This is a genomic window from Snuella lapsa (assembly GCF_039539345.1).
Taxonomy (GTDB): domain Bacteria; phylum Bacteroidota; class Bacteroidia; order Flavobacteriales; family Flavobacteriaceae; genus Snuella; species Snuella lapsa.
The window spans coordinates 1-57,671 of the sequence record NZ_BAABCY010000032.1 but is presented as its reverse complement, the minus strand read 5'-3'; the positions used below and the strand labels follow the sequence as shown (position 1 = coordinate 57,671).

Sequence of the window (57,671 nt, the reverse complement as noted above, 5' to 3'; positions counted from 1 at the left end):
TTCTCATACGTTCAAGTATCTTTTTTTTCGTACTTTTAATGGGCTCATGTATTAAGTATGACCAAAGCAGAAAAAGAAATATTTGATGTGCTTTTAGAAGCGGTTTATGAGGGGGTTATTATAGTGAATAACCATCAGGAGATCGTGCGGGTTAATGCATCTGCCAATCGTTTTTTTGGGTATTCTGATGGGGAACTAGAAGGAAAGTCTCTTAATATTCTTATTCCGGAAACCTATCATGCTTCTCATCATGTTTATTTCAATGCATTTATTGAAAAACAGGTGTCTCGTAAAATGGGAGAAGCAATGGTTGATGTTTATGGAATGCATAAAACAGGTGATATATTCCCTATTGAAGTGGAGTTGCATCCCATTAATATGGACGGGGCTAGGCTTATAATGGCTTTGGTTAAAGATATTTCCTCAAAAAAAGAGATAGAGAGGAGTTTGATGCTAAGGAATATGGCATTGCAATCTGCAAGTAATGGGATCCTTATAACAGATGCCTTAAAACCCGATAATCCGATAATATATTGCAATACTGCTTTCCAGGAACTTACTGGTTATTCTCAAGAAGAGGTGTTAAATAAAAATTGTCGGTTTTTACAAGGGACCGATACCAAGCAAGATGTTCTAGGAACGTTGAGAGAAGCCATTAAAAATGGCGAAAGCTGTCAGGTTACATTGCGCAATTATAAAAAGGACGGGACTATGTTCTGGAACCGCTTATTTATTACTCCAATAACGAATAATAATGGTGAAGTAACGAATTTTATAGGTATTCAAAACGATGTAACGCTTCAGAGAAAAACCGAAGACGAACGGCTTCATTTAGCGACTATTTTAAATGAATCCTTAAACGAAATATACGTTTTTGATGCCAGGACATTACACTTTTTAAATGTGAATTATGGTGCGCAAAGGAATATCGGTTTTACGATGGAAGCTTTAAAAGATATGACTCCTATAGATTTAAAACCGGAGTATACCGAAGAGGCATTTAGAAAGACTATAGCGCCACTGCTTAGTAAGGAAGAAGATAAGTTAGAGTTTGAGACAATTCATAAACGTAAGGATGGATCAACCTATCCCGTAGAAGTGCATTTACAAGTATCCTATTTAGGTGATAGAGCTGTTTTTGTTGCCATTATTTTGGATATCACCGAACGAAAAAGTTACTTGATGAAATTGGAGAATACTGTACATAAAAGAACAAAGCAGTTACAGGAAGCACTTAGTAAAGAAAAAGAAATAAACGAGCTTAAAACCAAATTTTTGTCGTTGGTTTCGCATGAGTTTAAAACACCTTTAAGTGGTATTTTAACTTCAGCTACTTTGTTAGGCAAGTACAAATTGGAGGAAGAACAAGAAAGGCGAGACAGGCATATTGGTATTATAACGGACAAAGTACATTATTTAAATAGTATTTTAAATGACTTTTTATCTATTGAAAAACTGGAAACAGGTAAGGTAAATTATAAATTCAGTGATTTTAAATTGAGTAAAGTGGTTAATGAAGTTGTTTATAGTTGTAACATGCTACTCAAAGAAGGACAGAAAATAAATTATCCCCAAAACATCGATGAGTTTTCTTTATACCAAGACGAAAAGATTATAGAACTTATATTATTTAACCTGGTGTATAATGCTTTGAAGTATTCGCCTGAGCATTCGGTTATAGATATCGAAATAAAACAGGATAAAAGTCAAACAACATTTAAGGTAGAAGACCAAGGTGTAGGTATTCCAGTAGCTGAGCAAAAGAATATTTTTCAGCGCTATTTTAGGGCAGAAAATGTGCTTAATATTCAAGGTACGGGTATCGGACTTAGTATAGTGAAAGATCATCTGGAAAACTTGAAAGGAACAATCTCCTTTAAAAGTATAGAGCATAAAGGGACAACATTTATTGTGACCATTCCTAACAAAGCAATATTATGAAAAGCATATTATTGATAGAAGACGATGTGGTTTTAAGAGAAAACACCGTTGAATTATTTGAGCTCAACAATTATAAGGTTATAGCAGTTGCTAATGGAAAAATAGGGGTATCGGCAGCATTGAAATACTTCCCAGATCTTATAATTTGTGATATTATGATGCCAGAGTTGGACGGCTATGGTGTATTACAGACCCTTTCTAAAAACAAGAAAACCCAACACATTCCTTTTATTTTTCTTTCGGCCAAAACAGAACACGCTGATGTAAGAAGAGGTATGGATATGGGAGCCGATGATTATATAACCAAACCTTTTAGTGAAGAAGAACTTATTAGTGCTATTAAAAGCAGGTTAGCAAAGGCGGCTATTTTAAAAGATTTGAGAAGCAAAACCCCAGAGCCAATACAGGAGGAAAGTACCGAAATAAAGGTGTTTGACGATTTAATAAAAGTATTTGAGGATAATGGACAACACTTCGACGTTCGAAAGGATGAGGTCATTTATAGAGAAGGGAATAATTCTAATTATATCTATTTAGTTAAAAAGGGGCTTGTAAAATCTTATAAATTGGATGAGCAGGGTAAAGAATTGATTACTGCTCTATACAAAGAAAATGATATATTTGGGTTTACTTCGCTTACAGAAAGTGTGCCCTATAAGGAAACAGCAGAGACTTTAAAAGTAACAGAACTCACGGGGATTTCTAAAACCGATCTTATGTCACTTTTGAGTGACAATTACAAGGTAACTTTAGAATTTATACAGCTGCTCACAGAAAACCTTTCCGGGCTAAAAGAACAACTGTTGCATATGGCTTATGGTTCGGTAAATAAGAAAACAGCAGCCACTATTTTACAATTTGCAAAGAAAATGAATCCAAGCTCAGAAGATCCAATAAAGATATCCCGTAGTGATTTAGCAAGTGTGGCAGGTATCGCTACCGAAACCTTGATACGTACCATGACCCATTTTAAAAAGCAGGGGATTATTGAAATAGAAGGGCGTAATATCAAGATTTTGGACATCAAAAAGCTTCAAAGTATTTGCTGGCAAGTTTAAGAACCAAATCTGATGAATATCATTTTGTTTCAATAGATGTAGCACTACTTTTAATGAATAAAAGTGCTATTAGGTGAAAAATATTTTATTGCCAACAGATTTTTCGGATAATTCGTGGAATGCCATAAAATATGCTCTGAATTTTTTTGAAAATAATGAGTGTAACTTTTATTTACTCCATGTTAACCGTTTAAACAATATTATAACGGAAGAAGATGACTATATCCAAACGCCAGAGGTTATAGAGGCAATATATACCAAGCCAGCTAAGAACAAGTTACGAAACATTTTAAAACGTATCTCATTAGAATGCTCTTCTAACAAATCATATAAATTTTATGCACAAACCGATCATGATTTTTTTATAGATTCGATTCGTAAGCATGTCGATGAAAATCGCATAGACTTGATTGTTATGGGGACAAAAGGCGCTTCCGGTTTACCAAAAATAATTGCAGGGAGCAACACAGGTGATGTAATAACAAAAGTGCGGTGTACAACATTGGTTGTACCAGAGAATGCCACTTTTACGAGGCCTAAAGAGGTAGCTTTTCCGACCGATTTTCATTTGTTTTACCATATTGATACCTTACAACCCGTTCTCGATATTTTAGAACGTTATAAGGCAACCTTGCGGATAGTTCACGTTAGTAAAAGACATTCGGAGTTAAATAGCGATCAGGAAAACACTAAAGAATTATTGAAAGATTACTTTAGTTATTATGACTTTAGCTTTCATTTTTTAACCAATAAAAAAATAGAGGATGCCATTCAGTGTTTTGTAGAAAGTAGAGGTGTTAATATGGTGGTTATGGTGGCAAAAAACCTAAACTATTTTCAACAGATCCTATTCCATTCAAATGTAGAAAACATCAGTTACCACACAGATATTCCTTTTTTGGTACTGCATGAAAGGCATTGAAAGAACAAACAATTCGATTTTGAATGGCTGATGCCTATCTGACAAATATCATTGTTTTTAGAATATAGCTTATTTAATTTTAAAAGAATAATAGTATAGTCATGAGAAAAGTATTGATCCCTACCGATTTTTCAGATAATGCGATGAACGCATTGGTCTATGCTATGCAATTGTTCAAGTACCAAATCAGTGAGTTTTATATAGTGCATGCCTATCAAGATGAAATTTATGAAGACGAATCACTACTAACCCGGGATAATTTACCAGTAGTAACAAAAAAAGTATCCAATAAATCTAAAGAGCGACTCCAAGAATTAATAGCGAACATGAGTGCCCACGCTACGAACCCTAAACATACGTTTCATGGTGTTTCGTCAAATGACCTACTAGTTGATCTCATTGATGGTATAGTGGAAGCACAAAATATTGATATCATTGTGATGGCAACCAGAGGTAAAACAAATAATAAAAAAATAACCTTTGGTAGTTATACACTACAAATTTTAAGATATGTACAATGCCCAGTTTTGGTTATTCCCCAACATTATAAGTATCAACAACCAGAGCATATCCTTTTTCCGACCAATTACATGATTCCGTACAAAAGAAGAGAATTAAAGTTGCTGTGTGAAATGGCTTCTCCGTTTAGGGCAGCCATTGATGTACTCTATATTTCCAAAAGCAGTAAGCTTTCTTTACGACAAGAAGATAATAAGAGATTTATAAAGGAAGAACTTTATAAAAATGAAGTACATTTTAAGGTTGTAAAAAGTAGAAATATAAAACATGCTATTTATGAGTATATTAAGGGAAATAATATAGATATGTTGGTTATGGTTAATACCAGACATTCTTTCTTAGAAAATATACTTAATGAATCCATTATAGATACATTGAGCTTGAATTTAAACATGCCGTTTTTGGCATTACAAAACACAAAAAGAGATTAAAACACTAACTTAAAGAATAATGTCATGAAAAAGATATTGCTTCCCACCGATTTTTCTGAAAATTCCTGGAATGCCATAGCTTATGCGTTACAGTTTTTTAAACATGATATTTGTCGATTTTATTTGTTAAATACCTATACGCCTGTAGTATACCATGTTGAATATGTGCTGGCTAATCCAGCTCAATATGGTTTGGGGGATGCTGTAAGAGAAGCCTCCTTAGAAGCGTTAAGTGCGTTGGAAAATAAAATTAATGAAACATTTCGCAACGCCAATCACAGTTTTGAGAGCATTTCAGCATTTAACACCTTAATACCAGAAATTAAGGATATTGTTAGCGAAAAGAATATTAATTATATAGTAATGGGAACTACAGGGGCAACTGGGGCTAAAGAAGTATTGTTTGGCTCCAATACTGTACATGTTTTTAAGAATATGACCTGTCCTGTATTAGCAATACCTAAGGATTTTACTTTTGAACATCCGCAGGATATCTTATTCCCAACAGACTATGAAATAGATTATGATGAACGTCAACTACAGCCCATAATTGAGACTGCGAGTTTGTATGGCTCTAAAGTTCATGTTTTAAACGTGTCGTATGGTTATGACCTGTCCGACAATCAAAAAAGCAATAAACAAAAGCTGGAAAGTTTAATAAAAAAAGTGCCTCATGTGTTTCATAGTGTAAGTAACCAAACGGTACAAGAGGCCATTGCTAATTTTCAATTAAGTACAAGGGTTAATTTATTAACCATGATTAATAATAAGCATTCTTTTTTTGAGAATATATTCTTTAAATCAAAAATAAATCAAATAGGATTTCATCTAAAAGTCCCGTTTTTAGTAATCCCTTCAAAAAACAAATAAATTTAAGTTATGGAACGACACATTTTATTACCAACCGATTTCTCAGATAATTCCTGGAGCGCTGCTGTTTATGTTATGAAACTTTATGCAGATGAAGTCTGTACCTTCTATTTTTTAAATTCAACAGCCATTAAGATGCCTACCATGTACGATCTGTCTAACAAGCTAGCAAAAACAGTTAACGATGCTGCTTTGAAGGAGTTAGAAGATTTAAAGGATCTGGCAGAAAAGACCAATACCAATGCAAACCATGACTTTAAGATTATTTTAAGCACTAAAACGCTAAAGGATGCTATAGATATGGCTGTTGCAAAATACCATATCGATTTGATTGTTATGGGAACTAAAGGATCATCTGGGGTAAAGGAGATTTTCTTTGGGAGCAATACGGTAAATATTATTAAGGCTATGCGGATTTGCCCTGTTTTAATTGTGCCCGAAGCTTACGAATTTTTAATACCTAAGCAAATAGCATTCCCTACAGACTTTACTCGGTTTTATAGTGACAAAGAGATAGATCCACTAAAACAATTGGCCGATTTGTACAATTCTAAGATTAGGATAGTACATATTAATGTTGAAGAGAAGCTAAGTGAGGTACAAACCTATAACCTGAGTAAACTAAAAGGTTATTTAGAGGATTGCGACCATAGTTTTCACTGGATGCCCAAATATGCAAAGAAAGCCGAAGAAATTAATGACTTTATAGAGGAATTGGACATAGAAATTCTAGTCATGCTTAATTACAAGCACGGTTTTATTGAAAATATTGTAAAAGAAGCTGTTATTGAAAAAATTGGCTTTCATCTAAAAATACCTTTCTTGGTGATTCCAGAATAGGGTGTAGCGCCATAGTTTCGTAACTTTTTAAGGTACGTGTTAAGTTTGTAAAAAGGATTGAATGTCCTATGAAAGCAAAAACTATAGATATCATAAAATCTTCTGGGGAGAAAGTAAAGTTTTCATTGGAAAAGTTACGGCGGTCCTTAAGGTATTCTGGAGCCGATAACGAAACAGTATCAAAGATTATAGACGTGGTTCGCGATGAATTGTATCATGGCATTTCAACAAAAGAAATTTATAATAGAGCCTATGCTTTGCTTAAGAGTAAAAAAAGTTATCTGGCTTCTAAGTATAAACTAAAAAGGGCAATTTACGAATTGGGGCCAACAGGATTTCCCTTTGAACGGTTTATAGGAGCTATTTTAAAATACTCAGGATACGAAGTTGAGATAGGAAGCATTTTAAAGGGAGTATGTGTTTCTCATGAAATAGATGTTATAGCCCAAAAAAACAACGAGTCTATTTTAGTGGAGTGTAAATTTCATGGCGAACAAGGGCTTAATTGTAATGTTAAGATACCATTGTACATTCATAGCAGGTATAACGATGTGAAAGCCAATTGGGAAGTTATAACAAACAAAGGCAAATTAACCCAGGGATGGGTTGTAACGAACACCCGATTTACCAAAGATGCGATAGCCTATGGCACATGCGCAAATTTGTATTTACTAAGTTGGGATTATCCCAAAGATAATGGTTTAAAAGATAGAATAGATAGGTTGGGACTCTATCCTATTACAGTTTCAACCTTGTTAACCAATAATGAGAAGCAGTTTTTGTTAAGTAGGGGTGTTGTGTTGTTTAGAGAATTGGTAGACAATGCTTTTTATTTAGATCATTTAGGTCTGTCTGATGTAAGAAAGGATAAAGTGCTGGGTGAAATAAAAATGCTGTGCCACAAATGATAGGATATGGATGCGCATGTGAAAGTTCATTTTTTAGGAGCGTCGGGGACAGTTACTGGATCAAAATTTCTTATAGAAACTTCTGAAAAGAACATCCTGATCGATTGCGGGATGTTTCAGGGGCTTAAGGAGCTAAGACAGTTAAACTGGGAGCGTCTTCCAATTGATGTTCCAGCTGTTGATGTGGTGTTGTTAACTCATGGACACCTGGATCATGTAGGCTATTTACCTCGATTAATCCAACAAGGCTTTGAGGGAGCAATTATTGGAACAGCTCCTACTTTGTCTATTGCAGAAATTATTTTAAGGGACAGTGCTAAGATATATGCCGAGGAAGCCAAAAAGGCTAATCAGGAAGGATATACAAAACATGATCCAGCATTGCCTTTGTTTACTGCATATGATGTTGAAAAAACACTAAGCCTTTTTCAGGAGGGGGTTGTAGATAAATGGATGGTCTTGTCTGAAAATATTTCGTGCCGTTTTAAGCTTAATGGGCATATTATCGGGGCTACTTTTATAGAATTGGATATTAAGGGCAAGCGTTTTGTCTTTTCAGGAGATATTGGAAGAAATAATGACTATTTACTTGATGCCCCTAAAAGACCAGAATGGGCAGATTATATATTTATTGAAAGTACCTACGGTAATAAACTGCACCCCAAAGAAAATGTCGAAGCGGTACTGGCTCATATAATTAATGAAACGTTTCATAAACATGGTAATTTGGTAATCCCAAGTTTTGCGGTAGAGCGTTTACAGACCTTAATGTATATCCTTTGGAAACTGTATAAAAAGAATAAAATACCTAATGTGCCTGTCTTTGTTGACAGCCCGATGGGGAATAACGTACTGGAAGTATTTAATAGGTTTACAAAGTGGCATAAACTTTCTGATGCCGATTATAGAAGCATGTACAGCCATGTTAATATTATTGAATCGTATAAAGAAACCTGGGAAACGGTTGACGACAAGCGTTCTAAAATAGTTATAGCAGGCAGCGGTATGGTTACGGGCGGACGGGTGTTAACCTATTTACAGCAACTTATAGACGATCCCTTAACAACAGTTTTGTTGGTGGGTTATCAGGCCGAAGGAACACGAGGACATCAATTGTTGTCTGGAGTACACGAAATTAAGTTTTATGGGAAATATTATCCTGTGAAAGCAAGTGTTAAAAGTATTGAGAGTTTATCTGCTCATGCCGATCAACAAGAACTTATAAATTGGCTTGCCCTTATTAAAAACATTCCGGAGAAAGTTTTTTTGGTTCACGGTGAGCCTGAAGCACTCAATGCTTTTAGGGTAAAAATTAGGGACACATTCCATTGGCAGGTGTTAATTCCTAAATTGTATGAAGTGGTAACACTGACAGTTTAGTTGGGAAAAAGAACCGATTCCATAAATTTTAAAAATTACAGAAGCCATTATTTTTAATTAAAATGCAAGTGTCTGATATATATCATTGTACAAACCAATTTCAATAGATACATTAGGTGCAGGAAATCAAGTTTAACTTAAAATATATGACCAATGACACTTATTAAATTTAACAATCGAAACAGATTATTCCCTTGGAGTAATAGTGGCTTGAAGAGCTTTTTGAGTTCTGATGATTTTTTTAACGACGATTTCTTCGTAGAAGACAGTTTAATGCCCGAAATGAATATAAAAGAGCACGAAAATGATTTCGAGGTTGAATTCGCCGCTCCTGGTTTTTCTAAAAAAGATTTTGAAATAACCATTAACGATAGCATGCTAAGCGTTAGTGCAGAAAAGCAACATGAAACTGAAGAAAAAGAAGAAGACTATATCCGTAAGGAGTTTAGTTACGATGCTTTTAAAAGATCATTAAGGTTGCCAGATAATGTTGATCCCGAAAACAAAGTTAATGCGACTTACAAGAATGGTATTTTAAGATTAAATCTTTTAAAGAAAAAAGAAAGACAGGCACCTCCAAAAAAGGTGATCGAAGTAATTTGATCTTAACGGTATTCAAATTATTTAAAAACTAAATGGATGAAGCAGAAAGTAATGTCGGCTCCGATAAAGACATTGTTTTCTGCTTCTTTGGTTAGTTAAGAAAGTTAGAACAAATATTATAAATACTAATTAAGGACTATAAAATTTAAAACCAATGAAAACAATAAACGATAATGCCAAGTACGAAGTATGGTTAAATGCAGAGGTTATGCATAATGCTTCACGAGAATGGCTATCCGAACTTAATTTCGTGAACGACGAACAGTTGTTCTTTGATGATTTGGTGGTTTCCTATACCTTACAACTTATAGATTCCAAACATTATAAGGATAGCAAAGAGCTAATAGATAGGTTAAGCGCTTTACAGCTTGAAACCAAAACATTAATAGGGGCTGTTAAAAAGCATGAAAAGGAACTGGAAGTAATGGTAGATGGTATTGATCAACCAGAGGAAGAAGTACGGTATAAAGAAGCACACAGGGCTCTTATTTTGGAGATGGGTGATTTTATGAAACGTTACAAAACGTTGAAAAAAAGTTTATTTGCCCTTATTAAGAATATTATAAAAGAGGGTAAGCAAAAGCGCTTACTTCAATAGCATGTTTAAAAATCTTAATGATGAAATTTCTAGTGGGGCTTATGGTTTGTTCGTTGGGGTTGTCGTGTTCATCAGCAAAGCTGACCGATCATTGGCGAAACTTGGAGTACAAAACAATTAGCCCCAAAAGAGTTTTGGTTATAGGTGTAACACCTAATTTAGAGGCGCGAAAGGCGTTTGAATTTCAATTGGCAAATGCTCTTAATGCATACAAAATTAATACAATGCAAAGTGTTGTTGCATTTGAAAGTGTATTTCATGATGCAAAGCGAACAGAAGCGGAAATTAAAGCTCAGGTTGACACCTTACTCTCGGTTGGGTACGATACAGTATTGATGTCGGCAGTTAAGGGGGTTAATGAAAAAGCATCGTATAGTAGTAAGTCGGCAAAAACAGACTATCGCTTAAGAAAATTTATAGGGTATTATTTACTATACCAAGAAGCCCTTTTTAATCAGGATTACTATACGCGATATAAGGTGTATACTATCGAAACCTCACTTTATCATTTAGAGAAAGTAGGAAGATCTAATTTGGTATGGACGGGATTTTATGATCTTGTTGATCCAACAGATATGAAAGAAACCATAGATTTATATGTTAAGGCCGTAATTAAGGCCTTAGAAAAGGAACATATTATTGAAAAATGAATCGCTATAAAAACAACCCCTCTAACTGGTATTCCATATGCTCTTAAAATATCTTCCGGTTTTTGTTATACTGTCGCTATTAGCAGAGGTGTTAGGAACTGTTGGAGGCTTTGGTTCTTCAGTTTTTTTTGTGCCTATTGCTAACTTTTTTTTCGATTTTCAATCTGTTTTAGGAATTACGGCATTATACCATTTATCGAGTAATATGTCTAAAATTGTTTTGTTTAGAAAAGGTTTTGACAAGAAAATTGTGTTGACTTTAGGTATTCCTGCTGTTGTGTTTGTTTCTGTTGGAGCTTACTTTAGTAAGTTTTTAGACCCTAAAATATTAACCTATATATTGGGAGGTTTTTTGATAGGGTTGAGTTTATTGTTTCTAATGTTTAGGGAGTTAGCTGTTAAGCCAAAAGCGAAAAATGCTATGATTGGAGGAGCCTTGTCCGGATTAAGTGCAGGTTTGCTAGGGACTGGTGGTGCTATTAGAGGAATTACTTTAGCGGCCTTTAAGATTGAGAAAGATAAATTTATAGCAACATCGGCCATTATAGATTTTGGCGTAGATTTTAGCCGTTCTATTATTTATTATTTTAATGGGTATATGCATAAACGCGATTTGTATCTCATTCCTATTTTAATTGTAGTAAGTATTTTGGGTACTTGGATTGGTAAAAGAATATTAAATAATATTTCTCAAGAACAATTTAGGAGTTTTGTATTGGTTCTTATTTTAATAGTTGGTTTTATAAGTGTCGTTTCCAATGTTTAGGCGAACTACCTAACAGCCTTTAAGGGATAACAATGTGTTTATGATAGCTTTACTGAGGTCATAGACAAAGACCCACCTACGGGTTGGTCATTAAAGAGGGTGATTTCATCTTGATTTTCTTTTAGTGCTAAGGTATATAATAAAGGCAAATAATGTTCTGGTGTAGGAATGGCAAGCTCAAAGGCTTTGCCCTGTGCTTTATAGTCGATGAGGCTGTTGAAGTCTTCTTTTAGTATAAAATCTTTCATCTTTTCGTTTGCCTCTATAGCCCAGTCGAAAGCAAAAGGTGTTCCCGATAATTTATGCCAGGCTACGAGCCCTAAGTTGTGAACAGTGTTGCCGCTACCCACTATCAGAAGACCTTTTTTTCGGAGTATTGATAGTTCTTTGGCGAGTTCAAAATGGTATTGCGCGGGTTTGGTGCGATCCAAGCTCAACTGAATAACAGGTACATCTGCTTCAGGATACAGGTGTTTTATTACGCTCCATGCACCGTGATCTAATCCCCAGTGCGTATCGAGTCCAACCGTTGTTTTTTTGATAAGCTGCTTGGTCTGCTTTGCTAGTTCTGGACTCCCGGGAGCAGGGTATTGTACCTCAAAAAGTGCTCTGGGAAAACCGCCAAAGTCATGAATAGTTCTAGGGTTTTCCATAGCCGTTACATGGGTGCCTTTGGTCTCCCAATGGGCAGAAATACATACAATGGCTTTGGGTTTGGGTATGGATTTGCTTACATTTCTAAAACCTTCTACAAATTCGTTTTCTTCGATAGCATTCATAGGGCTACCATGTCCCAAGAATAAAGCGGGCATTTTGGAGGTATGTTCCAGAAAATCAGATAGCTTATGTAATACGTTTAAGGACATAACTTGTGGTTAAAGATGCCTTAATGTAATTTACTATAAGAGGACTGGACCTGAACCCCTTTTGTTAAGGTTTGATAGACTACACAGTAGCGTTCTGTTAATTTGGCCAGACTTTGCATTTGCTCTTCGGTAGCGTCACAATCCAAAACAAAGGAAAGGCGAATGCTTTCAAAACCAACAGAAGCCTCTTTGGAAACTCCCAGAGTACCGCGAAAATCCAGATCGCCTTCAGCCTTAACCTGTCCGTTACGAATGGAAATGCCAATGGCCGTTGCAACTGCTTGCAGTGTAACACCGGCGCAAGCAACTAGGGCTTCAAGAAGCAGATCGCCAGAACAGGCTAACATGCCATTCCCTCCGGTAGCTGGGTGCAATCCAGCTTCTACCAAGGCACGTCCAGTATCAACTTTACAAGAAATGCCAGTACCTATATTGCCCTCTGCTTTTAAGGTTATTTTAGCCGTTTGTGGCTGTTCCCGGTATTTTTCTTTTAACGGGGCTTGTAGTTTTCTTAGAGCTTCTGAATTCATATCTAGTAAGCAAAGTTAGATTTAATCAATAATGTTAACTTGTAATAAAGATAAAGAAATAGTCTGTGATGTACTAGGGAAAGACAGAGAAGATGTGGGTTAAAAAAAGGGAAGTATTACATACTTAGTGTATCTATGGAAACCTTCAGGTGAGTTTGTCTGATATTTCATATAATTTTATTAGATTAGTAAAGTTGAAAATTCCATATACTAATGACAACAATTACAATAAAAGATCAAACTGCTTCAGGAAACATTCTCAATGAAATTAGAATTAAAGTTGAAAATGAACGAACTACCTTAAAGGACATCATTACTGCCCGTGTTCTATCTGAAGTTAACTCCTATAACGAGAATAAACCAGATATCTTTAAAGGATTAATCCAACCAAGTGATACTGAGAGAACATTAAATGGGTTCAGGGTAAAGAAAAATAAGAACATTGATGCAGAACAGCAAGTTTATGTGGCGTTAGATGCTTTTCTTAAGAATGGGTATTTTGTAATTGTTGATGATGAACAAATAACGGATTATGACCAAGAAATACTTGTGAGTCCTGAGACTGAAATAAGTTTCTTGAAATTAACACCATTAGTAGGAGGTTAAGAGTATGAGTAATTTTTTTAAAAGGCTTTTTAGTTCTGATAACAAGGAATCTCAAAAGCCAGCTATCATTAACAATGAAGCTAATTCATTTTTGAATACGCTTGTAAAAGAAGCTTTAGAAACTAAAGAGGGATATTCGGCAAAGCTTAGCAATCTTGAACACTATAAAACTCTCAAAAAAAGACCTGAGACCTTTAAAAAAGAATTAATTCATTTATTGGTTCATTACAAAAACATTAGCTATAGTGATAAATGGCACAGGGAATCTTATTATGTTAAGGATGTGTTTTCAAAGTTACTAAGTCTATTAGTCCGTTCAAAAGACATAGATTTTAACGAAGATGAATTATTACAATTAAGTATTGAACTTTCAGCTAGAAAGAAAAGCTATTTTTACACTTCGGATTGGCCAATAATTCCCTTTTTGAGTAGGATTGAAAAAAAGGTTCAAGCCATCACACTTACCCCAAAATTAAAACAAAGTCTTACCAATATTCAAAGACTGGTTACTCATCGACGAAATCTTTATGCTGATGAAATCAAAGTTTTAAACAAAATCAAGCTTATTAAAGAAGATCCAAAAGAGTTTACAGTTAGCGGAAGTGACGCATTAGGAAAAGTAATATTGGATACACTAAAATCTTTCAATGGGGAGACTAGAACAAATTTTGTTAATCTATTAAAGCATTTTTCAAAAGGAAAAGAAAAAAGTACACCAACAAATGTATGGTTAAAAGAAACTGAAACCCTAATTAAATCCATCAACAGAACTTCCTTTTTAACCGAAAATCTCATTTCATGGAATGAGGTTCTAATTCAACTTTTAAAAGTAATCCATAGGGATAAAGCATATGAATTTACCTTTGTAACTGATGAAAATTTACAATTACTCCGCTCCGCAATATGGACAAGCCCTCTTTTAAATGATGATAACTTAAATCAATCTATTGAGGAATTGGGCTTATGGAGTTTCAAAAAATTACCAGGTTATGGAGCTGTAAGTGTGAAATTAGGTAATGCCTGTATTTATGCCTTTTCTAAATTGCCGTATAGAGATGGTGTTTCTAGGCTAACTAAGTTTAGGATGAAGATTAAATACCCTTCAGTACAATCCCTTATAACGAAGGCTATTGTTAGAGTCGCCGAGGCTGAAGGTAAAACTATGGATGAAATAGAAGAGCTGGCGGTTCAAGATTTCGATTTAAATGATGATTTCGAAATAATCAAAGCATTTGGCCCATATAAAGGTATTATCAAAATAATAGATACCAATACGGTTTCTTTACTATGGGAAAACGATAAAGGAAAACAAATAAAAACTATTCCAAAACATGTAAAAGATAATTTCCCCGAAGATTTAAAAGATTTTAAAAAGCAAGCTAAGGATATTCAGTCCAATTTGAGCGCACAAAAAAATAGGATTGAAAAAATATTTTTGAGTAAACGAGAATGGGAATTCAACCAATGGAAAGAATTGTATTTAGATAATAAAGTTCTAGCTTTTTTCGGAACAAAACTCATTTGGAATTTTAAAACTGATACAAAAACTACAAGTGCAATATATTGTAATAATAAGTTTGTTAGTCCTCAAGGTGCAATAGATTTAAATTTCAATAAGTCTAAAGTAGAGTTATGGCATCCAGTAAAAGTCACCATTGGAGAAGTCCAACAATGGCGAGAGTGGTTAATTGAAAACCAAGTTAAGCAACCGTTTAAGCAAGCACATCGTGAAGTTTATATCGTTACCGATGCAGAAAGGGCAACAAACTCTTACTCTAATAGGTTTGCAGCGCATATTATTAGACAACATATTTTTAATGCTCTCTGTAGAGAAAGGGGATGGCGTTATCAACTTCAGGGGCAATGGGATTCTTTCAACACCCCTACCTTAACCATTCCTGCATGGAAGTATAAAGTAGAATTCTGGACAGAAACAGATGGGGTGCATGACTTAGCAAATGAAATAGGAGTGCTTAATTACCTACAAACCGACCAAGTTCGTTTTTATGATGAGTTTAATCAAGTTAATATGGTAGATGTCCCTGCGATAGTTTTTTCTGAAGCTATGCGAGATGTCGATTTGTTTGTTGGAGTTACTAGTATAGGTGCTGACCCAAATTGGCAAGATAGAGGTGAAGAAAGATTTCGTGGATACTGGAATAGTTTTTCTTTTGGCGAGCTTACTATAAGTGGAACACAACGAAAAGATTTGCTTGAAACTTTAATACCCAAACTACAAATAAAAGACCATTGCAGCTTTGAAGGCAATTTCCTTGTGGTTAAAGGTAAATTGAGAATTTATAAAATTCATATGGGAAGTGGTAATATTTTAATGAAACCCAATGACCAATATTTATGTATTGTGGCTGATAGAAAGAAAGAACAAAATGTGTTTTTACCATTTGAAGGGGATGCAACACTATCAATAATTCTCAGCAAAGCTTTTATGTTGGCAAGTGATGATAAAATCAAGGATAGAACAATAACGAATCAGATAGAAAGGCGGTAAATAGTGAAAAAGTAAGTGTTTTTGTTATGTCCGTTGGTGTTCGGTTCTGAAGAAGAAAAGAGTTGTTTTAAAGCAGGCTAATGAGATCTAAAAATAAACATAAATTATAGCATTTGGATAATATTGAGATATTCTTGTTTATAGGGCTTACGGTTGTGGTTATTGCTTTAATCTATTGGATGTTTAGTAGAACTCCAGAAGAAAGAGAGTATGACAGAAAACTTAAAGAGAGTTTAAAAGATGAGTTTATAATTGATCCAGAAACAGGAGCAAAATTAACTTTGGAACAAGCTGAGTCTGGTCATTGGATAGCTCATGATAATGAGTTTAAAACAGTATCAGAGACAGAGTTGGATAAATTGCCGTCTGAAGGAGAGAAACAGGTTCAGATAGCTTTAAATTATTTAAGAGAAAGTAAGAGTTGTAGGAGAGCCAAGTTTTCTGAAGAACAACTAGGTATTATAGAAGAAACAAAGACTTTAAATTACTACGATGATTGGTCATACTCAGATTTATACAAGTTTGAGAATGGCTTTGTTTTTCTTCCGTCTGTTGAGTTAAATTTGGCTGGACATTATAGGGAATCTCATTTAATGTTTTGGGTAAAAATAAGTTCAATTAATGGTCATTACTATTTTAGGGAGAAGTCATCATCCGAAAAAATCTTTGACCTCTTAAGGAATGATGATGAAATCAAGTCAGACCGATATGAATGCTTTACTTTAAAAAAGAGCCACGCAATTATTCATATAAAACGAATTCTAGAAATTTTTGAAGAGGAAAAAGGCTTGGAGGTTGAAATTATTAATGATAACCTATTCATAAAAACGCTTAAACTTGTTTCCTTAGAAGATATTATTAGAGTTGAAAAAGTAGTAAATAATATAGTTAAGGCCTAATGGAAATTTTTGAAGAATTTATTAATAAATACAATAGAAATGAAAGTTTGGTTAAAGCAACTGATTTAGAGCTTAATGATTTGGAAAGTGAATTTAATATTGTGCTTCCAAATGATTATAAACTATTTATTAAAAGCTATGGTGATGTTTGGACTCCAAGTATATTAGATATTATAGTTGATAATGACTTAGAGTTGAATGACATACAAGATTTTTGGAGCATTGAAAAGATTATATATGACAAGAAGAATGAATGGACATCCCAACTGTCAACAGATTTAATTCCTTTTGCTTCTGATTGTATGGGAAGCATTTTCGGGTTTTTAACGTCAAACTTAAAGCAAAAGAACGAGAACAGTTCTGTATATTTTTTTGACCATGATTTAAATACTGTTGAGAAAATATCTAATTCGTTTACGGATTGGATATATAGATTTAATAAATTATAAAATGAAGAAGATACCTAACCAAGCTAAAATAATTAGTGTAATTACCTCTATTTTAATATTTGCTTATATGAGTTTTAACCCTTTTATATTGCAAACATTTTTTAAAAGAAAAATTGGGGAGTTTGACTATTTCCTTGGGTTTAGGACTAACCACTTCGATTTTTTACTATTGTCTTTAATTCCAATAGCTGCTCTAGTTTTTAACTCCAAAAGAAAAGAGTTTACATTGAAAAAAATAATAATTGACAACATAATTATTATCGTTTCAGTACTAATAACATTAGAAATTGGTTATTATTTAATGAGTTTTATTGGCAAACCTGATAACCCTTTGATACCCGAATATTTGGTTTCAGAACCTTTTGATAGTTATTCTTTACTTGCAATAATGACGGGCATTTGTATTCCAATTTTATTTAGAGAATTAAAGTCATTAAATGATTCAAGAAATAAGATAACAGAGGAAATTAACCAAATCGGAAAAGAAAATTAAACATGACCAATGACGAATTCTTCAATTTCTTAGATTTAAAAAGGTTTTTAAACCATTCTTTTTTTCTAAATCCGCTTAAGGAAAATTATACGGATTATTTATTTCAGTTACTTGATAGAGCTGTTGATGAGTGGGAAAATGGAGAAACTGAGTTAGCGGTTCAATTATGTGATGAGTTTACTGGCCAAGTCAAAGATATTTATATTGGAGAGTTTCTTAAACTAGCTATTCAGCTAAAGGAAATTGATGTAGAAGAAAAGCTATCTGCTTTTGAAAATATTAACCCAGATATATTTAAAACTAAATTAGAGTTAGTTCTTTTCCATTTTTTTAAAGCATGCCTATACTTTGTAAACTATGATATTGATGAAGCTAGGAAAGAATGTGAAAAAGTGATAAGCCTAGAAAACTCACTATATTATGCTTACTACATTAAAGCTCAATGTTATGCTCTAAGAGAGTTACACCATCTTGCAATTCCAGCTTACATAACAAGTCTAAAAGGCAACTATAGAGTAGACGAAATTAAAGCAAATTTGGCTTATAGTTATTTAAGAAATAAGGATAACTGGAAAGCGTTGAGGTTACACAAAAAGATTGTCGATAAATTTCCTGAAAACTATAAAGTCCAATACAACACAGGGCTATGCTACAAAAGATTCAAGAAATATAGAAAAGCAATTAAATATTTCGATAGGGCTTTAAAAATACATCAATCGACTCCAAGCTTTTATTTAACAAGAGGGAGAATATTAATGAAAATTAAAGAGCATGAAAAGGCTCAAAACGATTTATTGATTGCAGCAAGCAACAATGTGCCACTAGCTGAAGATTTACTTAAGATAAATGAGTTAGTAATTTCTAGGAACATTAGTTCAAGAAAGGCAGAAAATAGAGTGAGGGATTTATTAAAAAGGGTAGTTAACAGAAGTTGAAAGATAAAATTTGAAGATTTAAGTAAAATAAAGATAACTAAAGTTTCAGGCGTTTAAATTATGAATGCAAAAAATTACAACTATGTCGTTCTTATAATTATAGGGTTAGTCATTGCTCTAATTAGTTTTTTAGTTTCAAAATTTAAGTACAGCCCTAATACTGAATTCTGGACAAATATTGGACTTGCAATAAGTGAATTTTCGGGTTTTATTATGCTAATCCGAAATGGGACATTCATTAGAACCAAATATTTTAGGGTTTTCAAAGGTGTATTTGCTATAATACTTATTGGGGCATTATTTAAAATATTGCATTATCCGTACGGAAATGAAATTATTGTTGTTGGTTTTGCATTTGCTGTGTTGATTTATTTCTTCAGTTTTCTAAATAAGCCCATAAGAAAAAGGCTTGATTATTTAAAACTATTCTGGGTTGTCGTTGCATATACTGGGGGCATACTTCGGTTTTTACATATAATCAATGATGACTACCAAATTTTATCAAGTGCAATAATGTGGTTAGCCATCATTGATTATATGAAAATGGAAAGGCAAAAACGAAGATTGTTTGATTAAAATTTATCCCGTCGCAAAAATTATTGCAAGTAGTTGGTTGGCAACTATGGCAAAATTATCCCACATTTTTAGATTTCACTAAAAATTAAAAAAGCCTAATCTTGTATTAAGATTAGGCTTTAAGTACTCAAGGTGGAACTAACCAAAATTTGAAGTTATTAGGCTTTAAAAGGGATTGTCAAGGGGTAAAAATGATACTGACACCGAATTAGCCTCTTTTTATGAAAAATTTAACATTTAAGTGTTGTTTTGTCCCCAAATTAAGGCAAAAGTGGTTAAGTATAATTATTCATTTAGAATATGATCTTTAAACTTCTATTTTGCAATTGGCTTTCCTTTTAGGGCAGCATCAACCAAATAAGCAATAAATACTGCAAAGGGTTTGATATTTTTCCCAAAACTTGCGCTCTCTAAAGCATTCATGTATCTATCTCTTTCTTCAATAGGTATAACGGTCCAGGGGTATCCTCCAGACGCTAACATGGTATTCATTAGGAAGCGCCCCATTCTCCCATTGCCGTCAACATAAGGGTGCGTATATACAAAGAAGAAATGTCCCAAGACAGCCCTCACACTAGCTTCTTTTTCGTTTGACAATAATTCAAAAAGTAAAGGCATAACATCCCGTACACCATCCTTATTAATGGGCGTATGTTTTGATTGGCCTATATAAACCTGTATATTTCTATACCCTGCTAAATCAGAAGCCTTTAATAAACCAACCGCAACACTAGGAGCAAACAATTCCCGATACCAATCTCCGTGGTCTTTGTCAACTACTTTTCCTGGATTTTCACCATTTAAAATGTTTATAACACTTTCTTTTACGCTCTTAAAGGCTTGCCAATACCCTCTTGCCGCCATGGCATCCCTTTGTTTCCTGTCATTTTCATTTTCTTTGGCATCCCAAGCGCCACTTCTAACGCGTTCAATTAATTCTGGTGTTACTGCGTATCTTTCAATGGATAAGGAATGATAGGCATCCGTTGTATAAATATCTTCAATAGTTTTGATATAGGCATCTTTATCTCTTGGTAGTCCAGGTGATTGGGGAAAAACCTCTATAACCGCTTTTCTCATGTCATGCCACATCAATTTAATTCGATTTACATAGGGAGATCGCTCCCGCAAATCGAACACTATAGGTGTGGGCTCTTCAAATGGGTCGGATTCCCTAACATCATAATCTGCCGATTTCATGGTTTTGATAATATCATCAGCAATTTTATCCTGCCCTAAATTTCTGTATGCACCGGCCAATCGACCTGCAATAGTTGAATGCCCCCCCTCAAGTAAAATGCCTAATAATTCTGAGGCATCCTTAATCATTATAAGGGCTGTCCTGGCCTCTATGGGTTGTTTTGTGAATATTGAAGGGGTGGAGTGCACTATAGATGATGCTAAATTGACCATTCTAACACCATTCTTTAGTTCTATTTCTACCACATTGGGTAGGGGCGATTTCATAACAAATAAAGATGTGCCAAATAATAAAGTTGTTTGGGCATTGTTCCCTTTGGTAGAACGTATAATCAACTGCGTTGGAACAGAATCATTACCTGCATGAAGCATAAGGGATTGTTCAGCAGAAATACAATAGTCCTCACCATATCGATCTTCCAGATATCTTGCACAAAATTTCCAAAATGATGAAAACCAAGAGGTGCTATCCCCTTTTTGTTCATCATGGGGGGGCATTATATACCAACCTTTAATCACCTCACGTATAAATCCATTTTTGACCAAGCGTTCCCTATGAACCCTAGAGAGATCAGATGCTTTTATAGCCACTGTCCCTTGATCTTGAATGGTTTTTAATTGTTCTAATGATTCGGCTAATTTTTCTCTAGGTTTTGCCATTTACTTTTGATTAAACCACTATGATATTATTTATTGATGTTGTGCTTTGATTATTATTTAAAGACGTACAAATGTTATTATATGATGCTGTGTGATTATTATTAAATAATGCAAATGTAATGATTTTTACTGAGATATTTGATATGGATATTCATCCAATATTCCCGAAAGTTAAACGTCGCAAAATATTTGCGTTCAAATTTATCTGCCTAAAAAAATCGGTACCCCCAGAGGTTCCCCCAATTTTTCACTCGAAAATTTGAGACAAAATTTTGTCTTCCGTTTGTGTTGTGCTCAAATATTGTTTAACATAAAAATTTCATTATCATGGAAACAAAAGCAAAACAAAACGGAACAGCAAAAAGACAAAATGCAACCGTAAAAAAGGAAGTCCAAAAGAAACTGACCGAAGCGGTCATTGGAAAAACCGTTACGCTGGACAAGGGATCGGTTGTTGAAAAACCAGTGATCAACTTGGACGACCGCATCCAAAAGTTTGAAAAACTTAGAGGTTTAGCTACACAACGGGAACGCCTGACACAAACATTGAGCGAACTGACAAAATTTAATTATAATCAAAGTGGTTCAGCCTCATTCCATATCAGGGATTCCCATAATCTGGAATTCAAGACCACCAATACCAATCTGATCAAATTGGTCACGGAACACCTTCAGTCCACTTTGGAACAGCGCAAATCAGAGATAGAACAAGAGATCATACAATTTGAACTCTAAAGCACTTAAACGCTATAAATCTTAAGGCCTGCTCGCAAGAGTTGGCTTTCTTTTTTCAAATAACTAAAAAAATACCATCATGGAAAACCCTAAACTATTACAGCTCGATTTTGGTTTCGAGGTGAACTCCACTCCAAAACAACGTCAAAAACCCTTCAACATGAAAAAAGCAAAATCAGATTTTGTATTTGAATGCATGGATGCCCTAACAAGCCCTGTTATCATATACAGTACCACATGGCAAGATGCCATACCAAAAGATTTATTGGAAAAAATTACCATGAGCCGAATGCTGAGCCTTATGAAAGGCGAGAAAATGGCATCCATTACGGAAACAGTGGCCTATATGATGCCAAGAACCTTCGAAGCCCCCATGTCTTCAGAATGGTGCAATATCTATACCTGGTGTGGACTGCAATATGCCACGCAATTTAATATTGAAAGCAAAAGTATGGTAGAAGCTATGGAAGATATAGCCCCGAAAGAACTATCCAATTACGAACAGGCCCTTTTAAAACGACTGAGACTTTGGATCTATGAAAAACGGCGCAAAGCATTAAAAGCATCCATAAAAAACGATAAACCAAAGAAACTGGAAACTCCAGAGACAGAACAAAAATGCCTATTCCATTGATTGCAAGATTTAAAGGAAATCGGAAAGCCAAAACCCAAATCTCCTTAACCGCAGTATCGGCAAGCCATCTTGGGGTTTTGCTCGATACTGCTGGGACATCCGGATTTTGTCTAGGGACAATTTTAAGGGGTTTTATAATAAAAGAAGCCTTAGTTGTTTTTCGGGGCATCGAAAAACAGGCAGGGCATAAGTATTTCTATTCAAGCCCCGCCCACTGCGTTCGCTTAACTTCCCGTACGCTCCCTTGTGGACAGGCTTAAAAGAACCTACTAATGCCCTATGGAACTTGTCAAGACCATGACAGGTTTTAGGAAAAAATAAGGTATCTACCGCCTTGTTTTTAGCCCTTCGGTAAAAACGACGTCGCAGACACTCCTGATTTTTCCATAAAAGTCTTGACAAAACCCACTTCGTTTATTGTGCTGCGCACGGAAGAAATCATACAACGCCCCCCTTAAAATTTAGAGCAGTCTAAATCGAGAAAGGGAAATCATTAACCCGTCTGCCAAAAGTGGACATTTAAAAATCTTTTATCATGAGTACATTAAAAAACAAAGTACAGTTAATCGGAAACGTAGGTATAGAGCCTACCATTACAAACCTTGAAAACGGCAGAAAAGTCGCTCGACTGTCATTGGCAACCAATGAAAGCTACAAGAACAACAAAGGTGAAAGGCAGACAGATACCAATTGGCATACCATTATCGCCTGGGGCAAGACTGCCGACATCATTGAAAAGTATGTTGCCAAAGGCAAGGAAATTGCTGTAGAGGGCAAACTGACCTCCCGTTCCTATGAGGACAAAGAGGGCGTAAAACGTTACGTTACCGAGGTGGTAGTATCCGAAATCCTATTGTTGAACGGCAATTAAAAAGTATAAAGAGGGTGAATCTGTGGAAAGGTGACACCCTCTTTTCATTATTCACTTTAAAATCTAGAACAATGAGCAGTAAAGTTAACGAAATAAGCATAAGCTACAAAGAGAAAATACGAACCTTGGAATCGCAATCCGTTAAAAGTTCGGAAGAGGCAGCAAAACTGTTGTTTGACGGTTGGAACATTAATAACATAGGCTTTCAGGAAACCTTTAAGGTATTATTGCTGAACAACGCCAATAAGGTTAAGGGTGTGTACCAACTGTCCACGGGCAGCCTAACGGGAACGTTGGTTGATATGCGCATCCTGTTTGCGGTCATCATCAAGACCCTCAGTATAAATATAATTTTATGCCATAACCACCCTTCGGGAAAGTTGTTGCCAAGTGAAGCCGATAAGAAGCTGACGGAAAAAATACAGGGTGCAGCCAAATTTTTTGATGTTAATGTTTTGGACCATTTGATTATTGTACCCAATGGAGCGTACTACAGTTTTGCCGATAACGGATTGTTGTGACCTAAAATATGAAGCCATGATACATTTGAATTATAACAATCTCGACGACGAGACCCAACAACGGTTGCTGTCGATGTCCAAAAAAGATGTAGAAAAGCGGTTTGGGAAACAATTGAGAAACTATGCAAGGGAACACTATAAAAATTACCAAAGCCTTTTGGAAGAGGAAGCCATTCGAAACCTGTACAACTACGATTTCGTATTTAAAGTTTAATCAATAAAATTCAAAAATCAGACCCTTGCGTTACTCAGGGTCTTTTTTTGGCGGTTTGATTTTTAAGAGGATCGAACCCTTAAAAATCAATTCGGGACTTGACCATTTACCAAGAATGGGAGTGCCAGGGGTGGCATTACCATCATTTGACCGCAAGATAGTCCCTAAAAAATATTCCCTTCAAAAGACTACGGCATAAAGCCGTTCGCACGCTCACTTTTTATTCCGTTTCCTTTTGAGATGAAATTTTTTGGGGAACTGGTGCTCCGGTAAAATAATTGATAATTAAAAATTTTACATTATGGAAACTAGAGTTAAAAGAGTGCTGGAGATTCCGGCCAGAAAATCACAAAACCAAGAAAGTGCCCATCCAAGAGTTTCGGACAGATCCTTCCATTTGATAATTGATCTGTGGATTTTCAAGTTTGAATATTCTAAGGAACGGTTTCCATAAAATCGTTGAAATATTCTGTCGAAAGGCTCTTGAAAAAGGGTCTTTTTTATTGGTTGGTTCCATCAAATCTGACGTCTTGAATCTCAAATGTTGACATTTTAATTTCCATTGAGTTTAATTGTATTCATTTGATACCGAATTTCATTTTCATTTTTGTTAAAAGGATGGTATATTTAAACAAGCCCCTTGAATAGGATTAGTATGGTTGTTCCTCCCGATGGCTATCGGGATTGATTTGACTTCCCTTTGACCATACATATCAATTCTGGTTAAAATACAATGCCACTGATTGGTACAATCATGTGGTTCGGATTTTTGTTCGCTGGGGCGAACGAAAAGGAAAAGCAAGAGGGTAGCGCGCTGGTGCACCGCTACAAATCTCATTTACTGCGTAAAGCCCCTGTTTATAAGGGTTTGTATAATTTTTGCAAAAAGGACAAAAGTGGTTTTTTATGAAAAAATCCGCTCAGCCCAGTAAAACCGTTGATTTTTTATGAAAAAATGGATAAAGGATACGAAAAAGAACAGTTTGAAGGCTTGAAAATCAAATCTTCGGTGGCCAAAAAGTTTAGGGCCTATTGCAGGGATATTTCAAAATCCCAGTCCATGGGGTTATTGGCCATGTTGGATTTTTTTGAGATCCATGAACTGTCCCCAACGGATTCCATAGATGGCAATCTAAGATCTATAGAAATACGCATCAAAAAACGGATAAACAATGCTATAGCTATTATAAAGAGTATAGAACAAAATCAGACTCTGCCAACCGTTGCCATGTTACAATCCTTATTTGAGCAGCAGTTGGAGCATGAAGATGACGACGATTACCTGGGAGATCATTTGGAATACATAGAAAAGAAATTTGAGCACGTTGAAGCAGGAGAGAAGAAACTGATGGAAGAGACCACCGTACCTAAGATCAGATACGAACGTTTGGAAGAAAAAATGGCACAGCTTAAAGCAGAATTTAGCTATGTGCTAAGCAAAGTGAAAGAGATCAAGAGTCCATTTGGAAAGCCCTATTTAAAGCTGGAACTTACCGAGGAAGAAATGGAGAAGTATAAGCGTTCTATTAAAAATTCATAAGTATGTATATAACCAATTCCGAACCGCACAAAGAGGAAAACTATAAAACAGGTCTTCCTACCAGAGAAAAGGGTAACCTTTAGACTGTTGCACAAATCAAGAGTGCACATTTCCACCAATCAGGCACAGCTGGCGTTCAAGGCATTTATGAAGCTCAAAAGGGGTGTTGAAAAGAGTTTTGGTTTGGGTGGGATAGAGATGTGATTTAATTCAGTTTTTTCATGTTCAAACTATAATTGTTGTCAGGTTAAATAGTGATTTATGTAAATAAAGAGTTAAGAGTTAAAGATTAGGTAGCATAGAAACAAAAAATTAAATTTGTTGAGTAAAGTTCAAGTATGTTATTTCTTAATTTAAATTTAGAACTTAGGGAATATTTTAATCAACTCTTTAATATGTAATGAAGTACATTTTTGTAATAGTAATATTTTTATGCAATCTTATTCTTATACAGGCTCAGACGTTTACACCCGATATAAAAAATTACACCATAGAAAACTATGATGCAGATAACCAGAATTGGGATATAGATGTAGATGAAAACGGCGTTGTTTTTATAGCCAATAATAAAGGACTGTTAAGATATAATGGACAATCATGGCAGTTATATGAATTACCAAATAAAACCATAATAAGATCAGTTTTGTGTGTATCGGATAGAATTTACACAGGGTCTTATGAAGAGTTTGGATTTTGGAAAAAAGATGACTTTGGAGATTATTATTACACCTCATTAAATCAATATTTTACATCTGATCACAAAATAGATAATGAACAATTTTGGCAAATAGTTAGCTATAAAAATAAAATAATATTTAAATCCTTTGCTAGAGGTCTTTATGTGTACGATGGAGATCGTATTTCCTATATTGAAAATAGTTTTGGGACTTATGATGTTTCCGTTTTTCAGAATGATTTATTGGTAACAAACTCTTATAGAGGTTTAGAAAGGCTAAATAAGGACAAATTAGAACCCTATCAAATGCCTAACAGATTGTCTTATGATTCAAGTCTAGCTTATAATATATCAAGCTATCAAAGTTTATTATTTTTATACGATTCTAAGCAAGGAGGGTTCGTATATGATTCGGAAAAACTAATACCTCTCCCTCAAAAAGTAAACTTATATTTAGGTAAGAATGTTCTTAATAAGGTTGTTTTTGCTGATGAAAGTAATTTGGCATTTGGGTCCATTAAAGATGGTATTACAATTTATAATTTTAGAACTAATAATATTCGACATGTAAATAAAAATTATGGTTTAATAAATAATACTGTTTTGGGGTTGACTTTAAAAGAAGAAAACCTATGGGTGGCGCTAGATAACGGGTTGACTAAGATTGACCTGGAGTCACCCTTTACATTTTTTAAAGATTTTACGGGGACCTTGGGTACGGTATATGATGTTACCTTTTTTGAAAATTCCTATTATTTAGGAAGCAATACAGGAGTTTATAGGCTTTCTGAAACTGGAGAGTTAATTTTAATAAATGATTCTGAGGGACAGGTTTGGGATTTAAAGGTTTTAAATGATCAAATATTAGTTGGACATAACGAAGGAAGCTTTTTAGTTGAAGACGATATTTGGTCAAAAAGATTATCAGATAGAGGTGTTTACTGTAGTGTGGAAATCCCAGAAAAAGAAAATTGGTTTTTACAAGGAACTTATTATGGTATAAATCTTTTAAGAAAAGAGAAAGATAGATGGTATTCTCATGAAATAGAAGAAGTTCCTTTTTTAGTAAATAACATAGCATTTGAATCTGATGAAATTATATGGGTTACTCATCCCTACAAAGGTGTTTATAGAATTTTGTTAGATAACGATTATAAAAAGGTTTTAAAAATTACACCTTATGGAGACAATCAAAAATTTAAGCAATATCAAACCAATGTTTATAATATAGAAAATAACATTTTATTATATAATTCAGGGAATTGGTTTAAATATTTTAAAGAAAAAGATAGTATAGGGGTATTTGATAAGTTAGAGAAATATCAAAACAAAGTTATAGTTGGAAAAGAAGAGATGGGAGTTTGGGTTAATGATAGAAATAATAACACCTTAACATTCGTTAATAATAGTTTTGAAGAACAAACAAATATCAATACAACCAGTGTTAAAAAAAGACTTGTTTCCAAGTATGAAAAGGTTATATATAAAAATGATTCTTTAAGGATAATGAACCTCAACGATGGCTTTATGCTATTTGATATTAATAATCCTAAGAATAAGACTAGTAGGTTGAAATCTCCAGTAATTGATAAAATTTACACAAAAAATAAAAAGGTTCCATTAGAAAGCAGCTCTAATATAAAGATTCCATTTAATGAGGCAAGAACTTTAACTGTTGAATCGTATTTACCCAACAATTATGGTGTAGATTTAAACTACGCTCTATCAGGAAGGATAGATGAAACGGGTATAATTAAAGAAGGTAAGTTGATATTACAAAACCTACCTTATGGTGATTATACTTTGCATTTAAATAATCCCTATGCAAACAATTTAAAGGGTTTTAATAAAGAGCTGAAATTTAGTGTTTTGTCACCATGGTACCTATCAAATATTATGAAGCTAATATATTTCATTTTTATATTGGGTGTGCTTTATATAGGTCATAAAATCAATACAGTAAAAATAAGGAGAGAACAAATAAAAAAGGAAAGAGCATACATAAGAGAAAATCAAAAGAGAATTCAAGAAATAGAGAAACAAAATTTGGAAAAAGAAATATTTAATAAAAAGAATGAGCTCACCAATTCTACAAAAACCATTATTAAGAAAAATGAAACAATTACGCTATTAGGAAATGAGCTTGGTAGGCTTTTAGATATGTCTCCAAATAAATCACGAACAAAAAGACTAATCAACTTATCTAAAAATAAAGTTGATATAGAAAATGATTGGAAAACTTTTGAAGCTAATTTTAATGAGTTGCACCATGATTTTTTTACGAGGTTGGCTGCATCATTTCCTAGTTTAACCTCAAAAGATTTAAAGCTTTGTGCGTATATTAAAACGGGGTTGTCTTCTAAAGAAATTGCGCCATTAATGGGTATAACAACAAGAGGTATAGAGATTCATAGATACCGCTTGAGAAAAAAAATTAATTTAGATGCAGGTAACAGTCTTGCAAATTTTTTAATTACGTTTTAGTGTAAGACCATATAAGTGTATTTTGAAAAGTATATATGATAAAACACCGTTTAACAATTAAGTTAAACGGTGTTTTAAATATTTTAATAAATTATTCTTTATTACTTTTTTATGAACTTAGAGCTGGTTTCTTTGCCATCGCTGGTTTGTAATTTTAAAATATACATACCATTAGAAAGACTAGAAACATTAACCTTGCTTGATTTAGAAGTTAGAAGCACCCTTCCGTTCAGGTCATATACAGAAATATTAGAAATTGCATAATTACCTTTAACAGTTACCGATAAGTAATTGTCAACCGGGTTTGGCGATATAATAACATCTGGGTTGATAGTATCAACAGTATTAGTGGTTAAGGTTTTAGAAGCTGTTGCTTTTTGGGTTGCAGCCGTCGTGGTAGTCGTGGTAGTCGTGGTAAGTTTGCAATTTCCTAGAAAACGCCATGCATTTTGGGCATTTTTATTTGGAACATTGTAACTATCAGTTGCGCTTTTAGAAATAATCCATTTAGCTTGGTAAAGCTCCCAATCCCAAATACCAGATCCGGGAGAAGTTTCTTTTTTTACTTTTACTATATAATCTCTGGGGTAATCACCTGTGCTGCCTTCGGTACCATGCTCTTTATAATCTATGCAATTTAATTTAAGTTCTGACGAACAAGAACCAACAGATTTCCATAATGAAAGGTTGTTTTCAGGATCTTTATTGGTACTCTTGCCTAATGAAATGTAAACTTCTGAAGAACCATTGGCTTTAGTATAATTAACTAAGTTATTTTCCACATAAGTGTAATTTTTATCCCAAGGAAGGTACTTTTCACAAACTAAACTTGAAAAACTGTAACTCATATTGCTAAAGTTAGTATATTTTTTAAAGAATGTAAGGTCTTTTAAATGCTGTAGCCCGAATAACATAGTGGAAAAGTCTACTAATTGAATAACTTCAGGGCGCCAATTAATTTCTTCCTTACTGTAGCGCCATAGAACTTCGCTTTTTTTTGCGTTAGGTAATTTATATAATCCTCTTCCAGACTTATATAAATTTAGAAGATCGTTTTCAATCTCTTTATTTTCATCGGCAGGTAAAAAACCAGCTATGATATGTGGGGAAACAATTTTGGACCAATTTTGTTCCTCACCTTGGCTGTCAACCTTGTCGGCATGATATCCATATCCTGTATTAGACTCCCCAGCACCACAACCCCATTCGTAAAGTTGTCTTGGTATTGGGTTGCTATATCCACTTTCAGAAATAGATTTCCACCAATTTTTGTCTGCAATTTTAGCATTCTTTAAATACGGATTTAAGTCAGGGTTGTTATTAAAACCGTAAACCAGATAATTTGCAAATTGGGTTAAAAAACTGGAGTGGATATGTTTTAAATCAAAAGCAAGGGTCTGTGTTATTGTTGTTGTTCCGTTTGGTGCAATATAAGTAAACGGAGCTTTCCTTAAATTTGTCGAATTTTTATAATAAGTATTCCAAAATAAAGTTCCAGTTGAGTCACCAGTTCTATTGGCCATATCTGCAGCAATCATGTATTCACTAAAAGCTTGACTACCTCCTTTACCTTTACCTTCAGCATCAAACTCCAGGAATAATTCGCTTAAACTATGGTTTGAAATAACATCTTCCCATTTTGTAGTATTCCAAAGATCTAATATTAATTTAGCGATTTCATCTCTTTGTTCTGGTGTGGCTATAACGGGTGCACCGTGTTCGAGTTCTGAAAAATATTCTTTAGCAAACAAAGCCCCCGACATTAAAATGGCTGTGTCTATAACACTGTATTCTGATCCTCTCGCTTTTTCCCCAGTATGCATATCAAAAAAATGACTTGCAAACCCTGTTGTGTTTCTACTTAACTTAAAACCAGGCGTATAGCCAGCTACCGTTTGTAGTGTTTTAATTACCTTTGTAACGGCGTCCGGCTCCCAACCATTATCATGACCTATACATAAGGCTATTAAACCCATACCAACAGCAGCTGTAGAACCAGCATGAGCATCGTGATTGTTTAAAATATTTTTCTTATCAAGATACATGCCGTTTTCAGCACGAGATAATTTAAAAACCTCATAAGCAGCTTCCCGCAATTGGTTTAAAGTACGTGTATTATCTTCTTCATATGTTCTAGTGGGTGCAACCAAAACATCGTCAAAATAGTAAGAGCCTCCATAAGTGCCATCTCCAGCTCCAAAAAATATGTTTAAATGTGTAAAATCATTTAGGTTTACATTGCTAAAATCAAAAGCGTAGCTATGCCATTGATTATAGCCCCGAATTTCTGTTCTTCGCTCTATTTGTGTAATTCCAGAAGGTGCACCTTCAAGTTTTACTATTAATTTGGCATTGTGTTCTGACGGCGTATGCGGTCTGTCTTTTAAAAAGACCTTTAAGTTTAATTCATTATTTCCTTTAAAATCAATTGATGAAATATCATATGAAATCCAAGTATAAGGCTGTCCTTGTGTTTTTGAAAATTTACCACAGTTAGCACTGGTATTAGGTATTGTTATGTTGGGATTGGATACTTTTGTTAAAGTTCCTCCGTTGGCTGTCCATGGTTTAAACGATAACTCAAAGTTATCAATTAGCTCGCCTTGTCTATCATTAGGGTGGACTTCTTTAATCGTTCTTAATTCTTCACTAGTATAACTTATAATATCATCAAAATAATATTTTTCGCCTCTGTTTGATGATGGGTCAAAGAATAGCTCAATTGAATTTAATCCTTGTAAACTGGCCCATTGTGAAAAATCGATAGTATAAGTCTGCCACGTATTAATCTTTTCAATATGAACGGTTTTTTCAATAGCACCAGAAGGACCATTTAATTTTAAAATAAACGGGTGCTTATGTCCACTATATATTCTAATTCTAAATTGATTGGATTCACTAAGGTCAATTCCATTAGGAACATCAGCTTTAAATAAACTGTAAGGGTGATTGGTAGATTTTGTGTATGCACCAACCTTTTGGCTTCCATCTGTTGGGTTATTTTCTAAATTATAAGAACCATCCACGGCAGTCCAATTTAATTTAGCGTTGTTATTACCAAAATCTTCGTAGATAATTTGGGAGCTAATTAAGTCTGTGCTTAAAAGTACAAGTATTAGTACTAATAATTTTAATTGTTTTTTCATTGTAATGTAATTTGGGTTAAATGTTAAAAATTTTCAAGCTTGAACTTTGTAATTATTACGTGGTGTAAAATTCTTAAACAATAAGGAGTTATTAGCACTTTTTTGGCTCATCAAATTTTGATGAGTTTATAACTTTTTGGTTGTAAGTATTTTGTGTATAGTTTGATGAGTTTGTAATATAAAAGTTTAACATAAAGAGAAATTGTTGATGTAGAAAATAGATTACAAGTGTAAATTTTAGGTTATATTAACTTAAACACGGGTTTGAATCTCTTATGGATAGTATAGAATAATAAAAAGGCACCGTTTATAGAGAATAATTGCACATTTATTTAACTATTTTAACATAAAGATGTTCTATGTTAACATCAATCTACTACATCATTACTACATCAAAGTGATTTTTTTCATCTAAACACACGAATGTAAGTATCTTATAATCAATAGTTTGTGATAATTTGTGTTTTTAGTTGGAACTTCATCATAGATTTTAATTATTTCTTAACCTAATTTTAACCAAAGAAAAATGAGTTCTTGTTACGAAGAGCAATTAAACTAAAACTAAAATTAAACTTATGAAGATTAGATTTTTAACACTATGTTGTTACTTTTTAATGCAAAGCATATGGGCACAACAAATTATTAAAGGGACGGTTACAGATGTTAACAAGGTGCCTCTACCTGGAGCTTCGGTTTTAATAAAAGGCACAACAACTGGTTCGCAAACCGATTTTGATGGTGTTTTTTCTTTACAAGCTAGTACTAACGATGTGTTAGTTGTAAGTTATTTGGGGTATATAACTCAGGAAGTAACAGTAACTTCTTCTGTGAATTATACAGTTATATTACAAGAAGACCTAAATCAATTAGACGAAGTAGTAGTTGTGGGGTACGGAACCCAAAAGAAAGCAGTCTTAACCAGTTCGGTAAGCTCAGTAAAAGGAGCAGATTTGGCAAAGGAGCCTATATTAAATGCTACCCAAGCATTGCAAGGTAAAGCAGCTGGGGTACAGGTAATAGCATCAGATGCGCCTGGGCAGGCATCAACTATTATTATAAGGGGTTTAGGCACAGTGGGTGGTAGTAGTGACCCCTTATATGTGGTAGACGGTATTCTTACAGGAAACATCAATAATTTGAATACGTCCGATATTCAAACTATGAGCGTATTGAAAGATGCTGCTGCTAAAGCCATTTATGGTAATAGAGGAGCCAATGGGGTGATTATCATTACAACCAAAAGAGGAAAGGAGGGTAAAATGCAAATATCCTTTGATGCTTATACAGGAGTTAGGGATGTTTTAAGTAGGGTAAAAATGGCAAATGCCTCAGAGTATGTTATTTACAGTAATGAGGGTAGGTTAAGAGATTTAAGAAGGGATGATGACCCCAATAATGATAACGACACCGGTAGTTTTTTTCCAACAAACCAATTGTACGATACCAATTGGCTGGATGAAATTACCCGTTTAGGAAGAGTGTCTAACTACAACCTATCGCTTTCAGGCGGTTCTGAAAAAATAAAAGCCTTTTTTAGTGCTGGGTTAAATGATGAAGAAGGTATACTGAAGGGTAATGATTTTAGGCGTTTTACACTTCGTAGTAATATAGATTACGAAATTTCTGAAAAGTTAAGCCTTTCCCAAACTGCCAGCATCCAATTAGCAAACGTAACACCTAAAATCTATGGAGCTTTTACAACAGCTTATAAGCAGGCGCCTATTGTTCCTGTGTATGATGAGCAAGGGCGTTTTGGGTCGGCAGCAGCATTCAATAACGTAGGGAACCCAGTAAAAGACTTGTTTTTTCAAAATGAGAAACAACGCTTTTTTAAAGTACAAGGCTCTCTTAAGCTTGACTACAAGATTATTGAACCGTTAACTTTTACTTCTCAGTTTTCAATAGAGTCTGAGTATGGTAGATTCTATAGTTTTACGGATATACTAGGCTCGTTTTTAGCAGGTAACCCTGCAAATACTGAGGCAGATTATTTTAGAGAAAATCCGGATAGGGAAAGAACGGCGGCTTCGGTTACGCATACCAATCATTATAATTGGTTTATAGATAATTATGTAACCTTTAATAAAACATTTCAGGAAGCACATACTATAAAAGCAACTTTCGGTGCAAGTGCACAGGAAAGCAGAGGTGAATCTTTAACTGGTTACAGGGTTAATGTGCCATTAGATGCTAACCTTAATTATATATTAAATGCGGGTGATGTAGATGACAGGCAAGCAGCCAGTGGTTCGTTAGGCGTTAAAGATAGACTGTACTCTTACTTTGCTAGGGCTAGTTACGATTATAAAAACAAATACTTAGTAAGTGGTTCGTATAGGAGAGATGGCTCTAGTAAATTTCAAGAAGGGAACAGGATAGGCGATTTTTTTGCAGTAAGTGTAGGTTGGGTTGTTACCGAAGAGAACTTTATGAAAAATAGTGCGTTTGATATTTTAAAATTAAGAGCCAGTTATGGTGAAGTAGGAAACCAAAATGTACCATTACAACAAATTGTACAAACAACAGGTAGTGGTGGGTTTTATGCCTTCGGACCTAATCAAGCGTTACAACAAGGAACAACAATAGCATCAACAATATCACCAGATTTAACATGGGAAACTACAGAAGAGTATAATATTGGTGCAGAATTTACTTTGTTTGATTATAAGTTAAGCGGAGAAGTAGATTTTTATCGTAAAGAAACGCCAGATGCCATTGTACCTGTAGCGCTTCCTGATGTTTTTGGCTTAGGCGGTTTTGATGACCATATTGGAAGTGTTTTAAACAAGGGGGTAGAGGCATCATTAAATTGGAAAGATAAAATTGGTGAAAAATTCAATTATAGTTTTGGAGTAAACTTTGCTTATAACGAAAATGAATTAGCAGAAGTAAAGAGTATTTTTTTTAATGAATCAATAGGCGGAGGTATAAACAATGGTCAATATACAAAAAGGGTAAGAGAAGGATATCCGTTGGGAAGTTTCTATTTATATGATGTTATAGGTATAGATGATAAAGGCGAGTTTGTTTATGATGATGTAAATAATAATGGACTGATTGATGAAGATGATAGAAAATTTATGGGTTCGTTTTTACCAAAATATACCTTAGGGTTTAATTTTGGAATAGAATATAATAACTTCGATTTTACGGTAGATACTTACACCAGTTTGGGGGCGAAAGTATATAATGGTAAAAAAGCACAACGTTTTAGTAATGAAAACATTGAGCAATCGGTATTTAATAACCGTTGGACTTCTGGAAGACCAAGTAATACTACCCCTATAGCGTTTAATGAAGTGCCATTATCCTCAGACTATTATTTAGAGTCAGCAGACTTTTTTAGGATAAATAATATAACACTTGGTTATACTTTACCAGATAGCATATCCTCGTTCTTTTCTAGTGTAAGGATATATGCTACGGCTAAAAATCCAATAATTTTTAAGGAATTTTCTGGGTTTACGCCAGAGCTTCCAGGTAGTCCCCTAGGGAATGCCGGTATAGAATTGGATGCATACCCTACACTAAAGTCGTTTCATATAGGTATAAATACATCATTTTAAAAAAAAGAAAATGCAAAAATTAATTATAAAAACAACAAGACTATCTATAACAGTGCTGCTACTAATGTTGGTTACAATGTTTTCATGCAGTGAAAACTTTTTAGATGTAGAATCAGATCAAGAGCAAGCTGAACAATTATCATCAGACCAGTCTGTTGAGTTAGTAAATGCCATATACAACCGACTTATTCAATGGTCCATGAGTTCCTTCTCATGGAATGGAGTAAGCAGCATCACTTCCGATGATGCTGATAAAGGAAGTGATCCTGGAGATACAGGAGCAGACAAACATTTGTTGGATGGCCTTTTAATGGATCCAACAACCTTAAGCGTAGGAGATGTGTGGGGCGAGCATTATAATGCTAACCAACGCGTAACAACAGCCATATTGGCCATTCAGGATTTTAATCTAGAAGCAGGTTTAAAAAGTAGACTTTTAGGTGAAGCCAAATTTTTAAGAGCGCTTATTTATTTCAGACTGGTTAAATGTTTTGGAGGGGTGCCTTTAATCTCCGAACTATCTGATATATCAAGTGACGAATCGTTAAAAAGAGCAACCAAAGAAGAAACATACGCTTTTATTGAACAGAATTTACAAGATGCCATTGCAGCATTACCAGAGAAGAGTGAATATCCTATATCTGAATTAGGTAGGGCTACCAAAGGTGCGGCAAAAACATTGTTGGCTAAAGTAAGTATGTACCAAGGCAAATGGCAACAGGTAAAAGACCTAACAGATCAGGTTATTGCATCTGGAGAGTATGGCTTAACACCAAATTATGAAGATATCTGGAAGGAGATTGCAGAAAATAATCAAGAATCTATTTTTGAAATTCAAGCTAGAGGTGATAGTCCCACAGCTGGAGTTCAAGGCTATAGTGTAACCCAGGGAGCCCGTGGTGAAGGTGGCTGGGGCTGGGGCTTTAACACGCCAACCCAAGATTTAGTAAACTCTTACGAGGTTGGAGATACGAGAAGGGATGCTACCATTATTTTTAGAGGAGAAACTCTTTATGACGGAAGGGAAGTACCTAATACAGTTGTTAATGAGCGTTACAATCAGAAAGCTTATATAAGTGCCAATTCTGATGCTTGGGAAACAGGAAAAAATATTAGAGTACTTAGATATGCCGAAGTATTGCTCATGAATGCTGAAGCGGCTACGCAATTAGGAGGGGATGCAGCTACACCATTAAATGCAGTGAGAACGAGAGCAGGTTTAGGCAATATAGATAATCCTACACAAATGGATGTGTGGAAAGAAAGACGCTGGGAACTGGCCTTTGAGCACGATCGCTATTTTGATTTGGTTCGCCAAGGAAGGGCAGGAGATGTTTTAAGGGCTCATGGTAAACCATTTGTAGATGGTAAACATGAAGTTTTTCCAATACCTCAAGAGCAAATCAACATAAGCCAAGGCTTATTGGAACAAAACCCAAATTATTAGATATAAACCAGTAAAATTTTAAACAGATGAATTTGATACTAAAAACCATAAAGATTAAGATAGCAATATTAGGTGTTTTCGGCTTATTGCTGCTTACCCTATTAGGTTGTTCTAAAGATAGCATTACACCACCACCACCAGATGTAGGTTTTATTGAAGAACCCATTGAAGAACAAAAATTGCCATTAGAAGAGCTGTTAGAAATCGTTCAACAAAAAACCTTTAATTATTTCTGGGATTTTGCTGAAACAAATAGTGGTATGGCAAAGGAGCGTTCACAACCAGATGCATATGAGGGACAATCAAGCCGATTAATTGCAACTGGGGGATCGGGCTTTGGAATAGCTTGTTTTCCAGTGGCTGTAACTCGAGGATGGATAACCAGAGAAGATGCAATTCAACGAATGGATAAAATACTAAGCTGGTTGGAAAATGCCGATAAATTCCATGGGGCTTTCGCTCATTGGTATTATGGGGATACTGGTAAAGTAAGGCCTTTCTCAGAGAAAGATAATGGAGGAGATATTGTTGAAACTGCATTTTTAATGCAAGGCCTGTTAATTAACAGACAATTTTTTTCGAATAATAATACAGCTGAAAATGCAATACGAAATAGGATTACTGCTCTTTGGGAAGCGGTAGAATGGGACTGGTATGCCAGAGATAATAAAATTTTAATGTGGCATTGGTCTCCAAATTACGACTTTCAAATGGGAATGAGCGTAGGTGGTTGGAATGAAGCTTTAATGGCGCATATTTTAGCTGCAGCATCACCAACTCATGGTTTAGATAAGGAGGCTTACGAAAAAGGATGGGGTAATAGTGGAGGTAAAATGATTAATGGCAATACATTTTATGGTATTTTTCAACCATTAGGAATTGATAGAGGAGGGCCTTTGTTTTGGGCACATTATTCCTTTATTGGTTTAGACCCAAGAGGTTTGTCAGACCAATACGCTAACTATTTTGAACAAAATAAAGCCCATACACTTATTAATTACAATTATTGTATGGAAAACCCTAAGAATTATAAAGGCTATGGTGGTGATAGTTGGGGGTTAACATCTAGTGATAATCACTTGGGATATGGAGGGCATGAACCAGGCAATGACTTGGGGGTTATTGCACCCACAGCGGCTTTATCATCATTTCCTTATACACCGGTGGAATCACAAAAAGCACTCGAGTATTTCTATTACGAGAAGAAGGATGATTTGTGGGGGCCTTACGGATTTTACGATGCCTTTTCAGAGCACCATGATTGGGTAGCAAATGGCTATATAGCCATTGACCAAGGTCCTATTGTAGCTATGATTGAGAATTATAGAACACAACTACTTTGGAATCTGTTCATGCAAGATCAGGATGTGATAAACGGTTTAACTAAACTTGGTTTTAACTTTTAAAATTAATTATTAAGTAGCAATGAAAAGTAGAGTCAATACCATACAGTTGTTAAGATCCAATATGTTAAATGTAATTGGATGCTGTATGGTATTGGTTCTATACAACTGTAAAAATTCAAAAGGTCTACAAACAGGATATCTAGTTAACAATGAGATTGGAAATCTTTCTCATGAAGCGTTATTAGATAGGGTTCAAAAACAAACCTTTAAGTATTTCTGGGACTTTGCAGAACCCAATAGCGGTATGGCACGAGAACGCTCGCAAAAAGATGCCTTTGAAGGAGAATCTTTAAATATTGTAACTTCAGGAGGGTCGGGGTTTGGTATTGCTTGTTTGCCTATAGCGGTTGAAAGGAGGTGGATAACTAGAACCCAAGCCTTACATCACTTGCAGAAAATATTAGGGTTTCTTGAAAGAGCAGAAACCTACCATGGTGCATTCTCGCACTGGTACTTTGGAGATACGGCACAAACACGTCACTTTAGTGATTTAGATGACGGAGGCGATATTGTGGAAACAGCATTTTTAATGCAAGGACTGCTTATAAACAGACAATACTTTAATGGTAACAATATCAATGAAAAAGATATTAGGGACCGTATTACCAAACTTTGGGAAGCTGTGGAGTGGGATTGGTATACCCGAGGCGAAAAAGCTATCACTTGGCATTGGTCTCCAAAGCATAGTTTTGGTATTAACCTGAAAGTTAGTGGTTGGAACGAGGCTTTGGTTGTGTATGTATTGGCAGCAGCATCGCCCACACACGCAATAGATAGAGAAACATACCATAATGGATGGGCAAGAAATGCCCAAATGAAAAACGATAAAAGCTATTACAGCCATAAATTGCCCTTGGGAGAAGATTATGGAGGACCGTTATTCCTATCGCACTATTCTTTTATAGGGTTGAATCCAAAAGGGTTAAAAGACCAGTATGTAGATGATTACTTTAAACAAAATAGAAATCATTCGCTCATTAACTATGAATATTGTAAAGATAACCCTAAGGGCTATAAAGGCTATAGTGATAAGTGCTGGGGGCTAACAGCTAGTGATAACCATAAAGGGTATTCAGCGCATAGCCCTACAAACGATTTAGGTATTATAACCCCTACAGCAGCACTATCATCGTACCCTTATACACCCGAAGCATCTGGTAAAGCCTTACGGTATTTCTATAATAATTTAAAAGAAAAACTTTGGGGAGATTATGGTTTTTACGATGCCTTTTCAGAACACCATAATTGGGTTTCAGATGGATATATAGCCATAGATCAGGGACCTATCATAGCCATGATAGAGAATTATAGAACAGGTCTTTTGTGGACACTTTTCATGCAAGACGAAGAAGTTAAAAAAGGATTGAAAAAATTAGGGTTTTCAAGTCCCTTTTTATAAACAAGAAAAGATTAATAAATGGCAGCCAGAATAAGCATATACATAGTACTAATAATATTTTTAATGAACTGCAAGGACGAGATAAAGAAACCAGTATGGGTTCAGGTAGACATAGAGAAAAAGATAGATACTTTAATGTCTAAAATGACTTTGGAAGAAAAAATAGGACAAACCGTAATGTACTCAAGTGAAACGGATATTACAGGTCCTGTTTTAGATAAAGACTATTTAAATTACATAAGAAACGGTCAGGTAGGTGCTATTTTTAATGGAACAGGCGTAGCATTTACAAGAAAGCTTCAAAGAATAGCTGTAGAAGAAACGCGGTTAGGCATACCATTACTATTTGGATTTGATGTAATTCATGGTTATAAAACTATATTTCCTATTCCATTGGGAGAATCTTGTAGCTGGGATCTGGAATTGATGGAGAAAACGGCGCGCATAGCTGCTATAGAAGCCAGTGCAGTTGGATTACATTGGACTTTTGCGCCTATGGTCGACATTTCAAGAGACCCTAGGTGGGGGCGTATAGCAGAAGGCGCAGGCGAAGATGTGTACCTCGCAAGCCTTATTGCCAGGGCTAGAGTTCGTGGGTTTCAAGGTAATTTAAGTGATGATAATACCATTTTGGCATGTGCCAAACATTTTGCAGGCTATGGAGCTGTTCAGGCTGGGCGCGATTACCATACAGTAGACATGTCTGAAATACGATTGCGAAATACCCATTTGCCGCCTTTTAAAGCAGCTTTAGATGAAGGTGTGGCCACCTTTATGACGGCTTTTAATGAGTTAAATGGAGTGCCGGCCACAGGTAATAAATACCTCTTAAATGATATTTTAAAGAAAGAATGGGGGTTTAATGGGTTTGTAGTTACTGACTACACATCAATTAATGAAATGATAGCTCATGGCTATGCCAAAGATTTAAAGCATGCAGGAGAGTTGGCTATGAATGCTGGAGCGGATATGGATATGCAGGGTGGTGTCTATAAAAATTATATGATGCAGTCCATAGGGGAGGAAAAAATAGATATAGAACGTTTAGATGAAGCCGTAAGGGGCATATTAAGAATGAAGTTTCAATTGGGACTGTTTGACGACCCTTACAAATATTGTGACGAAAACAGGGAGAAAACACTGGTGCTTTCCCAAGAACATTTAGAGGTTGCCAAAGATGCTGCAATGAAATCTGTGGTATTGTTGAAGAATAAAAATAATGTACTTCCCTTAAAAACAACTCAAAAAATAGCACTCATAGGACCATTAGCAGACGATGAACATGATATTGTTGGGACTTGGGGAGCTCACGGGCATAGAGATGGACAAGCAGTGAGTGTTAAGGAAGGATTTGAAGCTAAAAAGGTAAACTTTAAATATGCAAAAGGCTGTGAGATTTCAGGAGGAAATAAAGATGGTTTTAAAGAAGCCATAGGAATAGCTAAACGGTCTGATGTGGTAGTTATGGTTATGGGAGAGTCCGAAGATATGAGTGGCGAGGCAGCCAGTAGAACTAATATTAAATTACCTGGACTGCAGCAAGAATTAATTGCTACAATAAAAGCAATAGGAAAACCGATAGTTTTAGTACTCTTTAATGGAAGGCCTTTAGACTTTTCTTGGGAAGATGAAAATGTACATGCTATTTTAGAAACTTGGCATTCAGGAACAAGCGGAGGGCATGCTATTACCGAAGTGCTTTTTGGTGCATACAACCCTTCTGGGAAATTAACAGTATCATTTCCTAGAAACGTAGGGCAAATACCAATTTTTTACAATCAAAAGAACACGGGTAGACCACTTTCTGCACAGAACCCAAATTTAGAATATGCTTCAAAATATTTAGATGTAGATAATAGTCCATTGTATTCTTTTGGTTATGGATTAAGTTATACCACATTTGAGTACAGCGATGCAAAACTTAGTTCAGACATACTTACCTCAACCACACCCATTACAGCTTCAGTAACGGTAACCAATACTGGCGATTATGATGGCGAAGAAGTGGTTCAATTATATGTAAGAGACCTTGTGGGGAGCATTACCAGACCTGTAAAAGAACTAAAAGGTTTTAAAAAGATATACCTCAAGAAAGGAGAAAGTAAAATGGTGGAGTTTGAAATAACAACAGACGATTTGAAATTCTACAATAACAAATCAGAATATATAAATGAAGAAGGCGAGTATGAACTTTTTATAGCAGGGAGTTCAAACCATGAATTCACCAATAAATTTCATTTAAAAAAATAATTAAAACTATTTAATAACTCTTAAAACTAAAAAGAATGAAAAAACAATTACTCATATTATTAGTATTTATAACATACAATGCATTTGCACAGTGTATAGACCCGGTAATAACAGACTTTGAATGTTCTGGCCCCTCACATGGATCTTATCCGGGCAACCTAACTACAGTTACAAATCCAAATAGTTCTGGTATTAACACAAGCGCCAATGTAGGAGAATATACTGATGATGGTACAAATGGTTGGGATGCATTAATCTTTGATTATGGAACAGCTATAGATTTAACCACCAACAATATTTTAAAGGTTAAACTGTATACACCAACTTCTATACAAATTTTAGCAAAAATTGAAGGTGGAACAGGGTCTGTTCATGAGATTTGGTCGCCTTTCAGTACAGATATAGGCCCTGTAAATACTTGGATAGAATTTGTATATGACTTCAGCGCATATAGTAATAATTCAACAGGAGGAGATGCTAATACTAAACTTGTATTATTTATTAATGGAGGACAAACTGGTGGTACACCTGCAGATGTTTATCACATTGATGACATTCAATGGACGTCTAATGTTTTGTCAATAGAAGAAGAGGCTATAAACGCTAACATTAGAGTTTATCCAAATCCAACTCAAGATATAATTAATATAGATTCAAAAGAAATAATTGACTCGTATGAAATAATGGAGGTTACTGGCAAAGTAGTATTGAAAGAAAAGCTTGAATCGTCTTTAAAGACAATTGACATATCTAATTTAAAACCAGGGCTTTACTTTTTTAGAATAAAGTCAGGAGATAAACAAAGTGCAGTTAAAGTATTAAAACAATAACATAATTTAAAAGTAACTATGAAAACGACTAAATTAAACAAAAGCATACAGGCTATATTTGTTATACTGTTTATGGTTAATTTATCTTGTACAGATGATGACTTAAAGCAGTTCGAAACCATAGCATATGTACCATGTGAAGAGTCTAATGCAGTAGCAAACCCTAATATTCTAAATGATTTTGAATGTCAGGCAAATGTTGACTTAGATGGTGTAGAGACTATTAGAAATCCATTTGAAATTCAAATTAACAAGAGCAGGTTTGTTGGAAAATACACCGATGGTATAGGCGCATGGGATAATATATTAATAGATTATGGTGCTCCAATAGACTTTACATCACATGCCGTTTTTAAGATTAAAGTAAAATCTGAAATAAGAGGCGTTTTAAAAATCAAATTAGAGGGAGGAACTTCCAATCCAATCGAGATAGATGCTGTTATGAATGCCTCACCAGATGTGCATAACAGCTGGACAGAATATACATTCGATTTTAGCAATCAGATTCTAGAAGATCATTCAAAAATGATATTGTTCTTTAATGCTGGAGTAGAAACAGACGGAACAGATGTCTATTATATTGATGATTTATTTTGGGATACCGCTATTAATCCATGTAAAAGTGTATCAGAAGATTTAAGTGTTTTAAATGATTTTGATTGCCAGCAAAACTATTTTATAGGAAACCCAGATGAAGTTACCGAACCTACGGCAACCCGTATTCTAAACCCAGAAATGAGTGGAATAAATACAAGTGATTTTGTTGGGAAATATATAGATGACGGTACTAACGCATGGGATAACCTATATATAGATTTAGGCGAAGAAATAGACCTATCCGTGAAAAATGTGCTAAGCATCAAAGTTCACTCCAGTAATGCTGTGCCATTATTAGCTAAATTAGAGGGCGGAACAGCTTCCGAGATATGGGCAAATATTGAAGTGCTTAATGAATGGGTAGAATACACCTTTAACTTTGCGAGTGCAGTTGGCAATGGCAATACCAAGATATTATTCTTTTTCAATGCGGGACAAACCAATGGAACAACAGAAGATATATATTATGTAGACGACATAAAATTCTTGGAAGACGCCTGTAATGGCGTAATGCCAAATTTGGATATAATAAACGATTTTGATTGTCAGCAAAACCAAAACGTTGCTGGGAATGTAGGAGCATCAATAGTAGATAATCCCAATAGTTCGGGCATAAATACAAGTGCAGCGGTATTAGAAATTACCGATAATGGTACTGATGCCTGGGATCATTTACTGTTCGATTTTGGAACACCAATAGACCTATCAACAAAGAATCAGTTGAATATTAAAATTCACTCTAGTAAAACAGTACCAATATTAGCAAAATTAGAAGGAGGCACATCAGCACCGGCGGAAATTTGGGGAGATATCGATACGGTTGGCGAATGGAAAGAATATACATTTAATTTTAGTTCACAAGTAGCCGAAAATCATCAAAAAATAGTATTATTTTTCAATGGTGGTCAAACAGACGGCACCTCTACAGATGTGTATTATGTTGATGACATAAAATTTACAGAGACAGTAATAATTCCACCAGCAACATTTTATATGCCTTTTGAAGGGAATTATACAGATGCAGTAAGTACTGCCGATGCCACTATAGTTGGTACACCTGGGTTTGCAGGTAGTGGAGCTTCTGGTATTGATGCTTACGAAGGTGCGGCAGACTCATATTTAACCTTCCCTATAACAGGGTTAACATCAGCAGAGTTTAGTGCCACTATGTGGTACAAATTAAACAGTGCACCGGATAGGGCAGCAATCTTGGTTATTGGTCCGGAAGACACTGGAAATGGAGGTTTTCCAGATGTTCAAAATTTAAGAACCAACGGATTTAGATTTTTTCGAGAAGTAAGTGATGACAATAATGCTGAACAGCGGTTTAAACTGAATGCCGGAAATGGTACAGGAGATACCTGGATAGACGGCGGGGTAAATGCAGATATTCCAGTAACTGGAGAATGGGTTCATTTGGCTATTACAATATCGTCTTCAGCAGCATCTGTATACATCAATGGTAGTTTGGCACATCAATCCGGTTTTGATGGCATAGACTGGACTGGATGTGATATTGTTTCCATTATGTCCGGAGCTCCGAGATTTACAGAATGGGGGCACTTTTCAGACCATAGCCAATTGGACGAGCTTAAGTTTTTTGATGTAGCATTAAGCCTAGAACAAATACAGGCTATTATGAATCAATAAAATAATTTGAAAATCAAAAACAAAATTTATTTGGGTTAGTTAGTTTTAGTTGAAGGTAAGAAGGGGCTATCACGATAAATAAGCCCCTTTCTTATACCTGACCTGTCTGGAAATTTATGTCTTGAAAATACCTTAACAAAATCTATATGTTTTTAATTATTGTTAATAGCAAGATTGATTTTTTTACCAACCCAAAACAACTATACATAAAGCTTATACTGATTCCAGGTTCAGTATAATTATTAGTTAAAGAAAGGGGAAGATATCCTGAATCTTCCCTTTTATTTTATAACCAAAGAATACATAAAATTTGATGGAGAAGACTCAAAATACACCAAAGAAAAAAGTTCTAGGGAAAGGAGACCGTGTACCATTTATGCAGTTGTTAGCGTATGGTTTTGGAGGTGTTATTCCTATAGCACTTTTCAATATTGCCGGGCAATTAATGGGTTTAATTGGAAATATAAGCCTTGGCTTAAGTGCTTTATGGTTGGGTGTTATTTTGATTATTCCACGTTTATGGGATGCCGTTTCAGACCCCATTGTGGGGCACTATTCAGATAATTTTAGAAGCCGTTGGGGCAGGCGAAGACCATTTCTATTGATAGGAGGTATAGCAGTGGCCATTAGTTTTGTGTTAATGTGGTGGATTCCAGATGGGCAATGGGCACACAGCCTGTTTCCAACAGAATCAGCATTTCAGTGGTTTCAGTTATGTTATATACTGTTTTGGTTGCTTATTTTTTTTACGGCTTGTACTGTTTTTGAAATTCCTCATGGTGCTTTAGGTATGGAAATGACTACCGATATCCATGAGCGTACACGGTTATTTAGCGCGAAAAGCTTTTTAGGCAACTTGTTTGCCATGAGTACCCCTTGGTTGTTTGCTTTAGCCAATATGGAGTATTTTAAAGGGACAGGAGGTAACGAAGCGGATGGGATGAAATATGTCTCTATGTTAATTGCCATAATTTTAATTCCGCTTTCCTTTTGGTGGTTTTTTACTGTAAAAGAACCAGGGTTTAAAAAAGTATCAAAACAAAAAAAAACAGCTTTTTGGAAAGATGTTAGGCACACCTTTAAAAACAAGACGTTCTTAAGGTTGGTTATTATCATTTTTACACTGGCCATGGGTTTTAATTTTGTAAACCTGTTAGGGTATTATATTCCCATATACTATATTTTTGAAGGCGATAAAGAAGCAGCTTCAACCTTATTGGGTATCAATGGTACAATCTGGGCTGTTGCCGGGCTTTTGGCGGTATTTCCACTAAACTGGATAAGTCCCAAAATAGGCAAGCGTAAAACTTTATTGATAGCCATTGGTTTAATGTGTTTGGCACAACTATCAAAAATAGTATGCTATAATCAAGACTATCCTTTTCTTATTATTATTCCGACTATACTCCTTTCCTCAGGCATGCTTTTTTTCTTCACCTTGGGTTCATCTATGGTGGGTGATATCTGTGATGAAGATGACTTAAAAACAGGACGCCGTTCAGAAGGAAGCTATTATTCCATTTTTTGGTGGTTTATAAAAATGGGGACTGCTTTGGCTAGTTTTGTAGCAGGTTTATTGATTGTATTTACACAATTTGACGAAACACAGGTTACAAAAACAGATGACTTAAAAGGAGCAGTAAATGAGCTTATAAATAAAAGTGAAAGTAAAAAAGATTATCAAACCTTACCACTTAGCGAATTATTTAATGAAGCTAAAAGCGTTAACCATGAAGGCTATAAAGAGGCTAAAGATTATTTAAAAAACTTAAAAAATAAATCATCAGAACTCACAGGGAAAGAAAGTAAACAAATAACACAAATACTTCAACAAAAATATGAGAGCCTTAAAGATACCCGTTTAAAAGTAGAGTTTATTAAATCAAACCTTTATAAAGAACAACAAGCATTACAAAAGCTGGATTCAAATACTAATATAGACTTACTAAAAGAAGTTATACACAGAAACTTTATGTTACGCTTAGAGTTAGGGTTGGAAAAAGTAAGGAGTAATGTTTCATTGCTTTTATTCCATTTACAGGCAGAGGCCATAAAACATAAAGAAAAGAGTAAGGCACATTACAGAGTATTGTCAGAGAACTTAAATGACATAGAAGAACAATTAGAAGCTTTAGAAATTAACTCTGAAGTTAATAAACTTGAAAAAAAGCTTAAGGCATTAAAAGAGCAAATGAAGTTGTTTGATAAGCAGGCACCCTATACCCTGTTTATGATGCGTGCTGTAGAAATAGGTTTGCCTTTGCTTTTATGTATGGTATCTATTGTGTTTACGCTACGGTATACTTTAACAGAAAAGCGTTTGTATGAAATAAAAAGAGCACTTGAAAAAAGAAATAAACAGATAACAGATAAATAATTATGAACATCAACACCCCATTAAACATAAAAAACCAACAAAGTTTAATGTTCCATTTTTTGGATAATGGATTGATTAAATGCATCGATGCAAATTCTATTAGAATAAGTTTAAAACCAGCATCATTGTTTTCAAAAGCAGGAGCAAATCTGTATTTAAGAAAAAAAGAAGCTAAAGGCTATATATATACTGCACTGTTAGGGCCGGCAAGCAACAGTACTTTTGGTGTAGAAAATAATCAATTTTTTGCAGAAGGCTGTTGGGAAGGCATACATTACAAATGCGTATTGCAACTGTTACAACAAAGTACAAGTTGGCAATGGAGTGTGGAAACCCAGAATACTACAGATAAGAAAGTAAAATTAGATATCATTTACGTACAAGATGTAGGACTAAAACCAATATCTGATGCTTTGGTCAACGAGTACTATGTAAGCCAGTATTTAGAACGCCGTATTCTTAAGGATGTCCAATACGGTCATGTAGTTTGTTGCCGTCAAAATTTTAAGGACGGTACAGAAACCCCATGGTTGCAATTAATCTGTAAAAACAAGGCCGTTTCGGCAAGTACAGATGGTATCCAGTTTTATGGAAAATCGTTCAGGGAAACTGGTGTACCAGAAGGATTGCTTCAAAATGAACTGGGAGGAGAATGCTCCGCAGAGCTTAGCATTGTAGCGATACAGGAAACACCTTTTATCTTGGCTCCTAATGCCAGTTATAGTAGTATTTTTATAGGAGCTTACACAAACAATCATCCTGAAGCCACCTCTGATAAAGATTTACAGAATATCCCACAATTGGTCGATGAATTTCAGGAAGTACTATTGGAAAAAACACCAGAAATTTTATTTAAGCCCCAAGCCAATAAATTCAACGCAGCGGTTTTTCTGCCTTCTGAAGATTTAAATACTAATGAAGTTAATCGGTATTTTGGTAGTGATAAACGCCATGTAGAAGAAAAAGACGAACAGTTGTTATCTTTTTTCAACAAAGAAAATAATCATGTTGTTTTAAAAGCCAAAGAATTGTTGGTAGACCGTCCGCACGGGCATATCATGCAGGCAAAAGCAGGATATACACCAGATGAAAATATTATGTCAACAACGGCTTATGCCTGTGGGATTTTTAATTCGCACATTACTCAGGGCAATACCAATTTCAACCGTTTTTTATCGTTAAGTACTAGCCAGTTTAATCTTGAAGCAGAAACAGGACAACGTATTTTTGTTAAAGTAGGTGGGCAATCTTATCTATTGGGGTTGCCATCGGCTTTTGAAATGGGGCTGAACCATTGCCGATGGATTTATAAGTTCCAAAACAGATGTTTTCAAATCAGAAGCTGGACTTCAAAAACTACTCCGCAGGTAAATATGGATTTTAAGGTATTGCAGGGCGAATCTATAGACCTGTTGGTAACCAACCATTTTGATGAAGCCCTTAACTGGAAAGTTACACAAAAAAACACTCATGAATTTATTGCTAAGCCTAAAGAAGATAGCTTGATGGCTGGAAAATTTTCCAATGCCCAATTTAGAATATGTGTACAAAGCGGAGGTGTAAATCATAAAGTACACGGCAATGAAATTCTTTATTTTGATAGGAACTCTCATGGCGGCTCCTTTTTAAATTTTGAAGTACAGAACGCCTTTAATTTCTGTATCAGTTTTTTAGGTGAAGTGGTAACACCTTCAAAATTTGTAAGATTTGAAAGTGCAGATAGACAATGGGCAACAGATTGTAACGATGCCCAAAACGATTGGCAAAACCTGTCTTCAAAATTATCCTTAAAAAGTAACCATGCTGATGTTTCTGTCATCCAGGATGTTTTGCCCTGGTATGGTGTAAATGCCCTGACCCATCTTTTAACACCTCACGGACTGGAACAGTTTGACGGAGCAGCTTGGGGCACTAGAGATACTACCCAAGGTCCTTTTGAATTGTTGTTGTGTACCGAAAAATTTGAAGAATCCAAAGAAATTTTACGTATCATATTCTCTCACCAAAGCACAGATGGTGGGTGGCCGCAGTGGTGGATGTTTGATAGTTATTCTGAAATCAGGGCAGGAGGCTCTCATGGCGATATACACCATTGGTGCATTATCGCTTTGGCAAACTATATAAAAGCTACAGGTGATGTTGGTTTTTTAAGTGAAATATTACCGTACTATTATGAAAAAGGTAGAGAAACAGCTGAAAAGACATCGTTGTTGGAGCACACCGAACGCTTGATAGATATGCTTATAGATTCTTTTATCCCTAATACCGCATTGGTGCCCTTTGGCGGTGGAGATTGGAACGATTCCATGCAACCGGCAAGTAAGGCTTTGGCAGAACGACTGGTGTCCAGTTGGACAGTCGCACTAAACTATCAGGCATTTACAGGTTTTCAAAAGGTATATGAATTATTAGGAGAAATCACTAAAGCAAATCGGTTAAAAAGTATTAGTCAACAAATAAAAGCAGATTTTAACAAGCACCTGATAAAGGATAACATTGTTGCCGGCCATGGATTGTTGGAAGCAGACAATAGCTTTAGTTTATTATTACACCCAACCGATACCAGAACCAATATTCAATACCGTTTGTTGCCCATGATTAGAGGGGTTATTAGTGGCATTTTTACCAAAGAGCAGGCAGAGTTTCATCAACAGTTAATAGAACAACACTTAAAAGGGCCTGATGGCGCACGCTTAATGAATCGTCCGCCCAAATACCACGGAGGGATCCAAACCATATTTCAACGTGCCGAGAGCAGTTGTTTTTTTGGTCGTGAAATAGGAATTATGTATATGCACGCCCATTTGCGTTATGCCGAAACACAAGCACGACTAGGTAATGCAGAAGCCTTTGTAAAAGCCTTGCGTCAAGCCAATCCCATAGCCTATAAGCAAGTGGTTGATTGTGGCGATGTACGTCAGGCAAACTGTTATTACAGTAGTTCTGATGTAACATTTGGTAACCGTTACGAAGCAGATGAACGTTATGAAGAATTAAAATCAGGAAAGATTACGCTAAAAGGGGGCTGGCGTATTTATTCAAGTGGCCCTGGCATTTATATGGGACTAGTAGTATGGCATTTACTAGGACTTCGTACTGAGTTTGGAAAAACTATTATAGACCCAGTCGTTCCAAAATCGTTAGATGGTTTATCGGCTTCCATCGAATATAAGGGATTTCCGTTAACCTTAAATTTTTCTGTTAACAAAGAAGAATATCATCCAAAAGCAATTGTTGCTAATGGTCAGTCTTTCAATTATAAATATGAAGACAACCCATACAGAAAAGGAGGGGCGGTGATAGATACACAGGAATTTTTGAACGTGTTAAACAAAAAATACAATCAAATCAACATACAATTATAACTAAAAAGTCATATAAAAGATGAAAATACAACAATACCATAAAGTACTGCTCATTATGTGCTTACAATGTTTCGTTTTGAATATAAATGCACAACAAGAAATACCACCTAAAAAAGAATGGACCATTACATCTTCTAAAATACAGGAAGACCGTTTTTTGGCAAAATATGCCATAGATGACAATTTAGAAACACGATGGAGCTCTGCATGGAATGATGATCATTGGCTGGAAATAGACACTGGATCTGCTTTTGAATGTTCGGGAATGCGTATCTATTGGCAAACAGCGCATGCCAAGGTATTTACCTTATACACTTCTTTGGATAAAAAAACATGGGACAAAGTATATCATACCAGTAATTGCGAAGGCGGCGTACAGGATATTTTTATAAGGTCACAACAAACTAGGTTTTTAAAAATAGAAATGCATACCAGAGCTACGGGCTGGGGCTATTCCATTTTAGATATCGATCTTAAAGGTACAAATGAAATGCCTGTTGCTAAAGAGAACGGAAAGGATGTAAAAAATACCATTAGTTTGCTGGATGGTGATGAAAATACCGCATGGACCTCTAAAAAAAAGAAAGAAACTGAATTGGTTTTAGACCTCAAGAATCAAACGGAGATAGGTGGTATTTATTTGAATTGGGGTGATAATTATGGACAGACCATTGATTATCTTACCTCTATAGATGGTAAAGAATGGCAAGAAGCAGTATCAATTACGGAAAGTTTGGGGCAGTTTGAGATTTTGAAACACGATAGAAGGTTTGTACGTTTTATCAAGCTAATAATAAAAGAACCTAATAAATGTAAATTTACCATTAAAGACATTACCCTTTATGGCCCCAACAAGCAAGTTTCAAAACTCAACAAGTACGAAATATTGGCACAAAAAATGCCCTTGGGACTCTACCCGCCCCAGCTTAGGAACATGCAGGTCTATTGGACACTTTTGGGAATACCAAATGATACAGAGGAATCTCTTTTTGATGAATATGGCAATGTAGAACCTGTTATTAGTGCCCCTATGTTGGCCCCTCTTTTAAAAGTAGATGGTAAACTGTTATCTGCATTCGATGCTATTGATATAAAGCAAGAATTAGTTGATGGTTATTTGCCGATACCTACAGTAATATGGGTGTTTAAAGATTTTGATTTGATTATTGAAGGATTGGCTTATGGACAACCTAACCGTGCGGTTAGTCAAGTTTCTTATAAAATAAGAAACAAATCTTCTAAAAGTATAGATGCCGATTTATTTTTTGTAATTCATCCATTGGAAATTAATCCAAAGTGGCAACATGGCGGGATTTCTAATATTAGCAAGCTAAATGTTGTAAATAATAGTACAACCGCAGAGATTAATGTAAACAATAAGACGTTATACGTTTTCAATAAACCAGCAGATAAGTTAGGAGTTACAACTTTTAATGATGGTCCGATTGTTCAGCAATTATATAAAAACAAGTTTCCCGAAAGCCAAACATTAGAAAGTAATGAAGGACTTCTGTCAGGAGCATTAAAGTATAGTATTTTTATTAAGGAAAACCAATCATCTTCGGTTAGTGTTGCTATCCCTTTGCATAATAATAAAGAAGATATCAATTTTTCAAATCCCTTCCAAAAAAATAAAGATACACAAGTAAAAAATTGGAAAGAAAAATTAGATAAGGTTGGTTTTTCACTAGGAAATAAAGAAGTAGAACAAACTCTAAAAGCACAAGTAGGATATATTTTATTAAATCAGGATGGTATAGTAATACAACCAGGATCACGTAATTATAACCGTACATGGATACGAGATGGTGCCATGACCTGTTCTGCCTTGTTGCGAATGGGCTTGTTTGATGAGTCTAAAGCTTATTTGGAATGGTATGCAAAAAGAGTAAAAGATAATGGGCATGTACCGCCTATTTTAATGAATACAGGAGAGCATTTTGGTGGTTTTGGATCTGATATTGAATGGGATGCCCAAGGCCAGTTTATTTATGGTATGATGGAGTATTATCGTTTTACCAAAGATAGGGACTTTCTTAACAGGTACTTCCCAACTATTAAAAAAGCGATGGTTTATATGACTGAACTCCGGGAACAAACTCTTAAAGATGGTTATATGAAGGAAAAAGAGGGTAATGAACGTTTTAGAGGAATCATTCCTGGCTCTATAAGTCATGAGGGTTACGATATACCGACCCATTCGTATTGGGATGATTTTTGGGCATTACGTGGATGGGTAGATGGGGTTTACGCCGCTAAAGAATTGAATAAATCTGATATAGTTGTATGGGGCGAAAAAGAACGTCAAAAACTAGCTAATAGCTTGAAAGAATCTATGAATCTGACTTCGAAATATTTCGACATCGATTACATTCCGGGATCGGCAGATTTGGGTGACTTTGATCCGACCTCAATTGCCATTGGTTTGTTTCCATGTGAAGCACTCTCTATTGTTCCGGAAGACTTGATTAAAAAAACCTTTCAATCGTATGTAGATACCGTAAAAGAGCGTATTTCAAACGGAAAAACCTATGCCTACACCCCTTATGAAAATAGAAATATTTTGGCATTGGCCAAATTGGGAATGCGAAAAGAGGCGCAACAAATTCATGATATTATTTTTAAAGACCGCAGACCGTCAGGATGGAAACATTGGGTAGAATTGGTACATAGTAGAGAACGGTTAGGTAGTTATATAGGTGATATGCCTCACACATGGGTAGGATCTGGCTATATGAATTCAGTAAGAGGTCTTGTTATTATGGAAAACGATGTTGAAAGACGTCTGGAATTACTTAATGGAGCACCTCTAAATTGGTTAGAAAATGATGGGATTGCGTTAACCAATTTACCCACTCATTTTGGAAATGCCAATATAAAGATGGTATTTAATAACAGACAATTAACCGTAAATATCAATGCTAAATTTAACGATTTAAAAGATATTAGGTTGTACTGGCCCTTAGATGTTAAGCCTAAAAGTGTTTTTGTTGATGGAGTAAAAGTTGATGTATTTCAAGAGGACTCAATAATATTGCCAATAAAGACAAGGAATGTAGTTGCAAGTTGGTAAGCTTTAACAAGGATTTGAATAGTTAAATCATCAATAATTATTAACTAAATAAATATAATATGAGAAAAATTATAAAATTTTTGTTGAAAAATTTGTTGCTTATTAGTGACTTGCAAAAAGCTATGTGCAATCTTGTAATTACTTTATTAATTACTTTTTACGCAAATGCACAAACTCCAGATCCAACAATTACAACATTGTTTGAAAATGCATATCATACTTGGGAGTTGGAACGAAATGCTGTGGGGATGTACCGAGATTCTAAATTATTTAGTGGAAGTGATTTTCATCCAGCCTCTGTTGCAAATGTAGGTGTAGGACTTGTAAGTTTATGTATTGCAGATGCCATGAATTGGGAAACAAACGCTGCGCAATTAGTATTGAAGACTTTAGAGAGTGTAAATGGCCATACAGCTGGTTTTACTCCAGATAGAAATGCTAGTGGATATTTTAGACATTTTATAGATATGGATACTGGAGCACAAGCCTGGTCTTCAGAATATAGTACTATTGACACAGATTTGTTAGCATTAGGCGCTATGTTTTGTAAAAATTATTTTTCAAACAATGCCCAAATAGTAGCTCAGGTTGATGAATTATGGAACTCTATCGACTTTACAAAAGCTATTGCCAACTCAAGTACTGGACAAATATATTTAACGATGCAAGAAAATGGAGAGGGTGGGACTGCATTGACTTCTGTTTATAATGAATATATGCTTGTAGCGTGGTGTGCTATAAATGATCCAAATAATGATACAACAGACGCGCAACAATTATGGGATAGCTTTTATGCAAATACTAATAATTTACCAAAAAGCACTTATGGGGGGCATACCGTACTTACAGACAGTAATTCTGGTGGCTTTTTGAGTTCCTTTATACATTTATTTAACTTTTATATGTGTAATTACTTCAAAAATTCAACGGACTATATGAACTATTTTGTAAACGCTTATAATGCAGACAAGCAATGGTGGGTGGATAATTCCAGTCCTTCTTATTCTTGGGGTCATGGAGCAGGAGTTGATTTAAATGGATATAAAGCTGATAAGATTAATGATAATGCAGATAAAATTGTATCCCCGCATATCATTGCTGGTTTCTTGCCTATTAATAATAATGGAAAGAATGATTTGTTAGCACAGTTTAATAACAATAAAGGTGTTTACTCATTACCGGATGACCCTAATAAAAAGATACTATGGAGGTATAGTCTCTCCAATACAAGTTGGGCAGGAAATTCAGTTCAAGGGATTGATTATTCTACCTTTTTGTATGGATTAGCAAGTTTGCCAGAATATTTGGGGCCTAATTTTTTTAATACTTATAATGTGATAAATACGGGGCCTATTTGTGAAAATAGATCAATTCCAGGATTGATTAGTGCTGAAGATTATTGTACTATGAATGGAGTTTCAGGAGTCCCGGTAGGGTTTATAGACCCTAATGATTGGATGAGGTATGAAGTAGATATTGCTACAGCAGACTTGTACAACATAGCAATAGAGTATTCTAGCCCAAATGGAGGTCAGTTCCAAATTAAAGAAGATGGAATTACAAAAACTACAGTCAACTTACCAGTTACAGGAGGTTGGGGTACTTATCAAACTTTAAACACTACAATCAACTTAACTGCAGGGGCGCATGAAATCGAAATATTTGCAGTAACTGGAGGATTTAATTTAAAGTCTTATAACTTCACTTTGCCGACTCCTAATGTAGCTCCAATAGCAAATGCAGGAAGTGATCAAGTAGTTACAGATACAGATAACAACAAAAGTGAACAAGTAACATTAAATGGAGCTTTGAGCACAGATTCTGATGGAACCATTTCAAGTTACGATTGGAGTATTCCTGGTCAAGCAAATGTAACTGGTGTAAGTCCGTCTGTATCCTTACCTATAGGAAAGCATACTATTACCTTAACAGTTACAGATAACGATGGGGCAACACATACAGATGATGTAATAATTAATGTAGTAAATATTCCGGGGGTTATTCAAGCAGAAAATTGGGATAGGATGTCTGGAATAGAAGGTTCTCCAGTTGGTTTTATAGATGCTGGTGATTGGTTAGAGTATGACATAAATGTAAATGATTCAGGAACCTATAACGTGGCAGTTCATCTTGCCAGTCCAGACGGAGGGGACCAATTTCAGATTAAAGTAGATGGGGTTGTAAAAACTACAGTAAATGTTTCTAGTACTGGAGGATGGTCAACTTATCAAACACAAAGCGCAACCATTGATTTGGATGCAGGAACACATGTACTACAAATTTATGCTGTAACTGGAGGATATAATCTAGATTGGTTTGATTTTTCTTTATCACAATGGACTGAAATTAGCTATAGTGATTTTGAAAATGGATGGGGTATATGGACAGATGGAGGTGATGATTGTACTCTTTATAATTCTGGTACATTTGCGCATCAAGGAAATTCTGCTGCCAATATTCAAGACAATTCGGGAGTGACATCGTCATTCTATCATACAAATGGAATTGATGTGTCAAGTTATCAAAAAATAAAAATTGAATTTTGGTTCAGAGCAGTTAGTATGGAAAATGGAGAAGATTTTTTTGTAGAATACTTTGACGGGACTTCATGGAATATTATACAAACTTTAAAGAAAGGTACCGATTTTGAAAATAATACGTTTCTTTCAAAAAGTGTAGAAATTTCAAAAACTAATTTTACTTTCCCAAATAATGCAAAAATTAGATTTAGATGTGACGCAAGCGGGAATAAAGATGATATTTATATAGATGAAATTAGAATTTCAGTTAATGCATTAACAAGCAGCAAGTCTGAACAAACAAAAAGTTTAAGTACTGTAATTGATGAGGTACAAAAGGTTGTTGTTCAAGTTTATCCAAACCCAGTAAAACATGGTCATCTAATCAATATAAAATCATCTCAATTTCAAGGTAAGACTTTAATTGAAGTGTATGATACCTCAGGGCGTTTTATCTTTAAAAATAGTTATAAAGGAAGCAACATAGAAATAGGAACCAATAATTTAAAAAGAGGTAATTATATAATTAAAATTGTAAACAAAGATTCGGTTATCGTTAAAAAAATATACGTTAAATAATTTGACCTTACTATATTGAGATATGTATTGCTATTATTTAATAGAATTCGTTATTTTAAAAATGCAGTAAACACATCTCGATAGTAATCGGACGAGTACTATGGTTTAATTATTGATATCGAGTATGAAATCAACTGCTATCTGATAGAAATTTTGAAATTGGTTATCCTTTTGTAGTTTCTTGGCTATAAGTTTTGTATAAATATAATATGTTTAGGTCAATATTTATTCTCTTGAGATTGATTACGTTATAAGGGAAGAATCTAAATTAAAGTGATAAGTAATAAATTTTGTACCTTTATAACATCAAAGAAGACCAAATTATATCTTCGAAGTTCTTTTTATGGTTTGAGTGTGCAATTAGGTGTGCATGAAAACATGAAAATCACAGAAAGACAGTAATAATAGATGGTTGGAGAGGTTTAAATTAATCCTGCCACCCCGAACAAAAATAAATACCAATAGAATTAAAACCTTGTAAATGATATAATTTACAAGGTTTTTTTGCTTTTGTTTATTGGTTTCAAATTAGGGTCTAAAACCCTGCAATTTCATTGCAGCACTTTAGTTATATTAAAAATTA

General features: G+C 34.9%; 44 protein-coding genes (1 of these 44 running past the window's edge). 38 read left to right on the top strand and 6 right to left on the bottom strand.

The annotated features are described in order from the left end of the window. A protein-coding gene (locus ABD792_RS05245; protein WP_345004775.1) for a hypothetical protein crosses the window boundary here: on the bottom strand, nt 1-7 show its 5' portion. It extends 479 nt beyond the left edge of the window; 7 of the gene's 486 nt are visible here — the first part of the coding sequence; it begins with the start codon at nt 5-7; its stop codon lies beyond the left edge, outside the window. Between the two features lie 50 nt (nt 8-57). On the opposite strand from ABD792_RS05245, the gene ABD792_RS05240 reads away from it, so the two are divergent. From ABD792_RS05240 to ABD792_RS05185, 12 genes are all read left to right on the top strand, one after another. Then, nucleotides 58-1,941: a PAS domain-containing sensor histidine kinase gene (locus ABD792_RS05240; protein ID WP_345004774.1), complete on the top strand. Its 1,884-nt coding sequence runs from the start codon at nt 58-60 to the stop codon at nt 1,939-1,941. Next, nucleotides 1,938-2,999, top strand: a complete 1,062-nt coding sequence (locus ABD792_RS05235) for a response regulator (RefSeq protein ID WP_345004773.1) — start codon at nt 1,938-1,940, stop codon at nt 2,997-2,999. The genes ABD792_RS05240 and ABD792_RS05235 overlap by 4 nt, the downstream gene beginning before the upstream one ends. A gap of 73 nt (nt 3,000-3,072) precedes the next feature. Further along, nucleotides 3,073-3,921 carry a universal stress protein gene (locus tag ABD792_RS05230; protein WP_345004772.1) on the top strand — a complete coding sequence of 283 codons (849 nt, stop codon included), beginning with the start codon at nt 3,073-3,075 and terminating at the stop codon, nt 3,919-3,921. Between the two features lie 101 nt (nt 3,922-4,022). Beyond that, nucleotides 4,023-4,871, top strand: coding sequence for a universal stress protein (locus ABD792_RS05225; protein ID WP_345004771.1), 849 nt, complete (start codon nt 4,023-4,025; stop codon nt 4,869-4,871). Nucleotides 4,872-4,895: 24 nt separating this feature from the next. Beyond that, on the top strand, nt 4,896-5,741 hold the full coding sequence (locus ABD792_RS05220) for a universal stress protein (protein WP_345004770.1): 846 nt from the start codon (nt 4,896-4,898) through the stop codon (nt 5,739-5,741). Nucleotides 5,742-5,750: 9 nt separating this feature from the next. Beyond that, complete coding sequence (locus tag ABD792_RS05215) at nt 5,751-6,581, top strand: universal stress protein (protein ID WP_345004769.1); 831 nt, start codon at nt 5,751-5,753, stop codon at nt 6,579-6,581. Nucleotides 6,582-6,649: 68 nt separating this feature from the next. After that, entirely contained in the window at nt 6,650-7,489 is an 840-nt protein-coding gene (locus ABD792_RS05210) for a restriction endonuclease (protein WP_345004768.1), read from the top strand. A gap of 6 nt (nt 7,490-7,495) precedes the next feature. Further along, entirely contained in the window at nt 7,496-8,869 is a 1,374-nt protein-coding gene (locus tag ABD792_RS05205; RefSeq protein WP_345004767.1) for an MBL fold metallo-hydrolase RNA specificity domain-containing protein, read from the top strand. 153 nt (nt 8,870-9,022) lie between these two features. Then, nucleotides 9,023-9,472: an Hsp20/alpha crystallin family protein gene (locus ABD792_RS05200; protein WP_345004766.1), complete on the top strand. Its 450-nt coding sequence runs from the start codon at nt 9,023-9,025 to the stop codon at nt 9,470-9,472. 154 nt (nt 9,473-9,626) lie between these two features. After that, nucleotides 9,627-10,070, top strand: coding sequence for a hypothetical protein (locus ABD792_RS05195; protein WP_345004765.1), 444 nt, complete (start codon nt 9,627-9,629; stop codon nt 10,068-10,070). Between the two features lie 17 nt (nt 10,071-10,087). Continuing rightward, nucleotides 10,088-10,720 (top strand): hypothetical protein, encoded by a 633-nt coding sequence (locus tag ABD792_RS05190; protein WP_345004764.1) that lies wholly within the window; start codon nt 10,088-10,090, stop codon nt 10,718-10,720. Nucleotides 10,721-10,757: 37 nt separating this feature from the next. Then, entirely contained in the window at nt 10,758-11,486 is a 729-nt protein-coding gene (locus ABD792_RS05185; protein WP_345004763.1) for a sulfite exporter TauE/SafE family protein, read from the top strand. Nucleotides 11,487-11,524: 38 nt separating this feature from the next. Here ABD792_RS05185 and ygiD read toward each other — a convergent pair whose 3' ends face one another. Next, entirely contained in the window at nt 11,525-12,352 is an 828-nt protein-coding gene (gene ygiD, locus ABD792_RS05180) for a 4,5-DOPA-extradiol-dioxygenase (RefSeq protein WP_345004762.1), read from the bottom strand. A gap of 20 nt (nt 12,353-12,372) precedes the next feature. Next, entirely contained in the window at nt 12,373-12,882 is a 510-nt protein-coding gene (locus ABD792_RS05175; RefSeq protein WP_345004761.1) for an OsmC family protein, read from the bottom strand. Between the two features lie 213 nt (nt 12,883-13,095). Between ABD792_RS05175 and ABD792_RS05170 the strand changes: the two genes are divergently transcribed. The 7 genes from ABD792_RS05170 to ABD792_RS05140 all read left to right on the top strand — a co-directional run bounded on the left by ABD792_RS05170 (nt 13,096) and on the right by ABD792_RS05140 (nt 19,349). After that, on the top strand, nt 13,096-13,488 hold the full coding sequence (locus tag ABD792_RS05170; protein WP_345004760.1) for a hypothetical protein: 393 nt from the start codon (nt 13,096-13,098) through the stop codon (nt 13,486-13,488). A gap of 4 nt (nt 13,489-13,492) precedes the next feature. Next, nucleotides 13,493-15,997: a DUF4132 domain-containing protein gene (locus ABD792_RS05165; protein ID WP_345004759.1), complete on the top strand. Its 2,505-nt coding sequence runs from the start codon at nt 13,493-13,495 to the stop codon at nt 15,995-15,997. Nucleotides 15,998-16,110: 113 nt separating this feature from the next. After that, nucleotides 16,111-16,896, top strand: coding sequence for a hypothetical protein (locus tag ABD792_RS05160; RefSeq protein WP_345004757.1), 786 nt, complete (start codon nt 16,111-16,113; stop codon nt 16,894-16,896). Beyond that, nucleotides 16,896-17,345 carry an SMI1/KNR4 family protein gene (locus tag ABD792_RS05155; RefSeq protein WP_345004756.1) on the top strand — a complete coding sequence of 150 codons (450 nt, stop codon included), beginning with the start codon at nt 16,896-16,898 and terminating at the stop codon, nt 17,343-17,345. Before ABD792_RS05160 ends, ABD792_RS05155 begins: the two co-directional genes overlap by 1 nt. 1 nt (nt 17,346) lies before the next feature. Further along, nucleotides 17,347-17,838 (top strand): hypothetical protein, encoded by a 492-nt coding sequence (locus ABD792_RS05150; protein WP_345004755.1) that lies wholly within the window; start codon nt 17,347-17,349, stop codon nt 17,836-17,838. A 2-nt stretch (nt 17,839-17,840) separates the two neighbouring features. Further along, nucleotides 17,841-18,773, top strand: coding sequence for a tetratricopeptide repeat protein (locus tag ABD792_RS05145; RefSeq protein WP_345004754.1), 933 nt, complete (start codon nt 17,841-17,843; stop codon nt 18,771-18,773). Between the two features lie 60 nt (nt 18,774-18,833). After that, nucleotides 18,834-19,349 carry a GldL-related protein gene (locus ABD792_RS05140; protein WP_345004752.1) on the top strand — a complete coding sequence of 172 codons (516 nt, stop codon included), beginning with the start codon at nt 18,834-18,836 and terminating at the stop codon, nt 19,347-19,349. 315 nt (nt 19,350-19,664) lie between these two features. On the opposite strand, the gene ABD792_RS05135 is transcribed toward ABD792_RS05140, so the two are convergent. Next, complete coding sequence (locus tag ABD792_RS05135) at nt 19,665-21,209, bottom strand: Fic family protein (protein ID WP_345004751.1); 1,545 nt, start codon at nt 21,207-21,209, stop codon at nt 19,665-19,667. Between the two features lie 327 nt (nt 21,210-21,536). Between ABD792_RS05135 and ABD792_RS05130 the strand changes: the two genes are divergently transcribed. Further along, the gene (locus ABD792_RS05130) at nt 21,537-21,944 is read left to right on the top strand and encodes a hypothetical protein (protein ID WP_345004750.1); all 408 of its coding nucleotides are present in this window, start codon (nt 21,537-21,539) and stop codon (nt 21,942-21,944) included. Between the two features lie 79 nt (nt 21,945-22,023). Continuing rightward, entirely contained in the window at nt 22,024-22,578 is a 555-nt protein-coding gene (locus ABD792_RS05125) for a hypothetical protein (protein WP_345004749.1), read from the top strand. A 132-nt stretch (nt 22,579-22,710) separates the two neighbouring features. Here ABD792_RS05125 and ABD792_RS05120 read toward each other — a convergent pair whose 3' ends face one another. After that, nucleotides 22,711-22,980 (bottom strand): hypothetical protein, encoded by a 270-nt coding sequence (locus tag ABD792_RS05120; RefSeq protein ID WP_345004748.1) that lies wholly within the window; start codon nt 22,978-22,980, stop codon nt 22,711-22,713. A 133-nt stretch (nt 22,981-23,113) separates the two neighbouring features. Between ABD792_RS05120 and ABD792_RS05115 the strand changes: the two genes are divergently transcribed. From ABD792_RS05115 to ABD792_RS05090, 6 genes are all read left to right on the top strand, one after another. Beyond that, entirely contained in the window at nt 23,114-23,449 is a 336-nt protein-coding gene (locus tag ABD792_RS05115) for a single-stranded DNA-binding protein (protein WP_345004747.1), read from the top strand. Between the two features lie 71 nt (nt 23,450-23,520). Then, the gene (locus ABD792_RS05110) at nt 23,521-23,970 is read left to right on the top strand and encodes a JAB domain-containing protein (RefSeq protein WP_345004745.1); all 450 of its coding nucleotides are present in this window, start codon (nt 23,521-23,523) and stop codon (nt 23,968-23,970) included. Nucleotides 23,971-23,986: 16 nt separating this feature from the next. Further along, on the top strand, nt 23,987-24,184 hold the full coding sequence (locus ABD792_RS05105; RefSeq protein ID WP_345004743.1) for a hypothetical protein: 198 nt from the start codon (nt 23,987-23,989) through the stop codon (nt 24,182-24,184). A 301-nt stretch (nt 24,185-24,485) separates the two neighbouring features. Next, the gene (locus tag ABD792_RS05100; RefSeq protein ID WP_199115976.1) at nt 24,486-24,638 is read left to right on the top strand and encodes a hypothetical protein; all 153 of its coding nucleotides are present in this window, start codon (nt 24,486-24,488) and stop codon (nt 24,636-24,638) included. A 501-nt stretch (nt 24,639-25,139) separates the two neighbouring features. Continuing rightward, on the top strand, nt 25,140-25,724 hold the full coding sequence (locus tag ABD792_RS05095) for a BfmA/BtgA family mobilization protein (RefSeq protein WP_345004742.1): 585 nt from the start codon (nt 25,140-25,142) through the stop codon (nt 25,722-25,724). A 400-nt stretch (nt 25,725-26,124) separates the two neighbouring features. Continuing rightward, nucleotides 26,125-28,884, top strand: a complete 2,760-nt coding sequence (locus ABD792_RS05090; RefSeq protein WP_345004741.1) for a LuxR C-terminal-related transcriptional regulator — start codon at nt 26,125-26,127, stop codon at nt 28,882-28,884. A gap of 101 nt (nt 28,885-28,985) precedes the next feature. Here ABD792_RS05090 and ABD792_RS05085 read toward each other — a convergent pair whose 3' ends face one another. After that, nucleotides 28,986-32,030: a T9SS type A sorting domain-containing protein gene (locus tag ABD792_RS05085; protein ID WP_345004740.1), complete on the bottom strand. Its 3,045-nt coding sequence runs from the start codon at nt 32,028-32,030 to the stop codon at nt 28,986-28,988. Between the two features lie 575 nt (nt 32,031-32,605). Here ABD792_RS05085 and ABD792_RS05080 point away from each other — a divergent pair. The 11 genes from ABD792_RS05080 to ABD792_RS05030 all read left to right on the top strand — a co-directional run bounded on the left by ABD792_RS05080 (nt 32,606) and on the right by ABD792_RS05030 (nt 57,088). Then, complete coding sequence (locus ABD792_RS05080; RefSeq protein ID WP_345004739.1) at nt 32,606-35,596, top strand: SusC/RagA family TonB-linked outer membrane protein; 2,991 nt, start codon at nt 32,606-32,608, stop codon at nt 35,594-35,596. Nucleotides 35,597-35,606: 10 nt separating this feature from the next. Next, on the top strand, nt 35,607-37,043 hold the full coding sequence (locus ABD792_RS05075; RefSeq protein ID WP_345004738.1) for a RagB/SusD family nutrient uptake outer membrane protein: 1,437 nt from the start codon (nt 35,607-35,609) through the stop codon (nt 37,041-37,043). Nucleotides 37,044-37,069: 26 nt separating this feature from the next. Continuing rightward, the gene (locus tag ABD792_RS05070; RefSeq protein ID WP_345004737.1) at nt 37,070-38,449 is read left to right on the top strand and encodes a glucoamylase family protein; all 1,380 of its coding nucleotides are present in this window, start codon (nt 37,070-37,072) and stop codon (nt 38,447-38,449) included. A gap of 19 nt (nt 38,450-38,468) precedes the next feature. Then, nucleotides 38,469-39,848, top strand: a complete 1,380-nt coding sequence (locus tag ABD792_RS05065) for a glucoamylase family protein (protein ID WP_345004736.1) — start codon at nt 38,469-38,471, stop codon at nt 39,846-39,848. 63 nt (nt 39,849-39,911) lie between these two features. Further along, complete coding sequence (locus tag ABD792_RS05060; protein ID WP_345004735.1) at nt 39,912-42,098, top strand: glycoside hydrolase family 3 N-terminal domain-containing protein; 2,187 nt, start codon at nt 39,912-39,914, stop codon at nt 42,096-42,098. A 35-nt stretch (nt 42,099-42,133) separates the two neighbouring features. Next, entirely contained in the window at nt 42,134-42,928 is a 795-nt protein-coding gene (locus tag ABD792_RS05055) for a T9SS type A sorting domain-containing protein (RefSeq protein ID WP_345004734.1), read from the top strand. Between the two features lie 18 nt (nt 42,929-42,946). Beyond that, nucleotides 42,947-45,175, top strand: a complete 2,229-nt coding sequence (locus ABD792_RS05050) for a LamG domain-containing protein (RefSeq protein ID WP_345004733.1) — start codon at nt 42,947-42,949, stop codon at nt 45,173-45,175. Nucleotides 45,176-45,488: 313 nt separating this feature from the next. Then, nucleotides 45,489-47,552, top strand: a complete 2,064-nt coding sequence (locus ABD792_RS05045) for an MFS transporter (RefSeq protein ID WP_345004732.1) — start codon at nt 45,489-45,491, stop codon at nt 47,550-47,552. A gap of 2 nt (nt 47,553-47,554) precedes the next feature. Next, nucleotides 47,555-50,917, top strand: coding sequence for a GH36-type glycosyl hydrolase domain-containing protein (locus tag ABD792_RS05040; protein ID WP_345004731.1), 3,363 nt, complete (start codon nt 47,555-47,557; stop codon nt 50,915-50,917). A 19-nt stretch (nt 50,918-50,936) separates the two neighbouring features. Next, the gene (locus ABD792_RS05035) at nt 50,937-53,990 is read left to right on the top strand and encodes a discoidin domain-containing protein (protein ID WP_345004730.1); all 3,054 of its coding nucleotides are present in this window, start codon (nt 50,937-50,939) and stop codon (nt 53,988-53,990) included. 59 nt (nt 53,991-54,049) lie between these two features. Then, on the top strand, nt 54,050-57,088 hold the full coding sequence (locus ABD792_RS05030; RefSeq protein ID WP_345004729.1) for a carbohydrate-binding protein: 3,039 nt from the start codon (nt 54,050-54,052) through the stop codon (nt 57,086-57,088). The last annotated feature ends 583 nt before the right edge of the window (nt 57,089-57,671 follow it).

Coding starts and splice junctions, on each gene's coding strand:
- ABD792_RS05240 (WP_345004774.1), top strand. CDS start 58: ATGACCAAAGCAGAAAAAGAAATATTTGATGTGCTTTTAGAAGCGGTT.
- ABD792_RS05235 (WP_345004773.1), top strand. CDS start 1,938: ATGAAAAGCATATTATTGATAGAAGACGATGTGGTTTTAAGAGAAAAC.
- ABD792_RS05225 (WP_345004771.1), top strand. CDS start 4,023: ATGAGAAAAGTATTGATCCCTACCGATTTTTCAGATAATGCGATGAAC.
- ABD792_RS05220 (WP_345004770.1), top strand. CDS start 4,896: ATGAAAAAGATATTGCTTCCCACCGATTTTTCTGAAAATTCCTGGAAT.
- ABD792_RS05215 (WP_345004769.1), top strand. CDS start 5,751: ATGGAACGACACATTTTATTACCAACCGATTTCTCAGATAATTCCTGG.
- ABD792_RS05210 (WP_345004768.1), top strand. CDS start 6,650: ATGAAAGCAAAAACTATAGATATCATAAAATCTTCTGGGGAGAAAGTA.
- ABD792_RS05205 (WP_345004767.1), top strand. CDS start 7,496: ATGGATGCGCATGTGAAAGTTCATTTTTTAGGAGCGTCGGGGACAGTT.
- ABD792_RS05200 (WP_345004766.1), top strand. CDS start 9,023: ATGACACTTATTAAATTTAACAATCGAAACAGATTATTCCCTTGGAGT.
- ABD792_RS05195 (WP_345004765.1), top strand. CDS start 9,627: ATGAAAACAATAAACGATAATGCCAAGTACGAAGTATGGTTAAATGCA.
- ABD792_RS05190 (WP_345004764.1), top strand. CDS start 10,088: ATGATGAAATTTCTAGTGGGGCTTATGGTTTGTTCGTTGGGGTTGTCG.
- ABD792_RS05185 (WP_345004763.1), top strand. CDS start 10,758: ATGCTCTTAAAATATCTTCCGGTTTTTGTTATACTGTCGCTATTAGCA.
- ygiD (WP_345004762.1), bottom strand. CDS start 12,352: ATGTCCTTAAACGTATTACATAAGCTATCTGATTTTCTGGAACATACC.
- ABD792_RS05175 (WP_345004761.1), bottom strand. CDS start 12,882: ATGAATTCAGAAGCTCTAAGAAAACTACAAGCCCCGTTAAAAGAAAAA.
- ABD792_RS05170 (WP_345004760.1), top strand. CDS start 13,096: ATGACAACAATTACAATAAAAGATCAAACTGCTTCAGGAAACATTCTC.
- ABD792_RS05165 (WP_345004759.1), top strand. CDS start 13,493: ATGAGTAATTTTTTTAAAAGGCTTTTTAGTTCTGATAACAAGGAATCT.
- ABD792_RS05155 (WP_345004756.1), top strand. CDS start 16,896: ATGGAAATTTTTGAAGAATTTATTAATAAATACAATAGAAATGAAAGT.
- ABD792_RS05150 (WP_345004755.1), top strand. CDS start 17,347: ATGAAGAAGATACCTAACCAAGCTAAAATAATTAGTGTAATTACCTCT.
- ABD792_RS05145 (WP_345004754.1), top strand. CDS start 17,841: ATGACCAATGACGAATTCTTCAATTTCTTAGATTTAAAAAGGTTTTTA.
- ABD792_RS05140 (WP_345004752.1), top strand. CDS start 18,834: ATGAATGCAAAAAATTACAACTATGTCGTTCTTATAATTATAGGGTTA.
- ABD792_RS05135 (WP_345004751.1), bottom strand. CDS start 21,209: ATGGCAAAACCTAGAGAAAAATTAGCCGAATCATTAGAACAATTAAAA.
- ABD792_RS05130 (WP_345004750.1), top strand. CDS start 21,537: ATGGAAACAAAAGCAAAACAAAACGGAACAGCAAAAAGACAAAATGCA.
- ABD792_RS05125 (WP_345004749.1), top strand. CDS start 22,024: ATGGAAAACCCTAAACTATTACAGCTCGATTTTGGTTTCGAGGTGAAC.
- ABD792_RS05115 (WP_345004747.1), top strand. CDS start 23,114: ATGAGTACATTAAAAAACAAAGTACAGTTAATCGGAAACGTAGGTATA.
- ABD792_RS05110 (WP_345004745.1), top strand. CDS start 23,521: ATGAGCAGTAAAGTTAACGAAATAAGCATAAGCTACAAAGAGAAAATA.
- ABD792_RS05105 (WP_345004743.1), top strand. CDS start 23,987: ATGATACATTTGAATTATAACAATCTCGACGACGAGACCCAACAACGG.
- ABD792_RS05100 (WP_199115976.1), top strand. CDS start 24,486: ATGGAAACTAGAGTTAAAAGAGTGCTGGAGATTCCGGCCAGAAAATCA.
- ABD792_RS05095 (WP_345004742.1), top strand. CDS start 25,140: ATGGATAAAGGATACGAAAAAGAACAGTTTGAAGGCTTGAAAATCAAA.
- ABD792_RS05090 (WP_345004741.1), top strand. CDS start 26,125: ATGAAGTACATTTTTGTAATAGTAATATTTTTATGCAATCTTATTCTT.
- ABD792_RS05085 (WP_345004740.1), bottom strand. CDS start 32,030: ATGAAAAAACAATTAAAATTATTAGTACTAATACTTGTACTTTTAAGC.
- ABD792_RS05080 (WP_345004739.1), top strand. CDS start 32,606: ATGAAGATTAGATTTTTAACACTATGTTGTTACTTTTTAATGCAAAGC.
- ABD792_RS05075 (WP_345004738.1), top strand. CDS start 35,607: ATGCAAAAATTAATTATAAAAACAACAAGACTATCTATAACAGTGCTG.
- ABD792_RS05070 (WP_345004737.1), top strand. CDS start 37,070: ATGAATTTGATACTAAAAACCATAAAGATTAAGATAGCAATATTAGGT.
- ABD792_RS05065 (WP_345004736.1), top strand. CDS start 38,469: ATGAAAAGTAGAGTCAATACCATACAGTTGTTAAGATCCAATATGTTA.
- ABD792_RS05060 (WP_345004735.1), top strand. CDS start 39,912: ATGAACTGCAAGGACGAGATAAAGAAACCAGTATGGGTTCAGGTAGAC.
- ABD792_RS05055 (WP_345004734.1), top strand. CDS start 42,134: ATGAAAAAACAATTACTCATATTATTAGTATTTATAACATACAATGCA.
- ABD792_RS05050 (WP_345004733.1), top strand. CDS start 42,947: ATGAAAACGACTAAATTAAACAAAAGCATACAGGCTATATTTGTTATA.
- ABD792_RS05045 (WP_345004732.1), top strand. CDS start 45,489: ATGGAGAAGACTCAAAATACACCAAAGAAAAAAGTTCTAGGGAAAGGA.
- ABD792_RS05040 (WP_345004731.1), top strand. CDS start 47,555: ATGAACATCAACACCCCATTAAACATAAAAAACCAACAAAGTTTAATG.
- ABD792_RS05035 (WP_345004730.1), top strand. CDS start 50,937: ATGAAAATACAACAATACCATAAAGTACTGCTCATTATGTGCTTACAA.
- ABD792_RS05030 (WP_345004729.1), top strand. CDS start 54,050: ATGAGAAAAATTATAAAATTTTTGTTGAAAAATTTGTTGCTTATTAGT.